Source organism: Ruegeria atlantica (assembly GCF_013032505.1).
Lineage (GTDB): Bacteria > Pseudomonadota > Alphaproteobacteria > Rhodobacterales > Rhodobacteraceae > Ruegeria > Ruegeria atlantica_F.
The window spans coordinates 1-56022 of sequence record NZ_WQCG01000001.1 but is presented as its reverse complement, the minus strand read 5'-3'; the positions used below and the strand labels follow the sequence as shown (position 1 = coordinate 56022).

Here is a 56022-nt window from a genome sequence, read left to right as displayed (position 1 = left end):
TCGCGGCCAATACGCGCGCATCCGTTACCCCGCGCGACCGCAGGGCAAACAGGAACTGCATAATGGTTTCGGGATCAGGTCCGCTCATTCGATTGACTTCAGTTGTTCCAGAACGTCATGGGCTGTCAAATCGGCCCGCATCGGTGTGACCGAGATGTATCCTCCCAAATTGACTGCTGCATCTGTACCGGGTGCTGTTGGATTGTGCTGATAGCCACCCTTGATCCACAGAAACCGCCGACCCGAGGGCGAGCTGTGAGGTTCAACCGAGAAATGGGTGTCCCGGCGATATCCTTGTGGTGCAACGCGTGTTCCCAGAACCTCGTCCGCGGGAACAGGTGGGAAATTAACGTTGTAAAACAGTCGGTAATCAGCCTGTTCTTCAGGTGTCGCCTTCAAAATACGCCGTACCAGGTCCGCCCCGAAACGCGTTGCAGCCTCAAAGGGATCGTCCAGACCAAGGTTCCGCGGCCCAAAATACTGCGACAAGGCAATGGCGGGGACACCTTGCAGGGCGGCTTCCATCGCGCCGCCCACGGTGCCGGAATACAGCGTGTTTTCAGCAGAATTGTTGCCCCGGTTCACCCCCGACAACACCAGATCGGGCGGCGTGTCCTTCATGACGTCATGCAACCCGGCCAGAACGCAGTCGGCGGGCGAACCCTCGGCTGCATAGCGACGTTCTCCCAGTTTGGCGACCATCATCGGATGGGTGTAACTGATACAGTGACCAACACCTGACTGCTCGAATGCAGGCGCCACGACCCAAACTTCACCCTCTGGGCCTGCGAGATCGGCGGCTATCGCCTCAAGTGCGATAAGCCCCGGTGCATTGATACCGTCATCATTGGTCAGAAGAATACGCATTGCCCCATCCACCCGGCGTTTTGCCCTTGATAGACCCGCCCCTGCGTCGCGGCAAGCAAAGCGGGCACCCAATCTGAGGCTTTCGCGCACCACTTGGCGCTAAACTGTGTCTAATGGGCCTAAACAGGGAAAACGAAACACTTGTCGCGACGGATGGTCAGCCACATGACCCGCCCCGGGTTGGGAACGAAGACGTTGGGCACTGTCGCCCTCAGGATCGAGCCGTCATGGTCCATCCGAAATTCAACGAGGCTTTCGTTGCCTAAAAACCGCGCCCGTTCGACCACGCCGCGCGCGGCAACGCCATCTGTGGGCGTAGGCAGCGGCCCCTTGCCGTTCCGATCAAAGTCCAGCCGCACGTGCTGGGGTCGGAAAACGATTTCAACATCCGTATTGTCCGGCACTCCAGGGGCCAGAAACTGCCCAAACGGCGTTTCCGCCAAGGCACCATTCACTTTGGCAGGCAGTACGTTGATATCACTGAAAAATGCAACCGCCGCCTTATCCGCTGGCCGCGTGAAAACGTTGTACGGCGCGCCCTGCTGCACGATTTTGCCACGCCGCATCAGGGCGATCTCATCCGCCATGCGCATCGCCTCTTCAGGTTCATGCGTGACCAGAACAACCGCGGCGTCCTCTTCCTTGAGGATCGCGAGCGTTTCATCCCGAATGCCGTCCCGTAAGCGGTTGTCCAAGCCCGAGAAAGGCTCATCCATCAGCATGATCCGTGGACGTGGTGCCAAGGCCCGAGCCAGCGCCACACGTTGCTGCTCCCCCCCTGACAGATGATGCGGAAAGCTGTCGACAAAGCGCATCAGGTCGACTTTGCGCAGCAACTCTTCGACGCGTGCGCGTTTTTCGTCCTTATGCCCTCTCAGGCCAAACGCCACGTTGTCAGACACGCTCAAATGCGGAAACAGGGCAAAATCCTGAAACATCAGCCCGATCTCGCGCCGTTCAGGCGGCACGCGAAACACCGTGTCACAGATCAGTTTGCCATCGACATAGATTTCACCGTATTCCTGCATCTCGACGCCAGCAATCATGCGCAGCGTCGTGGACTTGCCGCATCCCGATGGCCCCAGCAGACACGTCACCTGCCCAGCCTGAACGGTCAGCGAGACGTTATCTACAACAACTCGCCCCTCATATCGGGCGATCAGATTTCGGATTTCCAACCGAGGAGGAGTAGCGTTTTCTGTCACCGATGGGCCCCGTTGCCTTTCCCGATCAATTCCATCGGGCTTAGGCGGGGATAACAACCCCGACCTTCAGGTGCAAGAGATCAGCAACAGCCGCCGGATGGGGCCTCGCCAGACACTTCAAACGGGCTTTCGCCACCGCAGCCTTCGAAAATCCCGTAATGGGTCGAGAAATCGCCGATGAATTCGAAATGCCGGGCAAAACGTGTGTCTTTCAACATCATCCATGTGTTGCCGCAGACGGGAAAGACCTTGCCCGCGTCAATCGCGTGGTGATCATCCAGTTCAAACAGATGTGGGGCGTTGGGGACAGTACCTTTGTAAATCACCGCCTGACCGTAGTCTTCGCAGGCAGGCTCCAACTCGGGCAACTTGAACAGGCGGTAGGTCGCGGACAGGAAGTTCAGGGGTGCGACTCGCTCCTCCAGAACCGCGTTCTCGATGTTCAACGGACGGTGGGTCACACGACGCGGGTCGCCAAAGCCAGCCTTGCGCGACATCGACAGAAAATCGTTCCAGTACAACGCGCCTGACAAGCACTCGCCGTACAGAACCTCATCCTCGGCCATCTCTTTGGGCACACGGCGGTCTGAATAAACGTCCGAGAAATACATCTCGCCCCCGTCTTTCAACAACCGCTGCGCGCCACGCAGGACGGCATCCTTGTCGGTGGCCAGGTTGATCACGCAGTTCGACACGATGATGTCGAAAGAACCAGGTTCCAGATCCAGCTTATCCAGATTTTCGATATAACCATGGTGGAATTCTACGTTTGACGCGCCATGCCCAAAGGCCTGCGCGTGATAATCTTGATGCGCGCGCGCGACATCCAGTTGCCCGGGCGTCATGTCCACGCCGACAACGCGTCCTTTTTCGCCCACCATCGCAGACAGGGCATAGACATCCCGTCCGGCACCGCAACCAAGATCCAGAATGCTCATGCCCTCTAGATCCAGCGGCGCGATTAGGCCGCAACCATAGTAACGGGTCAGCACTTCGTCATGGATTTTCGACAGAATCTTTTTGACATGATCCGGCATGTCATCAGGAGTGCAACACGCGTTTGTCTGCAAGTCCGAGCTACCCTGCAGGACCTCGCCATAGTAATTCTGCACTGCCTCATGCTTCATCGCGGCTATCCTTCTGTCTGATGGCTGCATAGCAGCTAATGCAGTGCGGGGTTTGGCGCAATCCGTGCACTTGCGATCTGACGAAAGCGTGAGGATTCTTTGGCCTCACGCCAGCAGTTCAAAGTCTACACCCGCGCGTAATTTGCCGTTCACCTGAACCTCAAGCCGATGTGCTCCGGGAACCAGTTTGAACGTGGTCGCGTCGCCCTTGAGCTTATGCTTTTTGCTCAACGTCAGGACACCATCCTTCAACAAAGCTTGTTTCAGCTTATGCACTTTGGCTGAGGTTTTTCCGCCAGGTCGTTGAAAATGAACGATGTAGTCCACAAGAACCGGTTGCTGATCCTTACCATTCAGCACAACATCAAACTCCAGCGCGCCACCGATCCGTGCCTCGCCTTTGATCGTGACATCGGCCGAGACCTTGGCGTCCGGGTCATAACCCAGCGTCTTCATGGCGCGCGGATGTCCAGCTTTCACAAGACCACGCAAGGTGTGCGAGGTCATCCAGTCCAACTCATCCTGATCCTGCTGCCCTCTCGTGCCCCATTCCTGCAACCGATCCAAAACCAGATCGGGATCTTTCTTGGAGATGTCGTTCAGGTGATTGGCCACCGAGCGGGTGACATAACGCGTCCCATCGGCATGCAGGCGATCCAATAACGGCAGCGGATCGGTCAGTTCCAGCGCAACGGCCTGCCCCCAAGGCAAGCGCGGCCGTGTGCCTTCGCTAACCAACCGTCGCACGTGATAGCTGTCATGCGCGCACCATTCATTCATCCTCGACAGCACCAAATCCTGATGGGCGTTGAGGAACGGGCGGATGGCCCATTCCATCGAAAACCTCTGGGTTAGTTCCTCAAGCACATCCAATGCCTGCGCCGGATGGTCTATTCCTACGGCAACAACCCACTCACCTAATGGCGCAAAGATGAAGTCCCCAAAATCGTCATCCGTTTTGCTGGGATCCAAAGGCGACGGCAAAGCGCGCAACAGTGTTGGTGCGATCTGAGTCACATCACCCGGAACGGCCTGTTGCAAGCAGTCGGCAATCCAGGCCATCCGCTCTTTCAATTCCAGATCCAGAAGGCGCGACATGACCTGCGCGTGAAATGAATTGGCATCAAAAGACGGGTCTGCGCCCGCGAAAAGCCCTGCCAAATAGCTGGTCTTTTCCGCGTTAAACAATTGATCCTTTAGTGAGAAGTTCTGTGCCATGGTCACATCGTCATGTTGGTCGCGCCGCCGTCCAGCAGGATGTTTTGCCCGACGATGAACCCGGCATGCTGCGAACAAAGGAAAGCGCACGCCGCGCCAAATTCGCCGCGTGTTCCATACCGACGCGCCGGGATTGTTGCCGCGCGTTCGGCACGCGCCTCGTCCAACGAAATACCCTTTTGCGCCGCCACGCCGCCATCCAACGAATCCGCACGGTCGGTGGCGTGAATGCCCGGCAGCAAGTTGTTGATCGTCACGCCTTTTGGCGCGACCTGACGTGCAGTTCCGGCGACATAACCAGTCAAACCGGTGCGGGCTGCATTCGACAGACCCAGCGCCGGGATCGGCGCCCGTACCGATTGCGAGGTGATGTTGACCACCCGGCCCCAACCTTGCTCCATCATACCCGGCAAAAGCGCCTTCATGAACGCAATCGGCGTCAGCATGTTGGAATCCAGCGCTTTGATGAAATCGTCACGATCCCAGTCGGACCACAAACCGGGCGGCGGACCACCGGCATTTGTCACAAGAATATCAACGCCCTGTGCGGCTTCGATCACCTGCGCTTGCCCGTCCGCCGACGTCACATCGCAGGCAACGGTTTGAACCTGAACGCCATGTTCGGTGCGAATACGATCGGCCGACGCCTCCAATGCCTCAGACCCGCGTGCGTTCATCACCAGATCAACACCGGCAGCGGCCAAAGCCTCGGCGCAACCCAAACCCAAGCCTTTGCTGCTGGCACAAACCAGCGCGCGTTTTCCGTTAATTCCCAGATCCATCGGGACCCTCCTTAGTATTGCGGGGTTTTGTCTGATGCCATCAAAGCAAAACGACCCTGTGGCTGAGTTGCTAAAATTCTTGGTCGACTGTCGCCTGCAGAGATTGCAGCGTCTCAAGCAATTCAAGCAGGCCCGAACGATCACTGCTTTGACCCATCCAACCCAGCTGCTGAACGAGAATTGAAGAAACTTCGGCGCATTGCCCGCTTGTGCAGCGCCGCGTGCCTTTCAGACGCGTCTCTTGTGCAGACAGATCCGCAATGGAAGAAGCCAAAACTGCCATATCCGATTTCAGCTGGGACCGCACATCATCCGACAAGTCTTCGGCGTGGTTGGTTAAGAAACGCCCGAGGTCTTTTTCAAGCTGCTCAGTTGACCGCCGCGCAGCGCGCATCGAACGCAGAGCCTGCCGGCGAGAAGACGAAGTATACGCGTTAGAGCTTTTGAAAGACGCGTAAGTACGGGAAACCTGTGCACCCGCATTTTTAATTCTGATCTGAGTTTGCAACGAACGCTCTGACAGCGCTTTGGCGTCTTGGGTCAGACTTATTGCACTCGATTGGCCTTCCTCACCGCTGTTGCCTTCTTGATCGCGGCTCTCGTCGGGCTCGCCTCCGCACCGTGCGCAGCCGCTGTCATCTGTTGTCGGCGCAGGGCGACCACCGTGACCAGGATGCGCGTTGGCAATTTGTGGCAGTTCCAAGGAAAACAAAGTAGCGACCAAAATAATTGCCGCCGTCCTTGCCATTCGTATCCTCATTTCGCGCCCTTACAATGTTGCGTCTCTGCTCGATGTGGTGTCGCCGGACCTGCCGACGGCACCACGGCCACAAAAATCAGATTTACAGCTTGGCGTCAGTAAAAAAACTCTTCGCGCACGATCTTGCCGTCTGCGACATGGTAGATAGCTACTTCGCGCATATCAAAACTGTCGCCACTTTCCTTCACTGTGCCCTGCACTTCGAAGATCACGGCAAAGCGGTCGTCGCCATGCATAAACGGTTCGCTGACCGAAGCGCCGCTTACATCATGCGCGCCTTCCCACCATTCATGTTTGCCACGTATGCCATCACGCCCTGCGGTTTCACGACCCATGCCCATGGCATCTGTCGCTTCGACCGAAATGGCATCGTCTGCATAAAGTTTGTCCAAATTCGCTTTGGCCCGGCCTTCCCGGCATCCAGCGACCAGTTCGTCTGCAATTTCTTTTAAATTCATCACACCTCTCCATCATTTGTTCACTATATGTTCTCATTGCCATAGCCAGCCGATTCTGAACAGCCCCTTTGTCTTGCCTCGGCTGGATTCCCCGCATATACGCGCGTTCATGCTTGATACCGCCACCAACCAACCCGTTTTGCCCCCCGAGATCGCTCGGCGCCGGACATTCGCCATCATCTCACACCCGGATGCGGGCAAGACGACGCTGACTGAAAAGTTCCTGTTGTACGGGGGCGCCATTCAAATGGCGGGTCAAGTGCGCGCCAAGGGTGAGGCAAGACGAACACGCTCAGACTTCATGCAAATGGAGAAGGACCGCGGTATCTCGGTTTCCGCCTCGGCAATGTCGTTTGACTACGACAACTTCCGGTTCAATCTGGTGGATACGCCCGGCCACAGCGATTTCTCGGAAGATACCTATCGCACGCTAACCGCCGTAGATGCTGCCGTAATGGTCATCGACGGCGCAAAAGGTGTGGAAAGCCAGACGCAGAAACTGTTCGAAGTCTGCCGCCTGCGTGACCTTCCGATCCTGACCTTCTGTAATAAGATGGACCGGGAAAGCCGCGATACGTTCGAGATCATCGACGAAATTCAGGAAATGCTGGCGATCGACGTTACCCCTGCTGCATGGCCAATCGGCGTAGGTCGCGATTTCATCGGCTGCTACGACATGCTGCGCGACCGGCTGGAACTGATGGACCGCGCCGACCGTAACAAAGTGGCTGAAAGCATCGAGATCAACGGGTTGGATGACCCGAAACTGGCGGAACACGTACCCGAGCACCTGCTGGACAAGCTGCTAGAAGAGGTTGAGATGGCGCGCGAGCTGTTGCCCAAGCTTGATCCGCAAGCGGTACTTGAGGGACATATGACCCCGATTTGGTTCGGCTCGGCCATCAACTCGTTTGGCGTCAAAGAATTGATGGAAGGCATCGGCGCTTACGGTCCACAGCCGCAGGTTCAGTCTGCCGAACCGCGTCAGATCGCGCCCGACGAAAAGAAAGTCGCCGGATTTGTCTTTAAGGTTCAGGCCAACATGGACCCCAAACACCGCGACCGCGTGGCATTTGTCCGCATGGCAAGCGGACACTTCAAACGCGGGATGAAGTTGACCCATGTGCGCTCGAAAAAGCCGATGGCGATCTCGAACCCGGTTCTTTTCCTGGCCTCTGACCGGGAACTGGCCGAAGAGGCCTGGGCCGGTGATATCATTGGCATCCCGAACCACGGCCAACTGCGCATCGGTGATACACTGACCGAAGGTGAGGCGATCCGCGTGACCGGCATCCCTTCATTCGCACCAGAGCTACTGCAAACCGTACGGCCGGGCGACCCGATGAAGGCCAAGCATCTGGAAAAAGCCCTGATGCAATTCGCCGAAGAAGGCGCGGCCAAGGTTTTCAAGCCTTCGATTGGCTCCGGCTTTATTGTTGGTGTCGTTGGTGCGCTGCAATTCGAAGTGCTGGCCAGCCGGATTGAGATGGAATACGGCCTGCCCGTGCGCTTTGAGGCATCGCAGTTCACATCCGCCCGCTGGGTCAGCGGCGATAAGGTCGCGGTCGACAAATTCGTCAACGCCAACAAGCAGCACATCGCCCATGATCATGACGGCGATATCGTTTATCTTACACGCCTTCAGTGGGACATCGACCGGGTCGTTCGCGACTACCCTGAGCTGAACCTGACGGCCACAAAAGAAATGATGGTGTGATGGCACGGGCCGAAAGTCCGAATGGATGATGATCTGACCTATTCGGGTGGCCTACCCGCCCTACAAAACAGGTTCGAAAGGCGACGCGCGCCTTTCGAGTTTTTGGACGAGGTACTCCCGGCCGAAGACGCCGATCTAACCCTTTTGACGCGCCAGATTGTCCCCGAAAGCGCGACGCAGTCGCAGCCCGGCGAAGCGCATACATCCTGGGCGCGCAAACGCCGACAAATCGCGCAGGAATTCGTCGGGAAATCTGAGTTGGCCTTTCTGAATGCGCAGCTGATTTCGAACCTTCGCAAACGATCCTGGCCCAGTCACGCCCCTGCCCTTTTTTGTCGACTTTGGGCCGAGCAATCGGATCATCTGCTGCACCATCTTGATCTGCGTTGGCAGGTGTCTTCCATTCAAACATTTGCCGATCATGGTACCACGCGAACTCAACGTGAAGTTGGGCACGCGATGCGCATGCTGTTCGGCCTAATGAAGCTGTACGAATTCGAACGTCTTTTCTCTGGTCGCGCGCCGGATCTGCCATACCCGCTAAGGCGCAAGGCAGATGCTGAACTACCGATGGAAATGGATGGTTTCTCGTTCGAGACAGGAGGGCTGGATATCAACATTCTGACACCGGTCTGGACACAGGCACTGACCGACGAGACGATCGCCCCGCTCGCCAACCATCTTTTCAGCGCTTTGAACCGCGATCCCGGCACAGTGTTCCGCCGATTGGCCAAGATGCGTGAGGCGCGCGAAGCGCGTCGGGAAACGCGAAAATGACGACCTGGGGTATCGTCTCAATGGTTCGCGGATCGACCCGCGACATACTCAGGTTCGCGGCCCATCACCTCGATCTGGGTGCGGATTATCTGTACATCTACCTGGACGAACCCAATCGTGAGGCGCACCTGGCCCTCAGGAAACACCCAAAAATCAGAGCGCGGATCTGCGATGATGCCTTTTGGGAGAAACGCAAACGCGACCGCCCGGAACGTCACCAGGTCCGCCAGACGCTACATGCAACATTTGCGTACCGCAACACCGATCTGGACTGGTTGGCCCATATCGACGTGGATGAATTCCTGTGGTCCTCAAATCCGATCCGAGAACAGTTGCAATCCGTTCCTTCGGACACTCCTGCCGTCCGCGTTCGACCGATGGAGGAAATGGCGGGCGGAGAAGATCTGTACAAAGCATACATCCCCAGCGGCCCGGATCGTTCAGCCACGGTACAATCGATCTACCCCAATTACGGCGGCTTTGTTCTTGGCGGGTTCCTTAGCCATGTTCAGGGTAAACTCTTTGCCCGTACGGGCATGGAAAAACTGAACTTTCGAATCCACAACCTGTTTCAGAACAAAGAGCCTTTGCCTTGCAAGTTCGAGCTACCTGCGTTGGAGCTGTGCCATCGCCACGCACCGGATTGGGAGCACTGGCTGGCTCACTATCAATTCCGGATGGAGCGAGGATCTTACCAACCCGGCATGTCCCCCAATGTTGCCCGCGAACTGGGTGGATTGAACAAGAACGAGCTATTCAACTGGATTGAGGCGGAACAAGGTATGGAAGGCCTGCGCGCCTTCTACGATGAAATCAGCGGCGCTGATCCTGATGTGCGGGCGCGGCTGGAAGAGCACGGGCTGATACGGCACAGACCGCTGGATCTGGACGCGAAAATTGCGAAACACTTTCCCGGAAGCTGCTGAATTGTTGCGAAAAACCTGCAACAGGTACTGGCGACGTCAGGTTAAAACCTCTTCATTTGACCCTGCCTCATGATTTTGTTATGTCCGCGCAAAGCCGAAATGTGCCTGACAGCGCATGGCCATCCGGGCCCGGCATTCCATTGACGCGCGGGCCAGGTCTAGTGTCCGCATGAACCGGACATACATGACAAAATTTAACGAACTGAACCTGAACCCAAAGGTCCTCAAAGCCATTGAGGAAGCCGGATACGAATCCCCTACCCCAATCCAGGAAGGCGCGATACCTGCGGCCTTGGAAGGACGCGATGTACTGGGCATTGCTCAGACAGGGACCGGCAAGACTGCAAGTTTCACGCTGCCGATGATCACCTTGCTAGCCCGTGGGCGCGCTCGTGCGCGCATGCCGCGTTCGCTGGTGCTGTGCCCGACGCGGGAGCTGGCCGCGCAGGTGGCTGAGAATTTTGACACGTACGCAAAACACTTGAAACTGACCAAAGCGCTGTTGATTGGCGGCGTCAGCTTCAAAGAGCAGGACGCGTTGATTGACCGGGGCGTTGACGTTCTGATCGCCACACCGGGTCGTCTGCTGGACCATTTCGAGCGCGGCAAGCTGCTGTTGACCGGCGTTCAGATCATGGTTGTAGATGAAGCGGACAGGATGCTCGACATGGGGTTCATCCCCGATATCGAACGCATCTTCTCGCTGACACCGTTCACACGCCAAACCCTGTTCTTCTCGGCCACTATGGCACCAGAGATTGAGCGGATCACAGACACGTTCCTGTCTGCTCCCACGCGGGTCGAGGTTGCGCGCCAAGCTACAGCGTCTGAGACTATCGAACAGGGTGTCGTGTTGTTCAAAGGCGGTCGCCGCGATCGCGAGGCCAGCGCCAAGCGAAAGGTTCTGCGTGCGCTGATCGATGCCGAAGGTGAAAAATGCACCAACGCAATCATCTTCTGCAATCGCAAAACCGATGTAGATATCTGCGCGAAGTCGTTGAAAAAATACGGATATGACGCTGCAGCGATCCACGGTGATCTGGACCAATCACAGCGGATGAAAACTCTTGATGGTTTCCGCGACGGTTCCTTGCGCCTGCTGGTCGCCTCAGATGTGGCCGCGCGCGGCCTTGATGTGCCATCGGTAAGTCATGTGTTCAATTTCGACGTTCCCGGGCACCCTGAAGATTACGTGCACCGCATTGGCCGTACAGGTCGCGCCGGACGCGATGGCAAAGCAATTACAATCTGTTCAGGACGAGATGAAAAAGCCCTGGCCGCAATTGAAAAGCTGATCCAAAAAGAAATTCCCAGGCTCGACAACCCGGTTCAGTCCGAAGAACCCAAAGCCAAAGAAGACGCGCCAAAGCCCGAGCGGAAAGCCAAACCGACTGACGCTAAGAAAAGCGAAACCAGGAAGAGCGACCGCAAGAAGGACAAGGAACCCAAGGGCCGTGGCCGCAGAGACGACAAAGGCCCTGCTGTTGTCGGCATGGGCGATCACATGCCCAGCTTCATCGCCCTCAGCTTTGACGAGCGCCGCGCAGGCTAAATCGTAAGCACCAACGCCAGTATCGAGGCACCAAGCAACGTCATCCCGGCGACTTCCCGCCGGGTGATTTTTTCGCGGAAAAACAAGATCGAGGCGAACAGGCTGAAGATCAGTTCGACCTGGCCCAGTGCTTTGACATAGGCCGCGTTTTGCAGTGTGAAGGCAAAAAACCAGCAGAACGAACCGCTCAGGCTGGTGAGGCCGACAAAGACGCCGGTTCGACGAGTGTCCCAAACCGCGCGCAACTCAGCCCGGTCGCGCCACAACAACCACAATCCCATGCTCAGGAATTGGTACGATACGACCACAGCCAGTGTGATCAGCGCCCGATACCACGCATCAATGTCTCCCAACTCCAAAGACGCACCGCGATAACTGACGGATGAGAAGGCGAACAGAACACCAGAACCCAACCCAAGGCGCGATGCCCGGTTGGTGAGATGTGCCCACCAAACCCCTTCCCCGCCAGGATTTTTTGACAGTAGCAGGACAGCCACCAGTCCCAGAATTATCGCAAACAATGCGCCCGATGACACCTGATCACCCAAGACAAGAAATCCGACGATGGCGGTCTGGATAACCTCGGTCTTCTTGAATGTAATGCCGACGGCGAAATTACGCTGTTTGAACAAGGCCACGACACAAATGGTCGCCAAAATCTGCGTCGTCCCGCCGATCACTGCAAACAGCCAGAATCTTCCGGTCAGGACTGGCAGGCTGTAACCGGTTACCTTCATTGCCACGATCAACGCGAGAACGGCCAAAGGCATGGAATAGGCAAATCGGGCAAAAGTCGCACCGGCAGCCGTAAGTTTCACGGTGCTCAGCGATTTTTGCAGCATGAACCGCACGGTCTGAAATGCCGCGGCGGCGATGGTGACGGGAATCCACAAACTCATGAATCCCCTTGTGTCGGCAAATCAGCCCTTTGGCCAGAGCGGATGCGCCACTGGGTCCTTCGCGCGCCAAAAGTACGAGCGGAAAATCTGGCCATAGGACCGATAGACGTAGGCCTCGTTCGTTGACTGATACCGATCTCTTCCAGCCCGATAAAGAGCGGGCAATCGGTACCAGGGCGCACCGGGATTCATATGATGAACGACGTGCAGATTGTTGTTTAAAAACAAGAAAGATAGCAATCCGCGATCTTCGACTATGACGGTACGGGCACCCGAGTCTTCATGCGCCCTGTGTTCGAGAAACGTCCGGATCTTGACCAAACCCAACCCAATGTACGCTGACAGAACAAAGGCCCACAGCGGCATTGGCGATTGGGCGACTATCCACAAAACCACAGTGGCTCCGATCAGGTGCAGCCCCCAGGCCAGTAATATGTCTTTGTCTCCGCGTTTAGCGCCGCGCAGCTCATCCCGAAGGAAGGTGTATTGACCAATCGCCGGGCCCAACACCATACGACCAAGCAACGTATTGTTCGCCGTCAGTAACCGCTTCTGCCAGCCTTTGAGCGTATTCCAAACCTTGGGGTCCAGATAGTTCGACTCGGGGTCGTCATACGGATCAGTCAGGGTCGAATCCCTGTGATGCGCCAGATGCAGGTCGCGGAACCGGTTATATGGGATGAACAAAGTCAACGGCAGCGCCAGCAGTGCCTCGTTCAGCCAACGGGTGCGAAAAGGATGTCCATGCAGCGCCTCATGGGTCAGCGATGAGTGCAGCGCCGCGACCAATCCCATTGCGGGAATGGCTAGCCAAACCGGGAACATGAAGATCACAGCAAGCCAAGCTGCATAGCACGCAACTATAAGGGCAAAGGTGCCCCATTCGGGACCTGGCCGCTCAGACATTTCGGCCCCATGTGATACCAGCCCAGACACGTTCGTAAATCACGTACATCGTTAGGCCGATGCCCGTGTTCACAATTGCCAGAGTCCCACCAACTGCGGCAGAGCCTGTCGCGATCAGACCCACCAAGGTCATCATGACCAAGCCCATCGCATTCCACACCACAGCTTTCACGACCGATCTTCGTCGCGTTTCCATTCCGTCACCCATATTATTGTTATGCTTTAAGAATTACGGATCACAGGCAGGATTGAAAATTCTGAATATGATTAACAAAACTCATCATACGTGATATTTATCATCACATGCAGGATAAGATCGACAAAAGAGACCGAGCTGCGCAGTTTCGACTACGCCTTGCTCGCGCCATGGAAGAGCAGCACGTCACGCAAAGTGCGCTGGCCCGAAGCATTGGTGTGGACCGGTCAACCGTTTCCCAGCTTTTAACCGGCGAAGGCGCTCGGCTGCCGAACGCGCATGTTGTGGGCAGTTGCGCCTCGGCGCTTGGGGTTTCTGCGGATTGGTTGCTGAGCCTGTCGGACCGGCCCGAAAGCGCGGCCGAGCTTTTGGCAAGCTCTCTAAGTATGACAAAAGCGCCGCGCGCATTGGTCGATGAACGTATTTTCGAATGGCACAAAGAGGCTGCTGGCTACAAGGTTCGCTATGTGCCCGCCACACTGCCCGACATGTTGAAGACCCGAGCTGTGCTGGAATGGGAATACGCCCCGCATCTGGGACGCACAGCAGATCAGGCCATCGGCGCATCGGCAGACAGGCTGACTTGGATGCGCAGCGCGCAATCGGACTATGAAATCGCCATGCCACTGTATGAGATCGACAGTTTTGCCCGCGCGACGGGCTACTACGAAGGCTTGTGCCCAAAAATCCGGATGGATCAGATCGACCACCTGTTAGACCTGAGTGATCAACTCTACCCCCGTATGCGCATCTATCTTTTCGACGCCAAGCGACTTTATTCTGCACCAGTCACGATTTTCGGCCCGTTGCTGTGCGTATTTTACGCAGGCAGCCACTATATGGCCTTTCGGGACCGAGACAGAATTGAAACTTTTACCCGTCATTTCGATACTTTGGTGCGCGAAGCGGATGTAACTGCGCGAGATTTTCCCGAACATCTCAGGCAGCTGCGGTCAACGATTTCCGCCTGATAGCGGTCCCACGGATGCGCAAGCCGCCAACCTGTGATATCGTCACTTGGCGCGAACCTTCGAGCGATCCGATCACAGACGGAGGACCATAGGAATGGACGCACTAAAAACCGCTCAATATGCACGGGCGCTTTATACAGCGCATGGAGATCAGGCAGAGGCCGAAGCAGCGCAGAAAATGCGCGAATGCAAGGCAGCCGGGAATATGCAGCAAGCACGTGACTGGCAGGCAGTCCGGCAGAGCATCCGCCAGATTCGCGGCCCCAATCAGGGTTAAACCTTTGGGTCGGGGTTGACCGTATGCCCGTCGACGGCAATCACCTGCCCCGACACCAATCGGGCTGAATCCGATGCAAGGAATACAGCCATATTGGCAATGTCGTGCCCTTCGACAAAGCGGCCCATTGAGGTTCCCGAGGCGTATCCCTCATAGACCTGATCCCGTGTCATGCCTTTGGCATCGGCCTCGCGCTGCAGGACGCCTTCCATCCGCGGGCCTTCAACCGCGCCTGGACAAATGACATTGCATCGCACCCCGTGTGTGCCCAGCTCCATCGCCAGCGTTTTAGCCAGCCCAATCATCCCCCATTTCGCCGCCGCATAGGGCGCGCGATTGGGATAACCGTATTGTCCCGCAGTCGAAGACGTAATGACCACCGCGCCGCTGCCTTGTCGTTTCAGAATTGGAGACGCGTATTTGGCGCACAAAAAGGCCCCTTCCAGGTTCACCGAAAGACACATGCGCCAATCGTCCAGCGCAACATCTTCGACCGAGGCCGTCGGCCCCGCAATCCCGGCATTTGCGCACAGGGTATCCAACCCGCCCCATTGTGCCTCGATGTCATTGAACAAGGCAGTCACGGCATCCTCATCCGCGACATTCACCTCAGAGCGCTGCCAATGGGCCGGGCACTCTGCAAGGGCTAACGGGTCGACATCCGCCACCCAGACTTTTGCACCGGCATTGTCGAAGGCTTCGGCCATGGCGCGACCAACGCCTGACGCGCCGGCCGTGATCAGAACGCGCCCACTCATGCCGGTTTCCGGATCGCTGCACCGGCACCTTCCGGATAGGGCAATCCAGCCTGCGCCTCAGTGATCCGAGCCATGGCGGCTTCGATCTCGGCTGAAGGTACGCTTGGGCGGCGGGTTTCCAAGCTGACATGCAGCAAAAAGCTTTCACCCGTGGCCAACAGCTTGTCGCCTTTGTACATTGAGTGGAACACGTGCAGCTTTTTGCCCTGCCCCAACAGCATCTGCGTACGCACTTCGATCTTCGCGCCAGCCTTTACTTCATCGACGTAACGGATGTGATTTTCAGCGGTAAAGTAGCTGCCTCCAGAGGCGATGTAATCGGCATCGCAACCCATGATTTCCATGAAGCGGTCGGTCGCGGCGGCGAAGGCTTCAAGGTACCGGGCCTCATTCATGTGGCCATTATAATCCGTCCAATCCAACGGCACTGCACGCGCCAGCGTCAGGATCGGCTGGCTCAGATCGGCCTGCTCCATCGTTGGCAAAGCACCCGGTTTCAACGCTGCATCATGCTGGTTCAGAACCGCACCGGCCCCATAGTTCTGCGCCTTGAGCGCCCGCATCATGCCAACAAGGTTGTTGTCGCGGATACGCTCCAATTCGCGGATCGAGTGCATTCCGGATTGTGCGTCCGACTGATCCGCGATCATGTCCACCAGTTCATCCGTGAACTCCGGGACATCCATCAACTTGGTCCACGGCCATTTCAGTGCCGGACCAAACTGCGCCATGAAATGCCGCATCCCGGCCTCTCCGCCAGCGACGCGATAGGTCTCGAACAGACCCATCTGCGCCCAGCGGATACCAAAGCCCATGCGGATCGCTTCGTCGATTTCTTCGGTGGTTGCGATACCGTCTTTGACCAGCCACAGCGCCTCACGCCAGACTGCTTCGAGGAACCGGTCTGCAATATGCGCATCGATTTCTTTCTTGACGTGCAGCGGGAAGAACCCGACTGATTTCAATAACTCTTGCGCACGCTCCACCATTTCAGGCGGGTTCTTCTCGGTGGGCACCAGCTCGATCAGAGGCAGCAGGTAGACTGGATTGAACGGGTGCGTCACTACGATCTGGTCGGGACGCAGCGCCCCTTCCTGCAATTCGGACGGTTTAAATCCGCTGGTCGAAGAGCCGATGATCGCTTCCGCGTCACATGCCTCTTGCAAGCCTTTATAGACCTTCAGCTTCAGGTCCAGCCGCTCAGGTACGCTTTCCTGAATCCAAGTGGCCCCCTGTACAGCGTCTGCCATCTCATCATGGAAGGTCAGCGTGCCTTCAGCCGGCAATGGCACGTCACTCAGCCCCGGCAGAGACCGCCGTGCATTGTCCAGAACCTCGCCAATCTTACGCTCGGCCTCTGGGTCCGGGTCGAACACCCGGACATCCCAGCCGTTAAGCAGAAACCGGGCGGCCCATCCGCCGCCGATCACACCACCACCGATGATAGCTGCTGTTTTTGTCATATCTTTTCCTAGTCGATACAAATCACCAGCTCGCGCCCCGTCTCATCCAGATGCGGAATGCATCCGAACTGCGGCGTGACCGCGCTGCATTGTTTGGTCTCTGACAGGCAAAAGCCCTCGCAGTCCGAACCTGTTTCACAGGTCTTGCCCGCATCCGCCAACGGCAGGATGCACACATACTGCTGGGCTTTGCCCGCAACCTCGTAAGTTCCGCCTTTGGCCTCGCAAGCCTGCCGCTCATTCTGAGGTGGCTCAGCCTCCGCCTTGTCATCCGTTGGAAGACAAGCCGCCAGAAATCCTGCTCCGACAAGCGCCAAACACCGCGACATCACTTTCACAAGTCATTCCTTCAGTTGATGCCCCGGTGTCTTGGCTTTGCGAAAACTCTGCAAGGCGAAGTTTCAGCCCTTAGGCGCCCGCTTCACCAGCCCCAGCTTCTCGCGCACTTCCTGCGCACCGATCACGCGCGCACCCATGTTCGAAACGATGGTGTTGGCGCGTTCAACCAGCTGCCAGTTTTCCGCCAGAACGCCTTTGTCCAGCCACAGGTTGTCTTCGAGCCCGACACGCACATTACCGCCAGCCAGCACCGATGCCGATGCATAGGCCATCTGGTTTCGTCCCAGCGCAAAGGCGCTGAATGTCCAGTCATCCGGGACATTGTTGACCATGGCCATAAAGGTATTCAGATCATCCGGTGCGCCCCACGGCACACCCATGCACAACTGAACCAGAGCCGGGCTGTCCAGAATGCCGTCCTTTACCAGTTGCTTCGCATACCACAGATGGCCGGTGTCAAAGGCTTCGATCTCGGGCTTCACGCCCAAATGTGTCATCATCCGCCCCATTGCCTGCAGCATGCCCGGCGTGTTGGTCATGACATAGTCGGCTTCGGCAAAGTTCATGGTACCGCAGTCCAAGGTACATATCTCGGGCAGACACTCGGCCACATGCTCGACCCGCGCGGCTGCGCCGATCATGTCGGTACCTTCCTCGTTCAACGGCAAAGGAGATTCTGTCGGGCCAAAGATCATGTCACCGCCCATACCTGCTGTCAGGTTCAGCACCACGTCTACTTCGGCCTCGCGAATGCGGTCGGTCACCTCGCGGTACAGGTCCAACCGGCGGCTGGGCGCGCCGGTTTCGGGGTCGCGTACGTGACAATGCACGATAGCCGCGCCGGCTTTGGCCGCCGCGATCGCACTTTCTGCAATCTGCTTCGGTGAACGTGGTACATGCGGGCTGCGATCCTGCGTTCCGCCCGAGCCGGTGACGGCACAGGTGATGAAGACTTCGCGGTTCATTTCCAGTGGCATGGTGTTTTCCCCAACTTATACCCGGTTTTGACCCAAGTTATCCTCAGGCTTCTCCCCGGATTCCGATTTGCGTTACCCGCAACTCTGACGCAGCCTTGTGGAAACAACTTGCCAGAATGCGAATCGAACTTGATGAAATCCGCAAAAAACATATTGCAGCCCGAACATCGCGCCCTGAAAACGGCCGTACTGGTTCTGGATGAATGCAACACGCTCAGCTTTGCCTCGGCCGTTGATCCGATGCGCGCCGCCAACCGTCTGGCAGACCGCCCGGCCTTTGACTGGGATTATGTGACGGCCACTTCCGAACCAGCGATGCTGACCAGTGCCTTGAATGTTCCGGGTATGCCACTGGCACGACTACAGAGCTGCGACCTGATGATCGTCGTTGCCGGGTTCCAGCTTGCCCGCCACGCCACACCCAGCCTGCTGGCAGGTCTACGCCGGATTGCAGCCACCGGAGCCACTATGGCCGGCATCGACGGCGGCCCGTGGCTGCTGGCAGAAGCCGGCCTTCTTAACGGTCACTCGGCTACGACACACTGGGAAGATCTGGAAAGTTTCGCGACCCGCTTCCCCGAAGTTGATGTTCGCCCTGACCGGTTCACCGTGTCAGACAACCGCCTCACATCTGGCGGCGCGATCCCGGCAGTCGAGATGATGCTGCACATCATCGCCGCGCGCCACGGCGCAGGTTTTGCCGCTCGCGTGTCCGGCCTGTTCCTTTACGAAGGTGCGCCCGAACCCTCGAAACCGCAAAGCCGTACAGGCGCACCGCACCGCCATACGGCCTTGACAGCAAAGGCAAACTCGCTGATGGAAAGGTCACTGGAGGACCCTCTGCCCTTGGCCGACATTGCCGATACCTTGGGCACCAGCCCCCGCACCCTGCAGCAACAGTTCCGCCTGCGCCTGAATACGACGCCACAAGACCACTATCTGCAACTGCGCCTGGCGGAAGCCCGCCGTCTGGTCACCGACACTGACATGCCCCTGATGGACGTAGCACTCGCTACAGGATTTGCCTCGCAATCCAGCTTTGCCCGTGCCTTCCGCACCGCCCATGGTCAGTCGGCGAGAGACCTCCGTCAGGACAGAATCCAGCCCACGCATCACTGACCGCCCCCATTCATCTGGCTACCCCCCAGGGGGCACGCAAAGCGCGTCGGGGGCAGAACCCCTAGAAGGGCATCGGATGCGCGCGATGCGCCGCGCTGATGTCCTTCAGGACGTCATCCCCCAATTGCAGGTCCTTGCCGTCCAGAATATGCGCCAGCTGCGAAACTGTGCTCGCGCCAAAAATGGCGGACATCATGAACGGCCGCGTCCGACACCACGCCAGCGCCATATGCACCGGGTCCAGTCCGTGCCGCTGCGCGATTTCCAGGTAGGCATCCACGGCCCCAAACACACGTTCGTATTTGCGCCCGCCCATGGTCGGAACCAAATCCATGCGCGAGCCCTTGGGAACCGCTCCGTCCTGATACTTGCCGGTCAGAAACCCCGCCCCCAGCGGAGAAAATGCCATCAAGCCGACGTCTTCGTGCACGCTTAACTCGGCCATGTCGGTGTCGAAATGGCGGCAAAGCAGCGAATACTCATTTTGAACCGAAACGACCCGCGGCGCGCCAGTCTCCTCGGCCAATCGAAGCCATTGCGCGGTGCCCCATGCGCTTTCATTCGACAGGCCGAATGCCCGGATATTGCCCTTGTCGACCTGCTTTTGCAGGGCTTCAAGGCATTCCTGCATATTTTCCAACACTTCGTCGGTGTTGTGACCGGTAGGCGCATATTCCCAGTTCTGCCGAAACATGTAGCTGCCGCGATTGGGCCAGTGAAATTGATAAAGATCTATGCAATCAGTCTGCAACCGACGCAAAGACCCCTCGATCGCCTCGGGGATCGTTTGCGCGGAGATCGGTGCCCCGTCACGGGCATGGGTAAAGCCAGCACCCGAATGCTTGGTCGCCAGAACGTACTCCCCCCGCCGAGCAGGGTTTGCCGCGATCCAATTGCCAAGAATTTCCTCAGTCCGACCCACGGTTTCTTTCGAGATCGGGTTCACTGGGTACATCTCAGCCGCGTCAATAAAATTGAGCCCAGCTTCCAGCGCCATGTCGATCTGCGTATGCGCATCCGCCTCAGAGGTCTGCGTGCCGAATGTCATGGTGCCAAGGCACAAATCCGTCACTTCAATACCAGTGCGCCCCAATGGGTTCTTTTTCATCTCAAATTCCTTCCGCTCGCAACGCTGCGCACCCTAAAGCAGGGAATTGCCAGAGCAAGGGCGAACGCGTTCAATTCAAGTGCAACAGGGATACAGTTTTGCGCCGGTCCAATCCCAAGAGTGGAGAAATGTCAGCCGTATCCCACGGCACTGTATGCCACCATAAAACGGGTATTCTAGCAGTTGTTTTCGAAGGGAAAGACATTTCCAATGGCCGGTTTGCGGAAGAAGCCGTTGGATTGGATCGCCTGCTTGATTTTGCTTTCTCAGATTGGAAGGCCAGCTTTTAGCCATCCATCCCGCCATTGCTCCGAGCATTCGGGAACGCTGAATATGGGGAGTTTCGTTTGTTCTTTAATGTCGAGATCTGGACGAAGCTCCTTCAGTTCAGATACCGCAGCCGTTGCTGACTCAAGGTCTCCGTTTTGAGCCAAGGATGCGATGAGCATGAGATGCGTAATCACGAATTTCGCCCTAATGGCCAAGGCGTTTCGATTGGCCTCTACAGCTTCGGCGTAACGCCCAAGTTGGAAAAATGCGGAGGCTTGCCCGACATAGGCTGCGTGCCGCATCGGATCTTTTGGGCTGAGATTGATCGAGTGTGTCGCGTGTTCCAGAGCTTCTTCGGGTCTGTCGAGAAAATTCAGGTTTATGCCAGCGAGCATGTGAACGGTCGCAGCATTTGGATTTTCGGCTAGTGCTTGTTTGAAAACTGCGCGAGCTCGCGGCAAGTCTTGTGCAAGCATAGAGATCGAGTGTGCGGCGTAAGCCAACGCAATTCCATCCGCTCGATCACTTAACAATACACGTTCTGCTGCGGCTACGGCGGCCTTCGGCCCTTCGTCAATCGGTTTCAGCCCTTGCACCATCCTTTGAATATGCAGCCACGCAAGCAATCCAGCTGCCGACGAATAATCAGGATCGCGCTCTAACGCCAGACGTGTAAGGCGAATGGCCTCACGGTTGTCTTGGTCGGTCAGCAGGTGAAAATGTGACTGAGCCTGGAGGTAAAGTTCATACGCGTCGAGGTTTTCTGTCGGTTTCGCCCGAGCGCGAACCGTCTCGGCATGGCGAACGGACGGTTCGATTGCCGTGACAACGTCCTGTGTGACCTGATCTTGAAGGTCAAAAACATCGTCCAGCATCCCATCGAAACGATCGGCCCAAATATGGCTGCCATTCTCTGCATCAATTAACTGTCCTGTTATCCGCAGACGCTGGCCTGCGCGCCTCACAGACCCTTCAAGCACATATCTCACGCCGAGCGCCTGCCCAACTTCGCGAATGTCAGTGCTCTTTCCTTTGAATGTAAAAGACGAGTTTCGCGCCACGACCATCAACCAACGAAACCGAGACAACTCTGTTATGATGTCCTCGGTAATTCCATCGGCGAAAAACTCTTGTTCAGTGTCGCCCGACATATTGTCAAACGGCAGCACAGCAATACCGGGTTTCTCCGATTTGACAGTTGGACTTGTAGCCGCCGAACCGACAGGCCACTGCCACACGCCAACGGGGCGGGCAATGTTCTTCAGTTCGGCGTGCTGGCCGCCAGAGAACGAGGCGGCAGCATTCCTGTCTAGGCTGTTATGTGCGGTGTCTGAAATCAATATTTGCCCGGGTTCCGCTAATGCCTCGAGACGGGCAGCTATGTTGATACCGTCACCGAATATGTCATCGCCTTCCGAAACGACTTCCCCGGTATGTATGCCAATGCGGATTTGGATTTCCTGCGGTCGCTCAGCAACCTGAACAGCAATCGCGCATTCTGTCGCGGCTGATGCGGAGCGAAACTCAACAATCCATCCGTCGCCCATGCTTTTGATCAGTCGACCATCATGGGCTGCCAAAGCGGGTATTAGATGATCCTCACGGAAAGCCTTGAGCGCTTTGAGTGTGCCGTCCCTATCCTGATCCATCAACGCCGAGTATCCGGCGACATCAGCCGCCAGCACCGCAGCAAGCCTCTTTTCCATGTTGCTCTCCCCGCTTGTTGGAAACTAGCTTGTAGAGAGAGCAATGTCAGCCCGGTAGTCAGAGCAAAGAGGTCCCATCCAGAAAGCGCAACCGGTTTGGGCTCAAAACGGTCATTGAGCCCTTGCCAGTCATACACTCGCGCGCAATTGATCAGTGTGACGTCGGTCGGCGAATTGTGCCTCAGACCTCGGCCTTTTTTTCCCAGCGTCCGGATTCCTCCGACCAGTATTGGGCGGAACATCCCGCGCCCGTCAGAGCTTTCCACTGTCCCCGTGCCTGCTGAACGGCGTGGCTATCATTACCGTCAAACAGGATGCAGACACGGTCCAGCTTCTTGATCTCATCAGGGTCGACCGGCGCGCCGTCCACCGCCATGACACAGGACGGGTCATTGGCGGCCTGTGCCTCGGTCGTCAGCAGGATCGGCTGCGCAGCATCGTGCGGGCCGCCTGCCCGACCATGTGGCAGGAACCCTTCTTCGGGTCCCAACCACAATTTTTCGTCAAGCCAGTCCATCCGTGCAGGATCAGTGCCCCGCACGGCGATCTTCCACCCGGCCTGCCGCGCCTTGTCCAGCAGCACCGGCAAGGTGTGCTCAAGCGGTTGGCGGGTCAGGTGATAGAAATAGACGGCACCCATCAGCTTACTCGAAATTGTCCTGCACAAAACGGCTGAGCGCGCGAACGCCCCAGCCGGTCGCGCCTTTGGGGGCGTAGGACGTCTCGGATGAGACCGAAGCCACACCGGCGATATCCAGGTGAATCCACGGCGTGTCTTCTTTTACAAAACGCTGCAGGAACTGAGCGGCAGTGATCGAGCCAGCCGGGCGTCCGCCGACGTTCTTCATGTCAGCAATCCGCGACTTGAGTTGTTTGTCGTAAGCCTCGCCCAAAGGCATCCGCCACGCACCTTCATCCTCGGCGCCTGCCGCTTTCAGGAATGCATTGCAGAATGTGTCATTGTTCGAGAAGACACCGGCATTCTCATGACCCAGCCCAATTATGATCGCACCTGTCAGGGTGGCCAGATCGACCATTCCCACCGGCTGAAAACGCTCCTGCGCGTACCACATCACGTCGCACAGAACCAAGCGACCCTCGGCATCGGTGTTGATGATCTCGACCGTGTCGCCCTTCATGGACTTAACGACGTCGCCTGGCCGGGTTGCATTGCCCGAAGGCATGTTTTCAACCAGACCGACCAGACCTACAACGTTGGCCTTGGCCTTACGTTTAGCCAGTGCGCGCATGGTGCCTGCAACGACGCCCGCGCCACCCATGTCCATGGTCATGTCTTCCATACCGCCCGCCGGTTTCAGCGAGATGCCACCGGTGTCGAATACGACACCTTTGCCAACCAGAGCCAGCGGCGCGTCATCCTTGTCGCCGCCGTTCCATTGCATCACCACAACCTTTGACGGGCTGACAGACCCCTGCCCGACACTCAGCAAAGTGCGCATGCCCAACTCGGCCAGCTTGTCCTCTTCCAGCACTTCGACCTCAAGGCCCAGTGCTTTCATCTCGTCCAGACGATCAGCGAATTCGGTGGTGGTCAGGACGTTAGCAGGTTCGTTGGTCAGATCGCGGGTCATCCGCACGCCGTCAGCTACGGCGTAGAGCGGCTCAAACGCGGCCCCGACCTCATCGGCCTTCTGGTGGCTTATGGTAACCGAACCGGCCTTGTCAGATTCCTTGGTTTTGTGCGCGTCAAAGTCATAGCTACGCAGCGCGATGCCCATAGCCAAATCCTCGGCCTTGACCTGATTGCCGGCCATCACCAGCAGATCCTTGCTGCCCGCAAGTTTTGCCAGCGCGGCACCGGCCTTTCGCGCTTCGGCTGGTTCCGGACGGCGTGGCAGAACCAGAACGTCCAGCGCCTCGGCCGTCATGCCGCCGGGCCATGCCATCGAGATCACGTCACCGGATTTTACCTTTTCGAAACGCTCGCTTTCGACAAGCCGCGCAACGGCGCCGCGGGTCAGACGGTTTGCACGCCGCGCAGCAGGATTCATCTTGCCGTCGGACGGTATGATAATGGCCACACGCCCTTCGGCTTGCGCCATCGCATCCATATCGGGGGCCTGGAAAAGGATCGGTACAAGACTGCTCATTGCAAACTCCTCAAAATCAGTTCACCAAGACCTAGCCCGCGCCGCGCGGCTTGACCAGATAGCAGTTTTCCCCGGCTCGCAATTGCATTACAGTCCCGGAAAAAATCCGACAGGCTCGGGGGAGAAGGTTTTGGCAAGACAGAGCGGGCATAGGCCGTCGCGCACTAATGCGTGCAGCGGTGATTCTGGTCTGCACCTGGCCACGGGCTGCCAGAGCGCATTTTCGGCAGGAGGTCCTACGTGATCCTTGACCGCTACTTCGCCCGCCGATTTATTCAAAGCTTTCTGGTCATCGGCAGCATATTTCTGGCGCTGATGATTCTGATCGACCTGATCGAACAGGTGCGCCGATTTGACGAAGCCAATCTGTCCTTTGGTCAGCTTCTACAATTAACCCTTTTGAACACACCTGCCGCGATCAGCGAAATGCTGCCGTTGCTCGTTATCCTATCCACGATCGCGTTATTTATCGGGCTGGCCCGTAGCTCGGAACTGGTCGTCACCCGCGCCACTGGCCGATCTGGCATCCGCGCGCTGTTAGCTCCTGTGGTGATCGCAGTGATCATTGGCGCTATGGCCGTTGGAATGCTGAATCCCATCGCGGCTGCAACATCGGAAGAATATAAACGGCTTGCTGAGTCCTACAAAAACAATGGCGGTTCAACACTGTCGATCAGCGCCGAGGGTTTGTGGCTGCGGCAGGGTTCAGCCAACGGTCAATCGGTGATTCACGCCAAGGACACATCGAACGGGGACACGTTTACCCTTAATCAGGTGACGATCATTACCTTCGCTCCAGATGGCACTCCGACCCAGCAGATCGTGGCAGATCGGGCTGACCTGGAAAACGGAACATGGATCCTGACCAATGCAAAGATCTGGTCGCTGGAAGGTGGCGTGAATCCTGAAACCCACGCCACCGAACATGAGCGGCTTGAGGTTCCGACCTCGCTCACCCGCCAACGGATCTTAGACACACTTGGCGAACAGGACTCCGTTTCGGTGTACGATTTGCCGGAACTAATCCGCGACCTGCGTGAGGCCGGATTTTCCACCAAGCAATACGAGGTCTGGCTACAGGTACAGCTCGCCCGGCCCCTGTTCTTGATGTCGATGGTTCTGATAGGCGCGGCATTCACCATGCGCCACGTCCGATTTGGCGGCACCGGGATCGCGGTTCTGACCGCCGTTCTGCTGGGCTTCGGTATCTACTTCATTCGCAACTTTGCCCAAATTCTAGGGGAAAACGGTCAATTGCCTATCTTAGTCGCGGCCTGGGCTCCGCCCTTTGCAGCCATTCTACTGTCCCTCGGCCTTTTACTCCATGCGGAGGACGGCTGATGCGGCTTATTACCAGTTTGCTGCTGTCCGGTGCCGTCGCGCTGGTGATGCCCGCAGGCGCAATCGCGCAATCCCAGACCAACGCGGATGCGGCGCAGGGTACCGCGCAAGAAGATGAGCCCGCCCTGCTGGTAGCCGACCGAATTTTTATCACGCCCGAGCGTAACTTGGTAGCTGAAGGCAATGTCGAAGCCTTCCAGGGCGACATCAAGGTAACGGCTACGCGCATCACATATGATCGCGAAACAGGCAATCTGTCGCTGGAAGGCCCAGTGCGCATTGATCAGGGCGGCGCGACCACGATGCTGGCCGATTCTGCCGAGCTGGATGACGGGATCATGAACGGTCTTCTGATCGGAGCCCGCATGGTGTTCGATCAGCAGGTTCAGATCGCCTCGGTCCAAGCCGCACGCGCCGGGGGGCGTTACACACAGTTCAGCAAGGTCTCGGCCACGTCCTGCCACGTCTGCGCCAATGGGAAACCGCCGCTGTGGCAAATCCGCGCCCGCAAAGTGACACATGACCAATTGGAGCGTCAGCTGTATTTCGAAGGGGCACAGTTCCGAATACTGGATTTTCCAGTCTTCTACTTCCCCTATCTGCGCCTACCCGACCCGACTCTGGATCGCGCGACTGGTTTCCTTGTGCCATCTATTCGCACCACGTCGCAGTTGGGAACTGGCGTGCAGGTGCCGTATTTCTTTAAGCTTGGCGACCACAGGGACCTGACGCTTACCCCTTATATTTCCGGGAAAACAAGAACACTTGGTTATCGCTATCGCCAGGCGTTCAAGCGTGGACGGATCGAGTTGAACGGCGCTTTCACTCGCGACGACCTGCAAGAGAATGAGGATCGGGGATACCTTTTTGCTAACGGTTTCTTCAACCTGAACAACGACTTCCGCCTTCTGTTTGATCTGAAGACGACGTCAGACAACGCCTATCTCGCCGACTATGGCCTGCCCGACTTTGACCGGCTGCGCAGCGAAATCGCACTTGAGCGGATCAAACGCGATACCGCCTTCCGCACCAGTTTCATCCATTACAAATCCCTGCGTGACAGCGAAAATGAGGAAGTGATCCCATCGCGGATTTTCGACCTGTATTTCCAGAAACGCTATTTTCCCTCTTCTATCGGCGGTGAAGTGCGGCTGGGCTTTGTGGCCCACAATCACACCCGCACCAGTGATCAGGATATCGTTGGCCGCGACGTCGCGCGCGCAACATTCGATGCGGACTGGATGCGCAGCTGGATTTTCGCGTCCGGTCTAAGGGCCGATGCCCGGTTCGGGACATCGGTCGATATCTTCGACATCCGGGATGACAGCCAGTACCCCGACCGGGTGACACGCGCAGCCCCGCGCGCCGCGCTCACGCTGCGATATCCGATGACTCGCCGGGAGAAATCCGGCGCCACGCAAGTGCTAGAGCCCATTGCGCAAATCGGTTGGACGAATGTGACCGACCAGGACGTACCCAATGACGAAAGCACCTTTCAGGAATTCGATCAGGGCAACCTGTTGGCCTTGTCCCGTTTCCCGGCCCCGGATCGCCGCGAAGACGGCGCGACTGCGGTATTCGGGGTCAATTGGGCGCGCTATGGCGCAAATGGCTGGCGTGCGCTTGCTACCGTCGGTCAGGTCTTCCGCTCGACCGCTGACCCCAACTTCAACCTGACGTCAGGCCTTCAGGGCACCGCGTCTGATGTCTTGCTGGCCGGTCAATTGCAAACCGCAAATGGCTGGTCCCTGGCAGGGCGTGGCCTTCTGAATGGGGATTTCAGCTTTGCCAAAGCCGAAGTTCGCGCGGGCTGGAACAAGCCGATTGTCGGCATTAACGGCAGCTATGTCTGGCAAGAGCCGGATCCGGCGGAGAACGTGGATGATGAGATCTCCGAAATCCGGATGGATGGACGCTACCTTGTTGACCAGAACTGGTTGACGCAGGCCTATGCGCGCTATGACCTCAGCGAATCCGAACCGATCCGTTATGGGCTGGGCGTCACGTACCAGAATGAGTGTGTAAAGGTTAACATGACCGTCAGCAGGCGATTTACCTCATCATCAAGTATTGAGCCTTCGACAGAATTCGGGTTTACCGTAGCCCTGACAGGTTACTCCGTCGAGGGTGGCGGCCAACAGTACAAGAGAAGATGCAGTTGATTTCAGGTTTCTCGCGATTCATTCGTTCCGGTTGGCTAAAACCGGTTGCACCGGCACTGGCTGCTGCCTTGCTGTCGCTATCCACTGGTCAAAGCCAGGCCCAGAGCCTGTTTTCCCCTGCTATCAAGGTTAATCAGGACATCGTCACCTGGTACGAACTTGACCAACGCCAGCAATTCCTGACCGTTCTAGGTGCCCCCGGCGCGTCCGAGGACGAAGTTCGCGAAGCGCTGATCGAGGAACGGCTGCGCAAACAGGCCATGCGCGACGCGGGAATCGAAGTCGCGCCCGAAGACATCCAGGTGGGCATTGATGAATTCGCCGCCCGTGGCCGTCTTTCGACGGAAGAGTTCCTGCAATTGCTGGGCGACTCGGGTGTGTCCCCTGAAACGGTCCGGGATTTCGTCGCGGATCAGTTGTCGTGGCGGGATTTCGTCAGTGCGCGCTTTCTGTCGCAAGCCAGACCCAGCGAAGACGAGATCAACCGGGCCATGGGGCAAGCCGGAAGCGGTGGCCTCCAGGTTCTGATGTCAGAGATCATTATTCCGGTCACACCTCAGACTTTGGCCCAAGCCGAATTGCTGGCCGAAGAGATTGCGCAGCTTGAAGGTTTCGATGCGTTTTCTTCGGCCGCAACGCAATATTCGGCAGCGGGTACGCGTAATGATGGCGGAAGACTGGAATGGCTGAACCTGACCGACCTGCCCCCTGCCCTGCAGCCCGTGATTCTCGGTCTCAAAACCGGAGACATCACGCAACCTTTGTCGCTGCCCAATGCCATCGCTCTGTTCCAAATGCGTGGGTTACGTGAGGTAAGCAGCAGTGCACCGCGTTATTCCAAGATCGACTATGCAGTCTACAACATGGCTGGCGGGCGCAGTGCTGAAACCCTTGCCCGCGCCGCCCAACTGCGCGAACAGATTGATAACTGCGACGACCTCTACGGCATCGCAAAGGGCCAACCCGCAGGCGTTTTGCAGCGTGTCGACGCCAGCCCGTCCGAGATCCCGCGTGACGTGGCACTTGAACTGTCCAAGCTGGACCTGAACGAAGTTTCGACGACCCTGACGGGGAACAACGGCCAGACACTCAAGTTCCTGATGCTGTGCACACGGACTCTGGACCGGGGCGAGGACACCACACGCGTGGATGTGGCCAACGCCCTTACTCAACAACGTCTGCAGGCATTTGCCGACAGCCTGATCGAACAGCTTCGCGCCGACGCAACGATCGTCGAGCAATGACCGCGCCCATCGCGCTCAGCTGTGGTGATCCTGCTGGGGTAGGCCCCGAAATCGCCGCCAAAGCCTGGTCGGAACTGCGCGCGAACTGTCCGTTTTTCTATATCGGGGATTCGGCGCATCTGCCCGCAGACATCCCCACGCAACGGATCAATAATCCGATACAGGCCAACGACATCTGCGCTGACGCCCTGCCCGTTCTGCAACTGGACTTTCCCGCGACAAATGCACCGGGCCAACCTGATCCCGCCAATGCGCCAAGCGTTATCGACGCCATCGAAACCGGTGTATCACTGGTGCAATCCGGCGCAGCATCTGCACTGTGCACCGCACCGATCCACAAAAAGGCGCTGATCGACGGGGCTGGTTTCGCCTATCCCGGCCATACCGAATTTCTTGCCGCCCTCGCGGGGCGCAAGCGCGTTGTCATGATGCTTGCCAGCGACCAACTGCGCGTAGTCCCTGCAACAATCCACATCCCGCTGTCACGCGTTCCATCAGAGCTCACGCCGGATCTCCTGCGCGATACCATCGCCATTACCGCCGAAGGCCTGCGCCGTCAGTTTGGTATCACCCATCCCCGCATCGCCATTGCCGGCCTGAACCCACATGCGGGCGAAGGTGGCAAGATGGGGCATGAGGAACTGGACTGGATCGCCCCTTTGGTTTCCGAATTGCCAAACGATACCTACACCGCAACTGGCCCACATCCGGCGGACACGATGTTCCACGCCGCCGCCCGGGAAAAGTACGACGCTGCAATAGCCATGTATCACGATCAGGCGCTGATCCCGATCAAGACGCTCGATTTCGACCGCGGCGTCAATGTGACCCTGGGTCTGCCCTTCATTCGCACCTCGCCCGATCATGGCACGGCTTTGGATATCGCCGGACAAGGCATAGCAAACCCCACCAGCCTGATCGAAGCGCTGAAACTGGCCCAACGGATGGCACAAAGCGCTTGATCCTTCGTCTGGCTGAAAATATCCCCGCCAGAGGCAAAAAAGCACTGGCGTTTCCCACCGGACACGCGCCACGGTAATCAGATCATGAGCGCAATAGACACCCTTCCCCCTCTGCGCGAGGTTATCGCGACACATCAGCTCTCGGCGCGCAAATCGCTGGGGCAAAATTTCCTGCTGGACCTGAACCTGACCGCCAAGATCGCGCGTCAGGCAGGCGACCTGACGGAATGCGACGTGTTGGAAATTGGCCCCGGCCCCGGGGGTCTGACTCGCGGCCTGCTGTCCGAAGGCGCGCGCAAGGTGGTCGCAGTCGAAAAAGACACGCGCTGCATCGCCGCCCTGAACGACATCGCCGCCGCTTATCCCGGTCGTCTTGAGGTGATCAATGGCGACGCGTTGGAAATCGACCCGTTGGCGCATCTGGCCCCACCAATCCGCATTGCCGCAAACCTGCCATATAACGTTGGCACCGAATTGCTGGTGCGCTGGCTGACCCCGCCCGAATGGCCACCGTTCTGGCAAAGCCTAACTCTGATGTTTCAGCGCGAAGTCGCAGAACGCATTGTTGCTCAACCTGGCAGCAAAGCCTATGGCCGCCTTGCGATCCTTGCGCAGTGGCGCGCTGAGGCGCGCATCGCCATGTCCCTTCCACCCGGAGCATTCACGCCACCACCAAAGGTCTCTAGCGCCGTAGTGCATCTGACCGCCCTGTCCGAGCCGCGCTATCCGGCGGATGCCCGGATACTATCGCGTGTCGTTGCAGCGGCCTTCAACCAGCGCCGCAAAATGCTGCGCGCATCGCTCAAGGGCGTAGCCCCGGATATCGAAGACCGTTTGCTCGCTGCGGGGATTCAACCGACAGAGCGGGCTGAACAAGTCCCGCTTGAAGCATTCTGTGCTTTGGCCCGAGAAGTTCAAAATAGCTAACCAGCCAAAAGAAAAAGCCCCGGAGCGTACTCCGGGGCTCTATTAACTCTGTGGCGAAAACTACTCAGCCGCTTCCGGTGCATCACCGTTGCCTGCTGGCGTTTCCTCTGCCGCCTCTGGCGCAGCCTTTGGCTTGCGCGTACGCGGGCGACGTGGAGCTTTTTCTTTTTTCGCCGGTGCCTCAGCGGCCGCAGCAGCGGCATCCTTGCTCTCTGGCGTTTCAACCAGACCGGATTCCGGAGCGGCTGGCTCCGGCGCAAAATCCATCACGTCCGGCTGCGGCGCTTCGGCCGGGTCTGCCTGGCGGGCGGCGGCTTCGCGTTCCTGCCGCTCGGCACGTTCGCGGTCACGCTCGGCCTGACGCTCGCGGTTCTGGCGGTCTTGCTCTTCGCGGCGCGCTTCCATTTCGCGCTGTGCCTCGCTCAACAGGCGCAGATAGTGTTCTGCGTGCTGCTGAAAGTTCTCGGCGGCCACACGGTCATTGGACAGCTGGGCGTCGCGCGCCAACTGGTTGTATTTGTCGATAATCTGCTGGGGCGTACCGCGCACCTTGCCTTCGGGTCCCGAGCTGTCAAAAACCCGGTTTACGACGTTGCCCCCAGAGGGACGATTGCGGTTGTTCTTTGCCCGAGAGCGGGATTTGGAAGATCTCATCTACTTTACGTCAGCCTTGTCATTCACTGTCGATCAACTCGCATCCTGCACTGCTCAAACGCTTAGCTGTGACGCGATGTCGACTATTTTGGGCTTGGCGTCCGGGGCCCGCTGAAACAGCGTCAGCCCTCCGACTGGTCCTGAGTAAACACGTCCTGTGCGTGCAGACAAGGGGGTTGTCCAAAATTTCGCAGCTTTTTTACATCAATCGGCGTATTTCGGCCTCATGTTGACGCGTTATCGCGGCATTCTGGCAAAAACGACGCGATCCCGTCCATCCAGATCGGGGACGATCCCTGTGGCCGTCAAGCCTGCCGACTCGAATAATGCTGCAACGCTGCGCCCCTGTGTCGGCCCGATTTCTACAAGCAGACGACCGCCCGGCAGCAGGAAATCCGGTGCGCCCGCCGCGATGCGGCGATAAGCGCCCAGCCCGTCCCCCTCGTCCGTCAACGCCAGTCGCGGCTCGTGCTCGCGCACCTCTGGTGAAAGGTCGTCCATTTCCGACAAAGAAATATAGGGGGGATTCGAAACTATAAGGTCGAACTGACCGTCTATATTCTGAAACCAGTCGGATTGCAGGATTTCCACCCGGCTCTGGACCTGATGCTGCACAGCATTTGCGCTGGCTTGCAGGCAGGCCGCCTCGCTCAGATCCGCGCCCACGCCCGAAGCGCTGGCCCGTTCGGCCAACAACGTGATCAGGATACAACCTGATCCGACCCCCAGATCCAGAACATGATCGAACGGTTCGCTGAGCGCGGCTTCGATCAGAGCTTCGGTTTCCGGACGTGGGTCCAACACATCGCGACTGACGCGGAAGCGTCGGCCGTAAAATTCGCGCTCACCCAACAGATGAGATACCGGCACACGCACCGCACGCAAAGAGATCAGCTGATCATAACGCTCTGCAATCTCCGGAGACAGCTCTTCGGGTGCGATCAAAGTGACCCGGCTGGCTTCGATCCGTGCCGCGTGGGCCAACAAAACCCGGGCGTCTCGCGCCGGGTCGGCCACACCCGCCGCCCGCAGTCGCGCCGTGGCCGAGACCATCGCCTGTGCTGCTGTCAGCGCCGCAATCATTGCGCCATATCCGCCAACAGTCGCGCCTGATCATCAGCGGTCAGTGCATCTATCACCTCGTCCAGATCGCCCTGCATCACCTGATCCAGCTTATAAAGTGTCAGGTTGATTCGGTGGTCTGTCATGCGGCCTTGCGGGAAATTGTAGGTTCTGATCCGCTCGGACCGATCCCCCGACCCCACCTGGCTCGCCCGGTCCGCCGAACGTTCACTGTCGATCCGCTGGCGTTCCTGATCATACAGCCGGGTTTTGAGTACCTGCATCGCAATCTCGCGGTTGCGGTGCTGAGATTTCTCCGAGCTCGTTACCACGATCCCGGTTGGCAGGTGGGTGATCCGCACCGCCGAGTCTGTGGTGTTCACGTGCTGCCCCCCCGCGCCTGAACTGCGCATGGTGTCGATGCGAATATCATTGGCGTCGATCTGGATATCCACATCCTCGGCCTCGGGCAAAACCGCGACCGTCGCGGCCGAGGTGTGAATGCGTCCGCCGCTTTCGGTTTCCGGTACACGCTGCACCCGATGCACACCGGATTCATATTTCATCCGCGCAAAGACATTCTCGCCCTTGATATGGGCCACGACCTCTTTGATCCCGCCTAAATCCGAGGCCTGTTCTTCGATGATCTCAAATTTCCATCCCCGCGCTTCGGCATAGCGCTGGTACATGCGCAAAAGGTCCCCGGCGAACAGCGCGGCCTCATCCCCGCCGGTGCCCGGTCTGATCTCCAGCATCGCCGGACGTGCATCAGCCGCGTCACGCGGCAACAGTGCCAGTTGCAAGGCGTGTTCCGCCTCGGGAATACGGGTCTGCAACGCCGGTATTTCTTCTTCCGCCAGTTCCTTCATGTCGGGGTCGGCCAACATCACCTCGGCCTCGGACAGATCGGCCACCAACTGACGCCATGCCATGATCTGATCCACAACCGGTTTGAGGTCGGAATACTCTTTGGCCAAGGCCGCAATATCGCCACCCGACGCGCCATCTGCCATAGCCGCTTCGAGGTACTGGAATCGCTGGGTTATCTGTTCAAGTCGTTCTTCGGGGATCATCCGGGCGGTGTCTATCAATCCGGCCCTTTGGTCAAGGCCCGTCCGTGTGCTAGGCTAATCCACATGAAACGGTTGATACTTGTTTTTACACTGCTCGTAACGCCTGCCCTGGCCGACGTCGTCGGCCCCGGCGGTAAGGTTCAGGACTGCTATTGCACCGACAAATCGGGAACCCGCGTCGAACTGGGCGAGATGATCTGCCTGCAAGTCGATGGCCGCATGTTCATGGCCCAATGCCAGATGTCCCTGAACGTACCAATGTGGCGCGAGGTGCAGGAGGGTTGCTTGTCCTCAGGGCTGCAACAGAGCAAGCCACTCATCAACACGAGCGCGGTTTACCCCAAAATCTGACCGGCCAAACCTGAGACGAGCATAGATTCGAAGCGTGTCTCCGTCCTGTTGCACTGTCGTGTAGTCCGGAAAGCCGATCACTTTCGTACGTGTGATGTAGGTAATCATCCCTTCATCAACAGACCCGGCCAGAACTGATGTTCGGTCTGAAACGCGTGCGAACGCATCCAGCCGCAGCAGGCCATCTGGCCCCGTTTCAACCACGCGGACAACACCTCCATCAAGATCACGGTCCCGATCACCAATCGGTGCCACATGCCATTTTCCCGGGTCTGATGGTGCAAAACGGATGTATGCTCCAAGCAAAATTACCAGAACAACAATCAGCCAAAGCACCATTTTTTTCATCCCCGGACCAGCCCTTCCGCTGACCATATTCGGATCGCTTTGGCAAACAAGGTGCGAACTCTTTTACCGTGACGTCACGCCCGGCAATATGCACAGCAGCTCAAACAACAGGTTTGCTGCGGTCAGTGCCGTGTTGCCTGACGGATCGTATGGCGGCGACACCTCGACCAGATCGCATCCGACTACTTTCACACCCGACAACGCATGAATCAGTTGCAGCGCTTGCGGCGTGGTCAGCCCTCCGATTTCCGGCGTGCCGGTGCCGGGGGCATATGCGGGGTCCAGACTGTCAATGTCATAGGTGATGTAGACCGGATGATCTCCAATCGTTTTACGGATTTGCGAGCCTATCTCCGTAAGGTTCTGTTGCCACAGTTCCCACGCCGGGAACTGACGAAAGCCCCAGTCCCTGGCTTCGGTGAAGTCACTGGCGGCATAGCCCGAACCACGAATACCAATCTGGAATGTCTTGTCCGGGACAATGAGCCCTTCCTCATAAGCCCGCCGGAAGACGGTGCCGTGGGTCTCACGCTCACCAAACATCTCATCATTTACATCCGCATGGGCATCCACATGGACCAGTGCCACCGGTCCGTGCTTGGCGGCAATGGCACGCAGGATCGGCAACGTGATCGAATGATCACCTCCCATCGCAACCGGGATAACCGCTTGATCGAGAATGGAATCATAGCTTTCCTTGATGATCTTCAGGCTTTCGGCCAGCGAAAAGGTATTGATCGCCAGATCGCCGATATCCGCAATCTGTAGGCTATCGAACGGAGCTGCGGAACTGGCCATGTTATAGGGCCGGATCATCGCACTTTCGCTGCGGATCTGTTTCGGCCCGAACCGTGTACCTGACCTCCAAGAGGTGCCGATATCCATCGGGATGCCCAGCACGGCCACATCCAAACCGGCAAGCGAGTCAGCCTGCGGCAACCGCATGAACGTGTTCGGCCCGGAAAACCGCGCCAGATCATTGCCGCTGATCGGTTGGTTAAAGTCTGTCATGCCCGAATTTCTCCCGTCCGGCTTTTGGTTAATCAGATACCGGAAAGATGGCTAACCAAAAGTTAATCCTTCAACAGCTTGTTCCACCCCAGCAGGCAAATGATCTGCGTCGCCACATGAGCGCCAGCGATGGCCGTCGCTCCGGAAGTGTCATAGGGCGGAGACACTTCGACAACGTCCCCGCCTTTGATGTTAATTCCGGCAATATCGCGCAGAATGATCTGGGTCTGAATCGAGGTCAGACCACCCCAAACCGGTGTGCCAGTGCCGGGGGCAAAAGCCGGGTCCAGCCCGTCGATGTCAAAACTCAGGTAAACCGGGCTGTCGCCGAGGATGCCTTTGATCTTTTGCGCAACAGCGGCGGGACCGGATTCGTAGACTTCGCGCGCGTCGATGATGTTGACGCCCAGAGTATCCTCGTTGGTCGTGCGGATACCGACCTGAACCGAGCGTTTCGGGTCTACGATCCCCGATTTCACCGCCTTGTAAAACATCGTCCCGTGATCCACGCGGGACATATCATCATCGGCCCACGTATCGGTATGCGCATCGAATTGCAGCAGTGACATCGGCCCGTATTTCTCGGCATAAGCCTTGAGGATTGGGAAGCTGATATAGTGGTCCCCGCCCAGCGTAACCGAGGATACATCAGCGGCCAGAATAGTGCGGATGTGATCGGTCAACGTATCGGGAAAGGCGGGGATATTGGCATAGTCATAAGCCATGTCTCCATAATCCACGATTGCCAGTTCGCTAAGCGCATCGAAGGGCCAGCCGTAGGGCGCATCGGGCGATTGCAAAGCGCTGGCCTCGCGGATCGCACGGGGGCCAAGTCGGGTGCCGGGTCGGTTCGTCACAGCCTGATCAAAGGGCACACCGGTCACGGCGATGTCTACTCCTTTCAGGTCCTTGGTATAGAGACGGCGCAGGAACGATGTCGCGCCGCCAAAGGTGTTTTCGTAGGACAAGCCCTTAAGATCAGGGTTGGTGAAGGCCTCGTCTACCTGATTTTTTGCGTCTTCCAGTGCCATATCTTCCCCCCGATCAGCCCAGCGGCTGTGCCTTTTCAACGATCCGCGCAAAGAACGAAGCGCCAACCGGCGCGATCTCGTCGTTGAAGTTGTACTTTGGATGGTGCAGCCCAGCCCCCTCGCCCTGCCCCAGGAACAGATAGGCACCGGGGCGGGATTGCAGCATGTATGAGAAATCCTCGGCCCCCATTTCGCGCCCCATGTTGCCGACCACACGCTCGGACCCAGACACATCACGCGCGACCTCGGCAGCGAAACCGGCCTTTTCACCGTCGTTGATTGTGGCTGGGTAGTTCTTCTCATAGTCCAGACGCGCATCGACACCGTATGAGGTCGCCTGACCTTTTACGATCTGCTCCATCCTCTCGATCACCATCTGCTGAACAGTTGGATCAAAGGTTCGGACAGTGCCGTTGATGAAGGCCGTATCGGGGATAACGTTATTTACTGTCCCAGTGTGGATTTGCGTCACCGAGACGACCAGATCGTCCAGCGCATAGTTGTTGCGGCTGACAATGGTCTGGATCGCCTGCGCGATACCACAGGCCGCCATCACCGGATCGCGGGCTTCGTGTGGCATGGCGCCGTGACCGCCAACGCCCTGAATATGAATTTCAAACGTATCCACCGCAGCCATGATCGGACCCGGGGTCGTGTGAAACGCGCCCACGGGTAAGTTTGGCGCATTGTGCAGCGCATAAACCTGAGTGATGTCGAACCGGTCCATGATCCCCTCTTCGACCATGACACCGGCACCGCCGCCCTCTTCCTCGGCGGGTTGGAAGATCAGGGCCACGCGGCCGCGAAAATTCCGCGTCTCGGCCAGATAGCGCGCCGCGCCCAACAGCATCGTGGTGTGCCCGTCATGGCCGCAGGCGTGCATTTTTCCGGGTTTGGTCGAGGCGTACTCGACCCCAGTCTCTTCAGGGATCGGCAGCGCGTCCATGTCGGCGCGTAGACCTATCGTGGGGCCATCACCCTGCCCGTTGATGATCGCCACGATGCCGGTTTGGGCAATCCCTTCGTGCAGTTCATCCACTCCGAACTCGCGCAAACGGTCTGCAACAAACGCCGCCGTTTCATGGCATTCGAACTCCAGTTCGGGGATTGTGTGCAAATGCTGCCGCCATGCGGTCATATCGGCTGAGTAATCGGCAATTCGGTTGACGACGGGCATCTGGGCTGGACTCCTGATCGGGACTGCGGAATGGATGCATCTGACACCGGAACGAAAGGGTTCGCAATGGCTGAAAATCCTCTGATCCATGACAGCGACGCGGGTATTGAGCGCCTGCTGGAAATCATGCGCCGATTGCGCGACCCGGAAACGGGCTGTCCTTGGGATATCGAACAGGATTTCGCCACCATCGCCCCCTACACGATCGAAGAGGCTTATGAGGTCGCCGACGCCATCGAACGCGAGGCCTATGATGAGCTGAAAGGAGAGTTAGGCGACCTGCTGTTTCAGTCTGTCTTCCATGCCCAAATGGCCGAAGAAGCCGGGCATTTCACTTTTCAGGACGTGGTTCGGACCATGTCCGACAAAATGGTCGCACGCCATCCGCATGTGTTCGGTGACGAATCCCGTGACAAGTCAGCGGATCAGCAGACTGTGGATTGGGAAACCATCAAGGCGGCGGAACGCGCAGGCAAGGAACAGAAAGGCGCGCTGGATGGGGTTGCGGCCAACTTGCCTGCCCTCTTACGCGCGCACAAGCTGCAGAAACGCGCAGCCCGAGTGGGGTTTGACTGGCCGGATGCCAGCCATGTGCTTGCGAAAATCACCGAAGAGGCCGCCGAGCTGGAAGAAGCCCGCGATTCAATGGACGCAGACGCGTTGGAAGATGAATTCGGTGACCTGCTGTTCGTGATGGTTAATCTGGGCCGACATCTGGGCATCGAGCCTGAGGCTGCCCTGCGCCGCACGAACGCCAAGTTTACAAGGCGTTTCGAACAGGTCGAGGCCCGCCTGGCCGATCGTGGAAAATCTCCCACGCAAAGTGATCTGGCTGAGATGGATGCCTTGTGGAACGAAGTCAAAATCGAAGAGCATCGTTCCAATGGCAAACTCCCGCCGGTGGATGCGACGACCGAGGCCTGAAACCGCTGGACAAGTGTGGTGACACTTGCGAGTGTCCGCGCTTCAAGATCCGGGAGGCAAAGCATGGCACCGCGTAAAATCATCATCGATACCGATCCCGGGCAAGACGACGCAGTCGCCATCTTGCTGGCACTGGCCAGCCCCGAAGAGATCGACGTGCTGGGGATCACTGCAGTCGCCGGAAACGTGCCGCTGGAGCTGACCGCCAAGAACGCGCGCATTGTCTGTGAACTGGCCGGTCACACGCATATCCCTGTGTATGCCGGGTGCGATCGTCCGTTGAGCCGGCCGCTGGTTACGGCCGAGCATGTTCATGGCAAGACCGGCCTTGATGGTCCTGTCCTGCCCGATCCCACGATGCAACTGGCCGACGGCCATGCCGTCGACTTCATCATCGAGACCCTGCGCGCGCATGAACCGGGAACCGTGACGCTCTGCCCGCTGGGGCCGTTGACCAACATTGCTACCGCCTTTCAAAAAGCCCCTGACATTGTCGATCGGGTGCAGGAAATCGTTCTGATGGGTGGGGCCTATTTCGAAGTCGGAAACATAACTCCCGCGGCGGAATTCAACATCTATGTCGACCCCGAAGCCGCTGATGTCGTGTTTAAATCTGGCGTTCACGTCGTCGTCATGCCGCTGGACGTCACCCACGACGCGCTGGTCACGAAACACCGCAATGAGGCCTTCCGCGCGCTTGACAGTAAGGTCGGCCATGCCGTGGCCGAGATGACGGATTTCTTCGAACGGTTCGACATTGAAAAATACGGCTCGGAAGGTGCGCCGCTGCACGACCCGTGCGTGACCGCCTATCTGATCCGTCCAGACCTGTTCTCGGGTCGACACATCAACGTTCAGATTGAAACACAGTCCGAACTGACGATGGGTATGACCGTCGCTGATTGGTGGCGCGTGACAGACCATGCGCCTAACGCGATGTTTATGGGAGAGGTCGACGCTGACGGCTTTTTCGCCCTACTGAGCGAACGGTTGGCCCGGCTATGAGCTTGCTGGAACCGGCCGACCCAACTTGGCCAGAACAGGCAAGGATGGAAATACGGCGCTGGCGCGATGCCGGGTTGCCGGGGCTTTTGGAAATTCACCATATTGGATCGACCTCGGTACCGGGTTTACTGGCAAAACCAGTGATCGACCTGCTTCCGGTATTTTCCGATTTTGCCAGCCTTGACGCTGCCCAAAGTGCACTAGAAGCGTTGGGATACGAATGGCTTGGAGAATTCGGACTGCCGGGACGGCGATACGTCAGAATGGACGATCCGACGACGGGAAAACGCATCACGCAGGCCCATTGCTACGTGGCCGGCTCTGCCGAGATTACGCGGCACCTTGCTTTTCGAGATGCTCTGCAAGCCGATCCGAACCTGCGCGACGCCTACGCTGCAGAAAAGTATCGATGCGCGATGGCGCACCCACACGACTATCACGCTTATGGCGACTGCAAATCCGGTTGGATCCAGCGCGCCGAAGCCCAAGCATTGGAAGATTACTGATGAGCGCCGCACTGCGCCTTGCCCGCCCCGAAGATCTGGATCGCCTGATGGGGCTAGTCACCGCCTTTCATACCGAGGCCGCTATCCCCCAGGATATGGACCAAACCCGCAATGCGTTGGCCCCATTGCTAGAGGGCATTCCCCATGGCTGCATCTACCTGATCGGCCCGGGGCGTGCGCCGTTGGGCTATGTCATCCTGACCTTCGGCTGGTCGGTCGAATTTGGAGGCATGGACGGCTTTGTGGACGAAATTTACATCCGGCCGGCGGTTCGTGGCCGCGGCATCGCCACCGAAGTGCTGCTTGACCTTCCCAAAGCCCTGGCCGAGGCCGGTCTGACCGCACTTCACCTTGAAGTCGATCGCACGAATGAAACCGCGCAGAAACTCTATCTACGCACCGGTTTCAAACCGCGCGATCGCTATGTGCTGATGAGCCGAAAGCTCTAGAACGGATAGTTACTTATAGGCGTTGCCGCCCGTTCCCCCGTGAAGACCCTAGCGGGCTTCACCGTGATAGATGTATGTTGGCGACTCCATACCCAATACTGGGTCACTTGCAGACACCGGATCCCCAGTGATCGGATAAGTACCCGGCCCTGCGCAGGCCGCCAAAAAAACAGTGCTGATCACCGAAGCTACGAGAAGGAATTTCGAACCAGTCATTTCGTTCTCCTTTCTGTAATGCAGGCACATTACGAAAGACAGGGACCGAACAAATAGGTAAAAGTTCACACAAAATTGAATTTATGCAGACATTTTTCTGACAAGTTAGATTTTTCCCTGCAATAACAACGCAAAGGACTTGGAAAAAACTTAGCTATTTTTCGATATTTCTACCTGCTGACCGGATAATGACATCTCAAAAAACAGCAAAGTGCCTTTCGCGACCTCCGGAATCTCGGAATATGCGCCGCGTAGCTGGAAGCCCATCGACAGATACAAACGCGTCGCTGCCTTCAGTGGTTTGCCCGTGTCCATGCGAATGCAGTCAAACCCTTGTTTACGGCATTGTTCAATCAGAGAAAGCATGACGGCGTGTCCCGCACCCGTCCCACGTGCGGCTTCGTTGACAAATACGCGTTTGATTTCGGCGATACCCGGCTCGATTGTTCGAAACATACCACAGCCGACAGCTTGCCCATCCTTCAACACCAGTCGCACACCACCGTCGGGACAGGCATGTTCGACTTCGATATTTTCCATCAGTTGGGCATACACATCGCGCGGATAATAGGTTTTTACAACGCGCACGGACTTGGCATCCAACGTCAGCAGGAAATCGCGATATTCCCAACACAAACGCCGAACCTCATCAAAGTGGTCCGGCGTTTCAGCTTCGATAACTTCAAGCAAAACACGATCCTCAAACAAAACCCGAGGATCAGTTTAGCATTGTTGGCATCACTTGCGAAGAATAGACGCGCCCGCGTATTCCGCGACCTCTCCCAGCGATTCTTCAATACGGATCAGCTGGTTGTACTTGGCCAACCGGTCCGACCGCGCCAGCGAGCCGGTTTTGATCTGACCGCAGTTGGTTGCAACCGCCAGATCAGCGATGGTTGCGTCCTCGGTCTCGCCCGAGCGGTGCGACATGACGTTGGTGTAACGTGCACGGTGGGCCATATCGACGGCTCGCAGCGTTTCAGTCAGCGATCCGATCTGGTTTACCTTGACCAGCATCGAGTTGGCACAACCGCGCTCGATCCCTTCGGCCAGACGCGCCGGGTTGGTTACGAACAGATCATCACCCACCAACTGCACCTTGTCGCCGATCATGTCGGTCAGGGCTTTCCAGCCGTCCCAGTCATCTTCGGACATGCCGTCTTCGATCGAGATGATCGGATAGTCTTTGACCAGAGCCGCCAGATACTCAGCGTTTTCCTCTGACGTCAGCGAGATGTTCTCGCCCGATAGGACGTATTTGCCGTCCTTGTAGTACTCGGTTGCTGCGCAATCCAACGCCAGATGGATTTCCTCGCCCGGCTTATAGCCTGCTTTTTCAATGGACTGCAGGATGAAATCCAGTGCTTCGCGGGTGGATGCGATATTGGGGGCAAAGCCGCCCTCGTCGCCAACACCGGTGGCCAGACCAGCCGCCGACAGCTCACGTTTCAGGGTGTGGAACACCTCAGAACCCATGCGCACGGCTTCGCGGATATTCGCGGCCGACGTCGGCATGATCATGAATTCCTGAATATCGATCGGGTTGTCCGCGTGCTCACCGCCATTGATGATATTCATCATCGGTACTGGTAGAACACGAGCCGAAGTGCCACCGACATAACGATAGAGCGGTTGCGTAGTGAAATCTGCAGCAGCCTTGGCCGTCGCCAGCGAGACACCCAGAATGGCGTTGGCGCCCAGACGACCTTTGTTCTCGGTCCCGTCCAGCTCGATCATCGCACCATCGATGGCCACCTGCTCGGTCGCGTCATAGCCGACCAGTTCTTCGGCAATTTCACCGTTTACAGCAGCGACAGCCTCAAGGACGCCCTTGCCCATGTAGCGCGACTTGTCACCGTCGCGCTTCTCCACCGCCTCGTACGCGCCGGTCGATGCGCCCGAAGGTACTGCGGCGCGGCCCATGGTGCCGTCTTCCAGGATCACGTCCACTTCGACCGTCGGGTTGCCCCGGCTGTCCAGGATTTCGCGTGCGTGGATGTCGATGATGGTGCTCATGAGGCCCGTCCCTGTGGCTGCATTTGGTTGCATGCCTCATAGCATCACCGGCCCAAAAGTAAACCAGTCACGTTATCGCTAACATATATATTCACGGAGGTTTAGGGCTAACAGCCCCGTGTTTGCGCCAACGTGCGACGATCCGTCAGGCCGCAACCGCCACTTCGCGTGCCAACCTGCGTTCGCGCAGAAAGGTATACATGCCTGATCCGATAATCAGTGACGCGCCGGTAATGGTCATCAGATCAGGGCGTTCCCCAAACATCAGCATCCCTGCAGCGATTGAGAAGACAAGTCGGCTGTACCGGAATGGCGTCAAGGCCGAGGCCTCTCCGATCCGCATTGCGGTAACGATGCCGTAATAGCCCAAAACACCAAAGCCCATCGCCCCAATGTATGATCCGAATTGCGAGGATTGTAGCGGAACAATTGGCTGGGCCGTGAACACCATCAGAACCACCCCAGCAAGCGCCACGGCGATGTAGGCTTGCATGGCAACAACGGATGAGGCCACACGAACGTCCAGTTTGCGCGTAATCAGATCACGTGCCGCGATAGCAATAACAGTCGCTACCACGAACAGCGACTCGGGCTGAAATCCTTCCAGACCCGGACGAATAATCATCAGGACACCGATAAAGCCGATCCCGATGGCGCTCCACCGTCGCCAACCGACATGTTCGCCCAGAAATAATGCGGCCCCCATAGTCACGGCCAGCGGCATCGCTTGGAAAACGGCTGCTACAGTGGACAGTTCGACCAGAGACAGCGCAGTTACAAAGGTTAATGCACCTACCGCTTCTGTCCCTGCTCGCGCCAGCGGCAGGCCTTGCCACGCCACTGGATCCAGGATGCGTTTGCGCGTGGCCAACGACAACGCCACGAAGACCAGTCCACATACCAACCCCAGTGCGATCATGATCTGACCCGTAGGGACAGTGATCGACAAATGCTTGATGAACATATCCTCAAGCGCGAAGGCCGCCATCGACCCGATGATCAGCAAAATGCCGTGTACGTTGTTCATGCGCGTGTCCGTTGGGATGGGCTGATAAAATCTGCGCCCTTGAGTCACCAAAACCGGAACATCCGCGACGTCGCAAGCCATATTGCGACATGTTTGATGAATTGCCGTGCGGCAACCAATCGCGTTTCGTGATGTATCAGTCCTGCTCCAGCGGCACGCCGTACAGTTCCAGACGATGCCCTTTCAGCTTATATCCCAGCTTGGCGGCGATTTTTTCTTGCAGGGCTTCGATCTCAGGGTCGACGAATTCGATCACTTCCCCCGACTGCATATCGATCAGATGGTCATGATGATCGCGTTCGGCATCTTCATAGCGCGCGCGCCCGTCACCGAATTCCAATCGTTCCAGAATCCCCGCCTCTTCGAACAGTTTCACGGTGCGATAGACGGTGGCAATGGAGATACCCGAATCCACCTTTGAGGCACGGGCATACAGCTCTTCTACATCCGGATGATCTTCGCTTTGCTGCAACACCTGCGCAATTGTGCGGCGCTGACCCGTCATGCGCAGACCTTTGGCTTCGCAACGGGCAATGATCGTGTCGGACATAGTGACCCTCAGAGTAGTTCGGATTTCTGTCTTAATACGTCTGCGCCGCTGGCGCTACAGGGGAATTGCACCTAAGCAACACGGCGAAGATCAGCCCAAATCGGCAAGTGATCCGATGCAATATGCGCAGGTCGCGCACTGTGGACACCATGCACTACCGCCTCAAGCCCCGCGCCCAGCGCGATCCGGTCCAGCGCACCCAGCGGCTGCGCAGCCGGGAAACTGGGAACCGGGGGCAAAAAACGCATGTCAGGCGCAAGGTGGTCGAGCACAGGTTGGCGAGACCATTCGTTGAAATCACCGGCCCAGACGGTGGGCATGTTGTCCAGATCCTCATCGCAGCGCCGGATGTGGTGAATCTGTTGCCGCCGGGATGCAGGCAGAAGACCCAGATGCATGCCCATGACACGAAGTGGACCGATCTGGGTATCAAACTCAACCCGAACAGCACCGCGAGGCTCCAGCCCCGGCAGGTCATGGTGACCTGTTTTGCGCACGTCGATTTTGTCTCCGCGCCAGATGACGGCATTGCCGTGCCATCCAAGGCTGCCTGCGCCGCCAAGATCAACAATCTGCCAGCCCGCCTCGTCCAGCATGAAATGGGGCAGAGCTGCGGGCCTCGGCGGCAACCTCTTGTCGGCTTCCTGCAGCACAACGATATCCGCCTGCATGCTGTCGATCACCTGCATGATGCGCTGAGGCTGGCGGCGAAAATCCAACCCAACGCATTTCTGGATGTTATAGCTTGCAATCCGAAGGGTAGATTGAGGCGACATAGGGTTCCAATCAAATGGTCGACCCCCAAAGTGCCATGCTGGTTGCGGGGTGCAACCCCAGTCTTTCTTAGGTCGATAGATTAACGCTGATTATCCTGGCCATTTGCCCGAAAATTCGGCAGACCGCGCCATCAGGAATGCCGCGCTTGATCCGCAAGGTGCTGATGTTCTATCCCGTTGAAACCTGTCCAATTGAGGCTTGAAGTGGTTTCCAGCAATACATTCTCGAGCAACCGCACCTGGCCAAGCATCGTACTGGTGATTGGCGGCATGATGTGGGGCCTTTACTGGATCCCCGTGCGTTTCTTCTTTGATCTGGGCCTGACCGGACCATGGCCGGGAATCGCGATGTACAGCATCGCGCTGCTGGTTCTGATTCCTTTCATTTGGAAAGAGCGGGTAACACTGGCTCTGCAATGGCGCGATCTTGTGCTCAGCGGGATGTTCACCGGAGCGGCTTTCAGCCTTTATTCCATCAGCCTTGTTTATACGGATGTTGTGCGGTCGATCCTGCTGTTCTACCTCACTCCGATCTGGAGCACGATCTTGGGCCGGGTTTTTCTGGGCGAACGCCTTAGCTTGGGGCGGCTTGCAGGCCTTGCTTGCGGTGTGGGCGGCCTCTTCGTTGTGCTGGGGGACTCGGGCGGTGTGCCGCTGCCCCGGAACACCGGCGACTGGATGGCGCTGGCCTCCGGCATGTGCTGGGCGCTGGGTACCTTAGGGCTGTACAGAACCAGCACGATCTCTGCTTCAGGTCAGGTCTTTGCTTTTGTCGCGGGCGCGCTGATCCTTTCGATGGTCAGCCTGACAGTCCTGCCTGCACCAGTATTGCCGACAATCGCGCAGGCCGATGTACTTTGGACCCTACAGTTTGTCCTGCTATCGGCCTTTTACACCTTACCCATGGTATTCATGACGATCTGGCCTGCGACCAAGCTGTCCCCTGCCCGCGTAGGTATTTTATTGATGAGCGAGGTTGTGGTCGGTCTGGCCTCGGCCGCTGCTTTCTCAGGCGAGCCGTTCGGTTTGCGCGAGCTGTTGGGCGCAATCCTAATCGTCAGCGCCGCCGTTTTGGAAATCGTACGGAACTAGGCAAAACCCGCTTTCGCAAGTGTTGGCCTATCCTGCTCAAACAGGTATCTGTTTGGGAGTTTGATGCCCTATCAGGACGTTACCAGATGTCGACGCCAAATGCAGAACGCAGAAAACAGCTTGAGGGTCGCTCTCTCATTATCGCTATGGCTGGCAACCTGTTCATGGGCGCGGCGGGAATTCTGGCCGGGGTCTTGTCCAACTCTAACGCAATCATGATGGATGGCCTGTATTCTCTTGTTGGTTTTGGATCGGCTTTCCTGGGTCGCCGCATCAGCCTTCGGATCGATGCGGGCCCCGACAAGCGGCGCCCATTTGGTTATGCGTCAGATGAGGCGATTTTTTCCACCTTCCGCTCTCTCTCGCTGTTGGGGCTGGTGCTGTTCGCCATCACGAATGCAGTCAAGAACATCTACAGCTATTACAATGGAATGATGCCCGAGCCGCTAATCTTCGGCCCGATGTTTATCTATTTTGCCGCTATCGGTCTGACCTGCGTGCTCTTGTGGGCGTTTCACTATTTCACCTGGCGGCAAACCGGCAAGACCAGCGCAATCCTGCGGTTGGAATCCAAGGCCGCGCTTTTCGATGGCCTGTTCACTGCCGCAGCCGGAATTGGTCTTGGCGCGATATATCTGTTCCGGGACGGTGCCTTGTCGTCAGTCGCACCCGTTGGGGATTCAATCATCGTTTTGTTCCTGTGCATTATGGCAATCAGTTCCTATGTGCGCGACTTTCGCGGCGGACTGGGTGAGCTTGCAAACGCCACCGCCAGCCCGGACCTTATCGCAGCCGCAAGGCGCGCCCTGCGTCCCGCAATCACTGAAGACGGTGGCGCATTGCGGGACATGTCCGTGATCAAGCAGGGTCGAACAATTCTGATCACCGTCTACTACGATCCTCAGCGTGCCATCACCGCCGATGAGGTCGACACCCTGAACCTGCGCATGGTGCGCGATGCACGCAGGGCAATCGACGGGGCGGACGTCTACCTGATGATTTCGCAATACGCGCGGCGCTGGCCAGACGAGATTAACCCCTATCGCGACGAGGTCTGAGTGTCAGCGTGTCAGGTGCCGCAGAACGTGGCATGCACCACTTCGCTCTCAGATGGGGGACGTTTCAGATCATCCGCGTCGGGCTGGTTCTCATACGGTTGCGACAGCACGTTGTTCAGTCTGTGAAAAGGCTGATAGTCGCCCTGAACGGCGGACTGGATCATTTGCTCAACCCGGTGATTGCGCGGAATGAAGACCGGGTTTGCTGCGGCCATTGTGATGGTCACGTCTTGCTCATGTTTCAGACGGGCATTCCAGCCTTCGGACCAGGCATCATACGCCGTAGGATCGGTGAACTGATCGCGTGCGGCCTCACTGCCCAGCGCACGGAACGTGTTGGTGAAATCTGCCTGGTTTTGCGCCATGCGTGTTAGCAAGTCCGAGATCAGTTCCAGATCGCCCTCTTGCCCGGCCACCAAACCGATCTTTGCGCGGAAGCGCTTCAACCAATTCTCTTGCAGCAGCGCAGGCATGGCATGCACGATCTCGGTCGCTTCTTCAACGGCGGTTTCCTTGTCATCCATTTGCTGAATCAGTGCTGTCGCCAGTTGTGCCACGTTCCAAACGGCAATGTCGGGCTGGTTGGAATAGGCATAGCGCCCCATCCGGTCAATCGAACTGTAGACCGTGTTCGGATGATAGCTGTCCATAAAGGCGCAAGGTCCATAGTCGATGGTCTCGCCCGCGATTGAGCAATTGTCAGTGTTCATCACCCCATGGATAAAGCCTACGCTCATCCATGCCGCGATCAGCCGCGATTGTGCTTCGACGACCGCACGCAACAGGCCCATCGGACCGTCCACATCCGGGTAGTGACGATCAATGGCGTATTCCGTCAGGCGGCGCAGGCTGTCCAGTTGGCCGCGCGCGGCGAAAACCTGGAATGTCCCGACCCGTAGATGGCTTTGCGCCACACGGGTCAGAACCGCACCGGGCATCGGCCCCTCGCGCAGTACAATCTCTCCGGTCTCAACTGCGGCCAGCGCGCGGGTTGTCGGGATGCCCAGCGCGTGCATTGCCTCGGACACCACGTATTCGCGCAACACTGGACCCAGCCATGCGCGGCCGTCCCCCTGACGACTGAACGGCGTTGGCCCGGACCCTTTCAGCTGGATGTCCCGGCGGAGACCATCTGTACCGATGGTTTCGCCCAGCAGAACGGCTCTGCCGTCCCCAAGCTGCGGATTATAGTTTCCGAACTGATGCCCGGAATAGAGCTGCGCAATTGGCTCTGCACCGTCGGGCAGCGTATTGCCGGCGAAGGCTTCGGCCATCTCTTGCACATCACCAGGTGTGACATTCAGGATTTGCGCCAAATCGGTGTTGAACGCGATCAGATGCGGCGCACGCACAGGGATAGGCGCCTGCCGCGCATAAAAGCTGTTGGGAAGGCGGGCGTAGCTGTTGTCAAACGGGATCGTCAGGGTCATGCGGCAAACATATTCCTTGCGCACACGAATACCATAGCGGATCGCACGATCACGTGCATAATCGGCCCCAATGACGAGAGGCCCAATGACCGCACAGCAGATCATCGACCACCTGAAACTGGAACGACACCCCGAAGGCGGCTGGTTCCGCGAAACCTGGCGCGCGGACAACGAGGGCCGCGCAACCGGAACCTGCATCTATTTCCTGCTGGCCGCTGGGGAAAGCAGCCACTGGCACCGCGTGGACGCGACCGAAATTTGGCTCTACCACTCCGGCGCCCCGCTGATCCTTTCGCTGAGCGCAACGGACGACGGCCCGGCCACCGACCACGTACTAAGCCCGGATCTGTCGCAAGGCGCACCGCAACTTATCGTACCCAAGAACCATTGGCAGGCGGCGCGCACCACCGGAGACTATACGCTGGTCAGCTGTACCGTTTCCCCAGGGTTCGAGTTCGACGGGTTCGAATTAGCCGAACCCGGGTTTGACATCGCTCGTGGCGAATGAATGGACCACCGCGCCCTCATAGCGTCGCTGCCACCTGAGGCCAAAGATCAGCTACAACAGCGCTCGGACGCAGCAGGTCTGCGGCACCTTCTGGGTTACCTGGCGCTGCTGTCCCTTACCGGTGCCAGTATTGCGTGGCGGGTTCCTCTTTGGCCACTTCTGATCGTGCCACAGGGTGTCCTACTGGTGTTTTTGTTTACGCTCAGCCACGAGTGCACCCACAAGACCCCGTTCAAGACTGGCTGGTTGAACGACGTTGTCGGGCACCTGGTGTCAATCCCAATCGCCCTACCCTTTACATGGTTTCGGTATTTTCACCTCGCACACCACAAATGGACAAACCACCCGGAAAAAGACCCTGAGCTTGGCGGTAAGCCACGACCGCAAGACCGGCTGAGCCTGCTGCTCTATCTGTCGGGCTGGCCTTACTGGAAAGGCATGGCACTTGTCCTGTTCCAAAATGCCTTTGGTAGCTTCGACGCCCCGTACCTACCTACGCGCCAACACACCGCCATGCGGGCTGAGGCACGTCTGCTGTTGATACTCTACGTGGTCGCAGCCCTAAGCTTGCTCCTGTCGCCGCTGCTCTTCTGGCTTTGGATTTTACCCGTTCTGGTGGGGCAACCATTCCTGCGCCTCTATCTGCTGGCGGAGCACGGCCTGTGTCCGCCAGTCGCCAACATGCTCGAGAACTCGCGAACCACATTCACCAACCGGATCGTGCGTTTTGTGGCCTGGAACATGCCCTACCACGCAGAGCATCACGCCTTTCCGAATGTCCCGTTCCACCAGCTTCCGGCCCTGCATCACTGGACACGGGCGCATCTGAAATCGACTTCGGACGGATACACCGAGTTTACAAGTGACTATGTGCGCAGCGTGAAGCACAGACCAATCAGCTAAGTATTTGTAGATCGGCTGCTTTGAGGCCACTTTGACCGATTCTGCTGCGCGCATCAAAGTTTCAGGGTTCTCACTGTAACGTTCCAAGAACAGTCTTTACAATGTGGGCCCATTGTCCGGACCTTTGGCACCACTGTTCCGGCTTTCTCGCAAATTTCGATCACCCAAAAGGCATAACCAGCCAAAAACTTGACAGGAATGACACAGCTTACCCACTATCAATAAGGAGCCTAGGCAAAGGCAATGTGCTAGTGGTTTTGGGGGATAGAACGAATTGTTTTAGCGATTACAGCGGCTTGTGAACGCTGATCGAAATTTGAGGACCAACATGATTTTATCCAAAGTGCGTGCCGGGTGGCTACGCTTTCAACAAATGTATCGGTTTTCTGATCGGTTCGAACGTTTCGAACTCATCGTAAACACGGCGCATATGTCTCCGATAGAGCGTCATGTGACAATGCACATGGCGACAAACCGCCATGCGGTTTACGCCATCAGCTATGCGCACTGGCGGGTCAAAAGGATTAACAAGATTCTGGAATTGTATGGCCAAGACTGGTTTGATGGAAAACGCGTATTGGAACTTGGCAGCGGGCTGAGCGACATTGGCGCGTTCTTCGCAGACCTCGGAGCCGATGTACTGTGTCTTGAAGGCCGGAATGAAACGGCACAGATGGCCCGACTCAAGCACCGAAGAGTTCCGAATTTAAAGGTCGAAGTATTTGATTTAGAGGAAGATTTCACCAAATTCGGCAAGTTTGACATGATCATTCATTTTGGCCTGTTGTACCACATCCCACAGGTCGAGGAGCATCTGGCACAGTGTTTTTCAATGACGCGCGAAGTCGTACTAGAAACCGTGGTTTGCGACAGTAATGACCCTATGCGAATTGAGCTGGTACCGGAGGAAAAGGACGTCATCGAAGAGGCCATGCATGGAATGGGTAGCCGTCCGTCGGCTGCTTTCGTCGAACGTATTGCCCGGGAAAACAAGTTCGAACCAACAATGATCGCGACACAGGACCTGAATGTGGGCGATCAGTTCGTGTACGACTGGAAATCGAAAAACGATGGCGACCTCGGCGGTTGGAGGAACAGAAGGTTCTGGCGAATGTCCTCGGAGGCTGATGGGTGAATTTGGACGTCGTCAGGGAGTTTCCGTCGAATTGTCCGAGGTATTCTGAATATCTACAAATCTGCTTCGCGATACTGGGTTTCAAGAAGAGTGCAAATTGACGCACTTGGAACGGTTAGACCTTTTTTTGGCACCGGCAGCTTCCTCCGCAAAGCGGCCTTTAGGCGAAACACTGTTTAGCCCTCAGCCCCATTCGCCACCGAACTCACAACCCCACCACCAACCAGCGCCTTCACACCCGTTGTTCCCGGACACGAGGTCGGCAGCCTGCGAGCGACGCGTGCCGCCAGATAGGCGAAGGCCTGCGCCTCAAGCATATCTCCGTCCAGACCAACGGCCTCGACCGGTTCGACCGGGCAGTCCAATGCAACGCGCAGCATCTCCATCAATACCGGGTTGTGTCTACCGCCGCCGGTGACCAACAGGCGCGAGGGTGGTTTGGGGCAGTGTTCCATCCCCTGCACCACGCCTGCTGCACACATGCCGGTAAGCGTGGCAACCGCGTCCGCATCGCTAAGCTCCTGCACCAGTTTGATCATCTCGGAAAAATCGTTCCGATCCAGTGATTTCGGCGGCATACGTGTGAAAAAAGGCTCAGACAGAAACAGCTCGAGCGCCCCCGTCTCGACAGTGCCGCCGCGCGCAACGGCTCCGTCGCGGTCCATCGGCAGGCCCAGACGCGCCTGCATCAAATCATCAACCGGTGCATTCGCGGGACCGGTATCGAAAGCCAACAACGCACCAGGGGCTTCGGGTCCATCGAAACTTGGATCCACATAAGTCAGGTTCCCGACACCGCCGAGGTTCAAAAAACACAGCGGCTGGGTTGCCTCGATCCACTTGGCGCATGCAAAGTGAAAGAACGGCGCTAGCGGAGCCCCCTCGCCCCCCATCGCCACATCATCGCTGCGGAAATCCCAGACAACCGGAACACCCAATGCCTGAGCCAGCCCTTTGCCGTCGCCCACCTGCAATGTCCCACGTCCGCGCGGTTCATGCGCAAGGGTTTGGCCATGCACGCCGATCAGGTCCACCTCATCGAATTCAGACAGTGCCTCGGCATGCGCCAATGTAACGAGTTCTGCCGCGGCATCCACGTCAGGCCCGTGCCATTGCCCCAGTGCGGCGCGCAGAACTGCGCGTTCTTCATCGGTGTAAGCGCGATACCCACTTGGACCAAAGTCGATAATCCGGTGTCCGTCCGTTTCGACGACCGCGGCATCCACCCCATCCATCGAAGTGCCGGACATCGCACCCAAAACCCTGATCGCACCTGTTCGTTTGATGGCCCGCCCCACGGTGATCTCTCCTGCCGAATTAGGTGTGTACCGTCATGGTTGATCGGCACAGCCCGTTTAACCTGCCCCTTCCGCCGAAGCTAAGGCAAGACGGTTCCCGCGAGGGTCGCGCTTTTTCCCGACAATTTGGTATAAGGAACACAAATTGGACTTAGTGGCATATGGCAGACACGTATTCGCAGAAACAACCCTCTGAAGGCCGGAACTATTTCCTGATCTTCTGGTCCGGTGCTCTGGCAACGATTGGGGGACAGCTGATCAATCCAAATCTGGTGCTTCCGTTCCTGTATCTGGCTTTGGGCGCGCCGACGTTCTTCGCGGGGATGCTTCTTCCCTTTGTCACCGGATCGCGCCTGATTGCCGAGATCTTTGTCTCGCCCTTCATCAACCGGGCGACCCGCGCCAAGCTGGCCGTGTATATACCGAATCTTTTGACCGCAGCAGTGCTGGCGGCGGTAGCGTTGTTCTCGACAAAGCTGCCCAGCGTGATGATTGTACTGCTGTTTCTGACCACAGCGACGGTTCTGGGTTTGTGCCAGGGTATTGCCAGTCTTGGTACCAGCCAGATCTACGGCATCTCTGTCCCCGAAGCGAAACGAAATCGGATGGTGTTTGCGCAGGCCACCATCTCGGGCATTTTGGCGATCATCGTCGTTCTGGTCACGCGCGACCTGCTGTCCGGGGATCAACCGATGCAGCGCCATATCGTCGTCCTGTGGTGCGGTGTGATCGCCATGTTCGCCGCGGGCGTTGCGTTCGCGGGCGTGCGGCTGCTTGAGGAAGAACAGCACGCCGAATTTCCAGAGCCAAAGACAAAACCCAAACCCCTTGCCGAATTGGCAACCGGATTCAAGACCGGCATGGCCTACTCGTGGTATCGCAAGTTTTTGTCGGCCCGGCTGATCTTTGTATCAGTCGAGTTGGCGATGCCATTCTATACAATCCATGCCGCGACGCTGCATATGGGGACCAAACATTCGCTCAGCTATTTTGTCATGGGGGCCAGCCTTGGACTGGTGATTGGCTCGCTTTTGTGGGGATGGCTCAGCAATCGTATTTCGGTCAAACCCGTTATGTGGCTGGGGTGCCTGATCGCTGCTATCTCGGCCCTGATGGCATTGGGTTTCACGTTCTTCGGTTACGCTCAGAATGTCTGGATCTACACACTGGTGATCCTGCTTTTGTCGCTCGGCGGAAACGGAGTGATCTATGGGCGCTATCTGTACCTTATTCAGATGAGCGTCGAAAAAGAGCGCCCATATCTTGTCGCGCTGGGGGATGTCAGCGCGGGGCTCGTCGGAATTGTCTTTGCCGCAATCCTCGGGGCTGTCGCGCATATGCACGATCCGATCACGCCGATCTTTGCACTGTTGGTGCTGAACCTGATCGCGATGATCTACGCCTTCCGCCTGCCGCCAGTCAAAAGCTGAAACACTCGCCGTTTTTCTTCGAAAAGGTGCCTTTTCCTTACTGAATGCGCCGCCTATACAGTGCCCCGCAACATCAACCCAAAGGGCACGATATGACCTACCACCCCAAATCGGATTTCATCGCCACGATGATCGAGCGCGGCTTTCTCGCCGACTGCACCGATTATCAGGGCCTTGACGAAGCGCTGATCAGTGGGTGCAAACCGGCCTATATCGGCTTTGATGCGACGGCCAAGTCGTTGCATGTGGGCAGCCTGATCCAGATCATGATGCTGCGGTGGTTCCAGAAAACCGGTCACCAGCCAATTACCCTTATGGGCGGCGGCACCACAAAGGTGGGCGACCCGTCGTTCCGCGCGGACGAACGCCCCTTGCTGGGCCCCGAACAGATCGACGAAAACATCGCCGGCATCAAAAAGGTGTTCTCAGCTTATATCGACTATGACAGCGACGCCGAAAACAAGGCGCTGATGCTGAACAATGCCGAATGGCTTGATGGCCTGAACTACCTCGATTTCCTACGCGATATCGGGCGCCATTTCTCGGTCAATCGGATGCTGGCGTTTGAATCGGTGAAATCGCGGTTGGATCGCGAGCAATCGTTGAGCTTCCTTGAATTCAACTACATGATCCTGCAGGCTTATGACTTCCTTGAGCTGAACCGCCGCTACGGCTGCGTGCTGCAAATGGGTGGTTCGGATCAGTGGGGCAACATCGTTAACGGTATCGACCTGACGCGTCGGGTGCTGGATCATGAGATCTACGGCCTGACGTCGCCCCTGTTGACCACCAGCGACGGCAAGAAGATGGGCAAGTCGCAGGATGGTGCGGTCTGGCTGAACGCAGAAATGCGCTCGCCTTACGAATTTTGGCAGTTCTGGCGCAATACGACCGACGCGGATGTTGGCCGTTTCCTGAAGCTTTACACCGAATTGTCCATAGATGAGTGTGAGCGTCTTGGCGCGCTGCAGGGGTCCGAAATCAACGAAGCCAAAATCCGCCTTGCTAACGAGGTCACCGCCCTGTTGCACGGAACTGAGGCTGCGGCCAATGCCGAAGCCACGGCGCGGGAAGTGTTCGAAAAAGGCGGCGTTGGGGATGATCTCCCGACCCTTACCCTCAGCGCGGATGAACTGGGTGACGGGATGTCCATCGTGCAGGTCATCGTGAAATCGGGTCTGGCAAAATCAGGCAAAGAGGCCAAACGCCTGATCGCAGAAAACGGTGCGAAACTGGATGACGCACCGCTAACTGATGCCGGGCTGATGATCGACGCGGGCGCACTGTCGTCGCCGATCAAGTTGAGCGCTGGTAAAAAGCGCCACGCGTTGGTTCAGCTGGGCTAGGCCACTCAATAGTTCAGAAAAAACAAAGGCCACCCGGTTGGGTGGCCTTTTTCCTTTGGCTGGCGCCAAAACGCCTGTTGTTAGCGCTCTTCCTTACCGCCGCCGTTGCTGCCGCCGTTGCCAGAACCACCGCCGCCGTGACCTTGGCCGTTATTGCTGCCGCCATTGCCAGTTCCGGGCCCAGAACCTCCGTTGTTTCCGCCGCCGTTACCAGAGTTACCAGCGTTGCCGTTCCCGTTTCCGGGCCCACCGTTGCTGCCGCCATTTCCGTGGCCACCGCCATGGCCGCCGCCATTATTGCCGCCGTTGCCATGGCCGCCGCCATTATTGCCGCCGTTGCCAGAGCCGCCGCCGCCGTTGCCAGAGCCGCCACCCTGACCATTATTGCCACCACCGTTTCCAGTTCCGGGTCCAGATCCGCCGTTGTTGCCACCGCCGTTACCCGGGTTGCCGGCATTGCCGTTGCCATTGCCGGGGCCATTGCCGCCGCCATTTCCGCCGCCGTTGCCGCCGCCATTTCC

Annotated in this window: 59 protein-coding genes (1 of these 59 only partly in view); 24 read left to right on the top strand and 35 right to left on the bottom strand. The window is 57.6% G+C overall.

Going from position 1 to position 56022, the window contains the following annotated elements:
• From GOW92_RS00295 to GOW92_RS00260, 8 genes are all read right to left on the bottom strand, one after another.
• Window positions 1–88: the start of a protein-L-isoaspartate(D-aspartate) O-methyltransferase gene (locus GOW92_RS00295; RefSeq protein ID WP_170556967.1), read on the bottom strand. The gene continues 563 nt to the left of window position 1, outside the view; 88 of the gene's 651 nt are visible here — the first part of the coding sequence; its start codon is at window positions 86–88; its stop codon lies off the left edge, out of view.
• Window positions 85–867, bottom strand: coding sequence for a 5'/3'-nucleotidase SurE (gene surE, locus GOW92_RS00290; RefSeq protein ID WP_170556965.1), 783 nt, complete (start codon window positions 865–867; stop codon window positions 85–87). The genes GOW92_RS00295 and surE overlap by 4 nt, the downstream gene beginning before the upstream one ends.
• Before the next feature lie 119 nt (window positions 868–986).
• Window positions 987–2072 carry an ABC transporter ATP-binding protein gene (locus GOW92_RS00285; RefSeq protein WP_368040233.1) on the bottom strand — a complete coding sequence of 362 codons (1086 nt, stop codon included), beginning with the start codon at window positions 2070–2072 and terminating at the stop codon, window positions 987–989.
• A gap of 80 nt (window positions 2073–2152) precedes the next feature.
• The gene (locus GOW92_RS00280; protein ID WP_170556963.1) at window positions 2153–3199 is read right to left on the bottom strand and encodes a methyltransferase domain-containing protein; all 1047 of its coding nucleotides are present in this window, start codon (window positions 3197–3199) and stop codon (window positions 2153–2155) included.
• A gap of 105 nt (window positions 3200–3304) precedes the next feature.
• The gene (locus tag GOW92_RS00275; protein WP_170556961.1) at window positions 3305–4417 is read right to left on the bottom strand and encodes a hypothetical protein; all 1113 of its coding nucleotides are present in this window, start codon (window positions 4415–4417) and stop codon (window positions 3305–3307) included.
• A gap of 2 nt (window positions 4418–4419) precedes the next feature.
• Entirely contained in the window at window positions 4420–5199 is a 780-nt protein-coding gene (locus tag GOW92_RS00270) for an SDR family oxidoreductase (RefSeq protein WP_170556959.1), read from the bottom strand.
• A 70-nt stretch (window positions 5200–5269) separates the two neighbouring features.
• Window positions 5270–5947 (bottom strand): hypothetical protein, encoded by a 678-nt coding sequence (locus GOW92_RS00265; RefSeq protein ID WP_170556957.1) that lies wholly within the window; start codon window positions 5945–5947, stop codon window positions 5270–5272.
• Between the two features lie 107 nt (window positions 5948–6054).
• Complete coding sequence (locus tag GOW92_RS00260) at window positions 6055–6417, bottom strand: nuclear transport factor 2 family protein (protein ID WP_170556955.1); 363 nt, start codon at window positions 6415–6417, stop codon at window positions 6055–6057.
• A 109-nt stretch (window positions 6418–6526) separates the two neighbouring features.
• Between GOW92_RS00260 and GOW92_RS00255 the strand changes: the two genes are divergently transcribed.
• The 4 genes from GOW92_RS00255 (at window position 6527) to GOW92_RS00240 (ending at window position 11389) form a co-directional block, all read left to right on the top strand.
• Window positions 6527–8134: a peptide chain release factor 3 gene (locus GOW92_RS00255; RefSeq protein ID WP_170556952.1), complete on the top strand. Its 1608-nt coding sequence runs from the start codon at window positions 6527–6529 to the stop codon at window positions 8132–8134.
• Window positions 8135–8155: 21 nt separating this feature from the next.
• A complete protein-coding gene (locus GOW92_RS00250; RefSeq protein ID WP_170556950.1) occupies window positions 8156–8911 on the top strand; it encodes a hypothetical protein in 756 nt (251 codons plus the stop codon).
• On the top strand, window positions 8908–9837 hold the full coding sequence (locus tag GOW92_RS00245) for a glycosyltransferase family 2 protein (RefSeq protein WP_170556949.1): 930 nt from the start codon (window positions 8908–8910) through the stop codon (window positions 9835–9837). Before GOW92_RS00250 ends, GOW92_RS00245 begins: the two co-directional genes overlap by 4 nt.
• Window positions 9838–10021: 184 nt before the next feature.
• The gene (locus GOW92_RS00240) at window positions 10022–11389 is read left to right on the top strand and encodes a DEAD/DEAH box helicase (protein ID WP_170556947.1); all 1368 of its coding nucleotides are present in this window, start codon (window positions 10022–10024) and stop codon (window positions 11387–11389) included.
• Here the strand turns inward: GOW92_RS00240 and GOW92_RS00235 are convergent.
• From GOW92_RS00235 to GOW92_RS00225, 3 genes are read right to left on the bottom strand one after another with little or no spacing between them, the layout of a single operon-like run.
• Window positions 11386–12288, bottom strand: coding sequence for a DMT family transporter (locus tag GOW92_RS00235; protein ID WP_170556945.1), 903 nt, complete (start codon window positions 12286–12288; stop codon window positions 11386–11388). The two genes, GOW92_RS00240 and GOW92_RS00235, sit on opposite strands and share 4 nt — an antisense overlap.
• Window positions 12289–12309: 21 nt before the next feature.
• Complete coding sequence (locus GOW92_RS00230; RefSeq protein WP_170556943.1) at window positions 12310–13194, bottom strand: fatty acid desaturase; 885 nt, start codon at window positions 13192–13194, stop codon at window positions 12310–12312.
• Window positions 13187–13390 (bottom strand): DUF2061 domain-containing protein, encoded by a 204-nt coding sequence (locus GOW92_RS00225; protein WP_058278218.1) that lies wholly within the window; start codon window positions 13388–13390, stop codon window positions 13187–13189. The genes GOW92_RS00230 and GOW92_RS00225 overlap by 8 nt, the downstream gene beginning before the upstream one ends.
• Window positions 13391–13497: 107 nt before the next feature.
• Here GOW92_RS00225 and GOW92_RS00220 point away from each other — a divergent pair, with 107 nt between their 5' ends.
• Together GOW92_RS00220 and GOW92_RS00215 are read left to right on the top strand one after the other, a co-directional pair.
• A complete protein-coding gene (locus GOW92_RS00220) occupies window positions 13498–14361 on the top strand; it encodes a helix-turn-helix domain-containing protein (protein ID WP_170556941.1) in 864 nt (287 codons plus the stop codon).
• Window positions 14362–14455: 94 nt separating this feature from the next.
• On the top strand, window positions 14456–14638 hold the full coding sequence (locus GOW92_RS00215; RefSeq protein WP_170413914.1) for a hypothetical protein: 183 nt from the start codon (window positions 14456–14458) through the stop codon (window positions 14636–14638).
• Here the strand turns inward: GOW92_RS00215 and GOW92_RS00210 are convergent.
• From GOW92_RS00210 to GOW92_RS00195, 4 genes are all read right to left on the bottom strand, one after another.
• Window positions 14635–15396: an SDR family oxidoreductase gene (locus GOW92_RS00210; RefSeq protein ID WP_170556939.1), complete on the bottom strand. Its 762-nt coding sequence runs from the start codon at window positions 15394–15396 to the stop codon at window positions 14635–14637. The two genes, GOW92_RS00215 and GOW92_RS00210, sit on opposite strands and share 4 nt — an antisense overlap.
• Window positions 15393–16859, bottom strand: coding sequence for a carnitine 3-dehydrogenase (locus GOW92_RS00205; RefSeq protein ID WP_170556937.1), 1467 nt, complete (start codon window positions 16857–16859; stop codon window positions 15393–15395). The genes GOW92_RS00210 and GOW92_RS00205 overlap by 4 nt, the downstream gene beginning before the upstream one ends.
• A gap of 8 nt (window positions 16860–16867) precedes the next feature.
• On the bottom strand, window positions 16868–17188 hold the full coding sequence (locus tag GOW92_RS00200) for a hypothetical protein (RefSeq protein WP_170556935.1): 321 nt from the start codon (window positions 17186–17188) through the stop codon (window positions 16868–16870).
• A gap of 72 nt (window positions 17189–17260) precedes the next feature.
• Window positions 17261–18175 carry a 3-keto-5-aminohexanoate cleavage protein gene (locus GOW92_RS00195; RefSeq protein WP_155150709.1) on the bottom strand — a complete coding sequence of 305 codons (915 nt, stop codon included), beginning with the start codon at window positions 18173–18175 and terminating at the stop codon, window positions 17261–17263.
• Between the two features lie 132 nt (window positions 18176–18307).
• Here GOW92_RS00195 and GOW92_RS00190 point away from each other — a divergent pair, with 132 nt between their 5' ends.
• A complete protein-coding gene (locus GOW92_RS00190) occupies window positions 18308–19294 on the top strand; it encodes a GlxA family transcriptional regulator (RefSeq protein ID WP_170556933.1) in 987 nt (328 codons plus the stop codon).
• 61 nt (window positions 19295–19355) lie between these two features.
• Here the strand turns inward: GOW92_RS00190 and GOW92_RS00185 are convergent, their stop codons facing one another.
• The 4 genes from GOW92_RS00185 to GOW92_RS00170 form a co-directional block, all read right to left on the bottom strand.
• Entirely contained in the window at window positions 19356–20402 is a 1047-nt protein-coding gene (locus tag GOW92_RS00185; protein WP_170556931.1) for an aldo/keto reductase, read from the bottom strand.
• Window positions 20403–20668: 266 nt separating this feature from the next.
• Window positions 20669–22378: an adenylate/guanylate cyclase domain-containing protein gene (locus GOW92_RS00180; RefSeq protein ID WP_170556929.1), complete on the bottom strand. Its 1710-nt coding sequence runs from the start codon at window positions 22376–22378 to the stop codon at window positions 20669–20671.
• 181 nt (window positions 22379–22559) lie between these two features.
• Complete coding sequence (locus GOW92_RS00175; protein WP_170556927.1) at window positions 22560–23018, bottom strand: DNA polymerase III subunit chi; 459 nt, start codon at window positions 23016–23018, stop codon at window positions 22560–22562.
• Between the two features lie 4 nt (window positions 23019–23022).
• Window positions 23023–24489 carry a leucyl aminopeptidase gene (locus GOW92_RS00170; protein WP_170556925.1) on the bottom strand — a complete coding sequence of 489 codons (1467 nt, stop codon included), beginning with the start codon at window positions 24487–24489 and terminating at the stop codon, window positions 23023–23025.
• A gap of 240 nt (window positions 24490–24729) precedes the next feature.
• Between GOW92_RS00170 and lptG the strand changes: the two genes are divergently transcribed.
• From lptG to rsmA, 5 genes are all read left to right on the top strand, one after another.
• Window positions 24730–25830 carry an LPS export ABC transporter permease LptG gene (gene lptG, locus GOW92_RS00165; RefSeq protein ID WP_170556923.1) on the top strand — a complete coding sequence of 367 codons (1101 nt, stop codon included), beginning with the start codon at window positions 24730–24732 and terminating at the stop codon, window positions 25828–25830.
• Entirely contained in the window at window positions 25830–27992 is a 2163-nt protein-coding gene (locus GOW92_RS00160) for an LPS-assembly protein LptD (protein ID WP_170556921.1), read from the top strand. The genes lptG and GOW92_RS00160 overlap by 1 nt, the downstream gene beginning before the upstream one ends.
• A complete protein-coding gene (locus GOW92_RS00155) occupies window positions 27983–29236 on the top strand; it encodes a peptidylprolyl isomerase (protein ID WP_170556919.1) in 1254 nt (417 codons plus the stop codon). The genes GOW92_RS00160 and GOW92_RS00155 overlap by 10 nt, the downstream gene beginning before the upstream one ends.
• Window positions 29233–30198, top strand: a complete 966-nt coding sequence (pdxA, locus tag GOW92_RS00150; RefSeq protein WP_170556917.1) for a 4-hydroxythreonine-4-phosphate dehydrogenase PdxA — start codon at window positions 29233–29235, stop codon at window positions 30196–30198. The genes GOW92_RS00155 and pdxA overlap by 4 nt, the downstream gene beginning before the upstream one ends.
• A gap of 84 nt (window positions 30199–30282) precedes the next feature.
• Complete coding sequence (rsmA, locus tag GOW92_RS00145) at window positions 30283–31125, top strand: 16S rRNA (adenine(1518)-N(6)/adenine(1519)-N(6))-dimethyltransferase RsmA (protein ID WP_170556915.1); 843 nt, start codon at window positions 30283–30285, stop codon at window positions 31123–31125.
• A 60-nt stretch (window positions 31126–31185) separates the two neighbouring features.
• Here the strand turns inward: rsmA and GOW92_RS00140 are convergent, their stop codons facing one another.
• From GOW92_RS00140 to prfA, 3 genes are all read right to left on the bottom strand, one after another.
• Window positions 31186–31779 carry a DUF4167 domain-containing protein gene (locus GOW92_RS00140; RefSeq protein ID WP_170556913.1) on the bottom strand — a complete coding sequence of 198 codons (594 nt, stop codon included), beginning with the start codon at window positions 31777–31779 and terminating at the stop codon, window positions 31186–31188.
• Window positions 31780–32016: 237 nt separating this feature from the next.
• Window positions 32017–32862, bottom strand: coding sequence for a peptide chain release factor N(5)-glutamine methyltransferase (gene prmC / locus GOW92_RS00135; protein WP_170556911.1), 846 nt, complete (start codon window positions 32860–32862; stop codon window positions 32017–32019).
• The gene (gene prfA / locus GOW92_RS00130; RefSeq protein WP_170559271.1) at window positions 32859–33914 is read right to left on the bottom strand and encodes a peptide chain release factor 1; all 1056 of its coding nucleotides are present in this window, start codon (window positions 33912–33914) and stop codon (window positions 32859–32861) included. The genes prmC and prfA overlap by 4 nt, the downstream gene beginning before the upstream one ends.
• A 63-nt stretch (window positions 33915–33977) precedes the next feature.
• Here prfA and GOW92_RS00125 point away from each other — a divergent pair, with 63 nt between their 5' ends.
• Window positions 33978–34265 carry a hypothetical protein gene (locus GOW92_RS00125; RefSeq protein WP_082637102.1) on the top strand — a complete coding sequence of 96 codons (288 nt, stop codon included), beginning with the start codon at window positions 33978–33980 and terminating at the stop codon, window positions 34263–34265.
• Here GOW92_RS00125 and GOW92_RS00120 read toward each other — a convergent pair.
• From GOW92_RS00120 to GOW92_RS00105, 4 genes are all read right to left on the bottom strand, one after another.
• Window positions 34206–34613, bottom strand: a complete 408-nt coding sequence (locus tag GOW92_RS00120) for a DUF1499 domain-containing protein (RefSeq protein WP_170556909.1) — start codon at window positions 34611–34613, stop codon at window positions 34206–34208. The genes GOW92_RS00125 and GOW92_RS00120 overlap by 60 nt on opposite strands.
• 63 nt (window positions 34614–34676) lie before the next feature.
• Complete coding sequence (gene speB, locus GOW92_RS00115) at window positions 34677–35624, bottom strand: agmatinase (RefSeq protein WP_170556907.1); 948 nt, start codon at window positions 35622–35624, stop codon at window positions 34677–34679.
• Between the two features lie 62 nt (window positions 35625–35686).
• Window positions 35687–36655 carry an agmatinase gene (speB, locus tag GOW92_RS00110; RefSeq protein WP_170556905.1) on the bottom strand — a complete coding sequence of 323 codons (969 nt, stop codon included), beginning with the start codon at window positions 36653–36655 and terminating at the stop codon, window positions 35687–35689.
• A 13-nt stretch (window positions 36656–36668) separates the two neighbouring features.
• The gene (locus tag GOW92_RS00105) at window positions 36669–37832 is read right to left on the bottom strand and encodes a M20 aminoacylase family protein (RefSeq protein WP_170556903.1); all 1164 of its coding nucleotides are present in this window, start codon (window positions 37830–37832) and stop codon (window positions 36669–36671) included.
• Between the two features lie 66 nt (window positions 37833–37898).
• Here GOW92_RS00105 and mazG point away from each other — a divergent pair, with 66 nt between their 5' ends.
• From mazG to GOW92_RS00085, 4 genes are all read left to right on the top strand, one after another.
• On the top strand, window positions 37899–38756 hold the full coding sequence (mazG, locus tag GOW92_RS00100) for a nucleoside triphosphate pyrophosphohydrolase (protein WP_170556901.1): 858 nt from the start codon (window positions 37899–37901) through the stop codon (window positions 38754–38756).
• A 63-nt stretch (window positions 38757–38819) separates the two neighbouring features.
• Complete coding sequence (locus GOW92_RS00095) at window positions 38820–39761, top strand: nucleoside hydrolase (protein WP_170556898.1); 942 nt, start codon at window positions 38820–38822, stop codon at window positions 39759–39761.
• The gene (locus GOW92_RS00090) at window positions 39758–40267 is read left to right on the top strand and encodes a GrpB family protein (protein ID WP_170556896.1); all 510 of its coding nucleotides are present in this window, start codon (window positions 39758–39760) and stop codon (window positions 40265–40267) included. Before GOW92_RS00095 ends, GOW92_RS00090 begins: the two co-directional genes overlap by 4 nt.
• On the top strand, window positions 40267–40716 hold the full coding sequence (locus GOW92_RS00085; RefSeq protein ID WP_170556894.1) for a GNAT family N-acetyltransferase: 450 nt from the start codon (window positions 40267–40269) through the stop codon (window positions 40714–40716). The genes GOW92_RS00090 and GOW92_RS00085 overlap by 1 nt, the downstream gene beginning before the upstream one ends.
• Before the next feature lie 48 nt (window positions 40717–40764).
• On the opposite strand, the gene GOW92_RS00080 is transcribed toward GOW92_RS00085, so the two are convergent.
• The 6 genes from GOW92_RS00080 to GOW92_RS00055 form a co-directional block, all read right to left on the bottom strand.
• Window positions 40765–40932, bottom strand: a complete 168-nt coding sequence (locus GOW92_RS00080) for a hypothetical protein (RefSeq protein WP_170556892.1) — start codon at window positions 40930–40932, stop codon at window positions 40765–40767.
• Between the two features lie 150 nt (window positions 40933–41082).
• Window positions 41083–41622, bottom strand: a complete 540-nt coding sequence (locus GOW92_RS00075; protein ID WP_170556890.1) for a GNAT family N-acetyltransferase — start codon at window positions 41620–41622, stop codon at window positions 41083–41085.
• A 48-nt stretch (window positions 41623–41670) separates the two neighbouring features.
• Window positions 41671–42948, bottom strand: a complete 1278-nt coding sequence (gene eno / locus GOW92_RS00070) for a phosphopyruvate hydratase (protein WP_170556888.1) — start codon at window positions 42946–42948, stop codon at window positions 41671–41673.
• A 145-nt stretch (window positions 42949–43093) separates the two neighbouring features.
• Window positions 43094–43975: a DMT family transporter gene (locus GOW92_RS00065; RefSeq protein ID WP_170556886.1), complete on the bottom strand. Its 882-nt coding sequence runs from the start codon at window positions 43973–43975 to the stop codon at window positions 43094–43096.
• A gap of 136 nt (window positions 43976–44111) precedes the next feature.
• Entirely contained in the window at window positions 44112–44525 is a 414-nt protein-coding gene (locus tag GOW92_RS00060; RefSeq protein ID WP_170556884.1) for a Fur family transcriptional regulator, read from the bottom strand.
• 71 nt (window positions 44526–44596) lie between these two features.
• On the bottom strand, window positions 44597–45301 hold the full coding sequence (locus GOW92_RS00055; protein ID WP_170556882.1) for an endonuclease/exonuclease/phosphatase family protein: 705 nt from the start codon (window positions 45299–45301) through the stop codon (window positions 44597–44599).
• A 204-nt stretch (window positions 45302–45505) separates the two neighbouring features.
• On the opposite strand from GOW92_RS00055, the gene GOW92_RS00050 reads away from it, so the two are divergent.
• Both GOW92_RS00050 and GOW92_RS00045 read left to right on the top strand, forming a co-directional pair.
• Window positions 45506–46393, top strand: a complete 888-nt coding sequence (locus tag GOW92_RS00050) for a DMT family transporter (RefSeq protein WP_170556880.1) — start codon at window positions 45506–45508, stop codon at window positions 46391–46393.
• A gap of 86 nt (window positions 46394–46479) precedes the next feature.
• Complete coding sequence (locus GOW92_RS00045; protein ID WP_170556878.1) at window positions 46480–47451, top strand: cation transporter; 972 nt, start codon at window positions 46480–46482, stop codon at window positions 47449–47451.
• 11 nt (window positions 47452–47462) lie between these two features.
• Here GOW92_RS00045 and GOW92_RS00040 read toward each other — a convergent pair whose 3' ends face one another.
• Window positions 47463–48881, bottom strand: a complete 1419-nt coding sequence (locus GOW92_RS00040; RefSeq protein WP_170559269.1) for a protein adenylyltransferase SelO — start codon at window positions 48879–48881, stop codon at window positions 47463–47465.
• Window positions 48882–48966: 85 nt separating this feature from the next.
• Here GOW92_RS00040 and GOW92_RS00035 point away from each other — a divergent pair, with 85 nt between their 5' ends.
• The 3 genes from GOW92_RS00035 to GOW92_RS00025 all read left to right on the top strand — a co-directional run bounded on the left by GOW92_RS00035 (window position 48967) and on the right by GOW92_RS00025 (window position 51427).
• Entirely contained in the window at window positions 48967–49389 is a 423-nt protein-coding gene (locus tag GOW92_RS00035; protein WP_170556876.1) for a cupin domain-containing protein, read from the top strand.
• Window positions 49390–50292: a fatty acid desaturase gene (locus GOW92_RS00030; protein ID WP_170556874.1), complete on the top strand. Its 903-nt coding sequence runs from the start codon at window positions 49390–49392 to the stop codon at window positions 50290–50292.
• A 328-nt stretch (window positions 50293–50620) separates the two neighbouring features.
• Window positions 50621–51427, top strand: a complete 807-nt coding sequence (locus tag GOW92_RS00025) for a class I SAM-dependent methyltransferase (protein ID WP_170556872.1) — start codon at window positions 50621–50623, stop codon at window positions 51425–51427.
• Between the two features lie 176 nt (window positions 51428–51603).
• On the opposite strand, the gene GOW92_RS00020 is transcribed toward GOW92_RS00025, so the two are convergent.
• Entirely contained in the window at window positions 51604–52677 is a 1074-nt protein-coding gene (locus tag GOW92_RS00020) for an anhydro-N-acetylmuramic acid kinase (protein ID WP_254452909.1), read from the bottom strand.
• 209 nt (window positions 52678–52886) lie between these two features.
• On the opposite strand from GOW92_RS00020, the gene GOW92_RS00015 reads away from it, so the two are divergent.
• The gene (locus GOW92_RS00015; protein ID WP_170556868.1) at window positions 52887–54155 is read left to right on the top strand and encodes an MFS transporter; all 1269 of its coding nucleotides are present in this window, start codon (window positions 52887–52889) and stop codon (window positions 54153–54155) included.
• A gap of 92 nt (window positions 54156–54247) precedes the next feature.
• A complete protein-coding gene (gene tyrS, locus GOW92_RS00010) occupies window positions 54248–55501 on the top strand; it encodes a tyrosine--tRNA ligase (RefSeq protein ID WP_170556866.1) in 1254 nt (417 codons plus the stop codon).
• Window positions 55502–55581: 80 nt separating this feature from the next.
• Here the strand turns inward: tyrS and GOW92_RS00005 are convergent.
• Window positions 55582–56022: hypothetical protein (locus tag GOW92_RS00005; protein ID WP_217356492.1), on the bottom strand; the 441-nt coding region annotated here is incomplete at its 5' end.

Excerpts from the sequence above, each read along its gene's own strand:
- surE (WP_170556965.1), bottom strand. The coding sequence starts at position 867 with ATGCGTATTCTTCTGACCAATGATGACGGTATCAATGCACCGGGGCTT.
- GOW92_RS00280 (WP_170556963.1), bottom strand. The coding sequence starts at position 3,199 with ATGAAGCATGAGGCAGTGCAGAATTACTATGGCGAGGTCCTGCAGGGT.
- GOW92_RS00275 (WP_170556961.1), bottom strand. The coding sequence starts at position 4,417 with ATGGCACAGAACTTCTCACTAAAGGATCAATTGTTTAACGCGGAAAAG.
- GOW92_RS00270 (WP_170556959.1), bottom strand. The coding sequence starts at position 5,199 with ATGGATCTGGGAATTAACGGAAAACGCGCGCTGGTTTGTGCCAGCAGC.
- GOW92_RS00265 (WP_170556957.1), bottom strand. The coding sequence starts at position 5,947 with ATGGCAAGGACGGCGGCAATTATTTTGGTCGCTACTTTGTTTTCCTTG.
- GOW92_RS00260 (WP_170556955.1), bottom strand. The coding sequence starts at position 6,417 with ATGAATTTAAAAGAAATTGCAGACGAACTGGTCGCTGGATGCCGGGAA.
- GOW92_RS00255 (WP_170556952.1), top strand. The coding sequence starts at position 6,527 with ATGCTTGATACCGCCACCAACCAACCCGTTTTGCCCCCCGAGATCGCT.
- GOW92_RS00250 (WP_170556950.1), top strand. The coding sequence starts at position 8,156 with ATGGATGATGATCTGACCTATTCGGGTGGCCTACCCGCCCTACAAAAC.
- GOW92_RS00245 (WP_170556949.1), top strand. The coding sequence starts at position 8,908 with ATGACGACCTGGGGTATCGTCTCAATGGTTCGCGGATCGACCCGCGAC.
- GOW92_RS00240 (WP_170556947.1), top strand. The coding sequence starts at position 10,022 with ATGACAAAATTTAACGAACTGAACCTGAACCCAAAGGTCCTCAAAGCC.
- GOW92_RS00235 (WP_170556945.1), bottom strand. The coding sequence starts at position 12,288 with ATGAGTTTGTGGATTCCCGTCACCATCGCCGCCGCGGCATTTCAGACC.
- GOW92_RS00230 (WP_170556943.1), bottom strand. The coding sequence starts at position 13,194 with ATGTCTGAGCGGCCAGGTCCCGAATGGGGCACCTTTGCCCTTATAGTT.
- GOW92_RS00225 (WP_058278218.1), bottom strand. The coding sequence starts at position 13,390 with ATGGAAACGCGACGAAGATCGGTCGTGAAAGCTGTGGTGTGGAATGCG.
- GOW92_RS00220 (WP_170556941.1), top strand. The coding sequence starts at position 13,498 with ATGCAGGATAAGATCGACAAAAGAGACCGAGCTGCGCAGTTTCGACTA.
- GOW92_RS00215 (WP_170413914.1), top strand. The coding sequence starts at position 14,456 with ATGGACGCACTAAAAACCGCTCAATATGCACGGGCGCTTTATACAGCG.
- GOW92_RS00210 (WP_170556939.1), bottom strand. The coding sequence starts at position 15,396 with ATGAGTGGGCGCGTTCTGATCACGGCCGGCGCGTCAGGCGTTGGTCGC.
- GOW92_RS00205 (WP_170556937.1), bottom strand. The coding sequence starts at position 16,859 with ATGACAAAAACAGCAGCTATCATCGGTGGTGGTGTGATCGGCGGCGGA.
- GOW92_RS00200 (WP_170556935.1), bottom strand. The coding sequence starts at position 17,188 with ATGTCGCGGTGTTTGGCGCTTGTCGGAGCAGGATTTCTGGCGGCTTGT.
- GOW92_RS00195 (WP_155150709.1), bottom strand. The coding sequence starts at position 18,175 with ATGCCACTGGAAATGAACCGCGAAGTCTTCATCACCTGTGCCGTCACC.
- GOW92_RS00190 (WP_170556933.1), top strand. The coding sequence starts at position 18,308 with ATGAAATCCGCAAAAAACATATTGCAGCCCGAACATCGCGCCCTGAAA.
- GOW92_RS00185 (WP_170556931.1), bottom strand. The coding sequence starts at position 20,402 with ATGAAAAAGAACCCATTGGGGCGCACTGGTATTGAAGTGACGGATTTG.
- GOW92_RS00180 (WP_170556929.1), bottom strand. The coding sequence starts at position 22,378 with ATGGAAAAGAGGCTTGCTGCGGTGCTGGCGGCTGATGTCGCCGGATAC.
- GOW92_RS00175 (WP_170556927.1), bottom strand. The coding sequence starts at position 23,018 with ATGGGTGCCGTCTATTTCTATCACCTGACCCGCCAACCGCTTGAGCAC.
- GOW92_RS00170 (WP_170556925.1), bottom strand. The coding sequence starts at position 24,489 with ATGAGCAGTCTTGTACCGATCCTTTTCCAGGCCCCCGATATGGATGCG.
- GOW92_RS00160 (WP_170556921.1), top strand. The coding sequence starts at position 25,830 with ATGCGGCTTATTACCAGTTTGCTGCTGTCCGGTGCCGTCGCGCTGGTG.
- GOW92_RS00155 (WP_170556919.1), top strand. The coding sequence starts at position 27,983 with ATGCAGTTGATTTCAGGTTTCTCGCGATTCATTCGTTCCGGTTGGCTA.
- pdxA (WP_170556917.1), top strand. The coding sequence starts at position 29,233 with ATGACCGCGCCCATCGCGCTCAGCTGTGGTGATCCTGCTGGGGTAGGC.
- rsmA (WP_170556915.1), top strand. The coding sequence starts at position 30,283 with ATGAGCGCAATAGACACCCTTCCCCCTCTGCGCGAGGTTATCGCGACA.
- GOW92_RS00140 (WP_170556913.1), bottom strand. The coding sequence starts at position 31,779 with ATGAGATCTTCCAAATCCCGCTCTCGGGCAAAGAACAACCGCAATCGT.
- prmC (WP_170556911.1), bottom strand. The coding sequence starts at position 32,862 with ATGATTGCGGCGCTGACAGCAGCACAGGCGATGGTCTCGGCCACGGCG.
- prfA (WP_170559271.1), bottom strand. The coding sequence starts at position 33,914 with ATGATCCCCGAAGAACGACTTGAACAGATAACCCAGCGATTCCAGTAC.
- GOW92_RS00125 (WP_082637102.1), top strand. The coding sequence starts at position 33,978 with ATGAAACGGTTGATACTTGTTTTTACACTGCTCGTAACGCCTGCCCTG.
- GOW92_RS00120 (WP_170556909.1), bottom strand. The coding sequence starts at position 34,613 with ATGAAAAAAATGGTGCTTTGGCTGATTGTTGTTCTGGTAATTTTGCTT.
- speB (WP_170556907.1), bottom strand. The coding sequence starts at position 35,624 with ATGACAGACTTTAACCAACCGATCAGCGGCAATGATCTGGCGCGGTTT.
- speB (WP_170556905.1), bottom strand. The coding sequence starts at position 36,655 with ATGGCACTGGAAGACGCAAAAAATCAGGTAGACGAGGCCTTCACCAAC.
- GOW92_RS00105 (WP_170556903.1), bottom strand. The coding sequence starts at position 37,832 with ATGCCCGTCGTCAACCGAATTGCCGATTACTCAGCCGATATGACCGCA.
- mazG (WP_170556901.1), top strand. The coding sequence starts at position 37,899 with ATGGCTGAAAATCCTCTGATCCATGACAGCGACGCGGGTATTGAGCGC.
- GOW92_RS00095 (WP_170556898.1), top strand. The coding sequence starts at position 38,820 with ATGGCACCGCGTAAAATCATCATCGATACCGATCCCGGGCAAGACGAC.
- GOW92_RS00090 (WP_170556896.1), top strand. The coding sequence starts at position 39,758 with ATGAGCTTGCTGGAACCGGCCGACCCAACTTGGCCAGAACAGGCAAGG.
- GOW92_RS00085 (WP_170556894.1), top strand. The coding sequence starts at position 40,267 with ATGAGCGCCGCACTGCGCCTTGCCCGCCCCGAAGATCTGGATCGCCTG.
- GOW92_RS00080 (WP_170556892.1), bottom strand. The coding sequence starts at position 40,932 with ATGACTGGTTCGAAATTCCTTCTCGTAGCTTCGGTGATCAGCACTGTT.
- eno (WP_170556888.1), bottom strand. The coding sequence starts at position 42,948 with ATGAGCACCATCATCGACATCCACGCACGCGAAATCCTGGACAGCCGG.
- GOW92_RS00065 (WP_170556886.1), bottom strand. The coding sequence starts at position 43,975 with ATGAACAACGTACACGGCATTTTGCTGATCATCGGGTCGATGGCGGCC.
- GOW92_RS00060 (WP_170556884.1), bottom strand. The coding sequence starts at position 44,525 with ATGTCCGACACGATCATTGCCCGTTGCGAAGCCAAAGGTCTGCGCATG.
- GOW92_RS00055 (WP_170556882.1), bottom strand. The coding sequence starts at position 45,301 with ATGTCGCCTCAATCTACCCTTCGGATTGCAAGCTATAACATCCAGAAA.
- GOW92_RS00045 (WP_170556878.1), top strand. The coding sequence starts at position 46,480 with ATGTCGACGCCAAATGCAGAACGCAGAAAACAGCTTGAGGGTCGCTCT.
- GOW92_RS00040 (WP_170559269.1), bottom strand. The coding sequence starts at position 48,881 with ATGACCCTGACGATCCCGTTTGACAACAGCTACGCCCGCCTTCCCAAC.
- GOW92_RS00035 (WP_170556876.1), top strand. The coding sequence starts at position 48,967 with ATGACCGCACAGCAGATCATCGACCACCTGAAACTGGAACGACACCCC.
- GOW92_RS00030 (WP_170556874.1), top strand. The coding sequence starts at position 49,390 with ATGGACCACCGCGCCCTCATAGCGTCGCTGCCACCTGAGGCCAAAGAT.
- GOW92_RS00025 (WP_170556872.1), top strand. The coding sequence starts at position 50,621 with ATGATTTTATCCAAAGTGCGTGCCGGGTGGCTACGCTTTCAACAAATG.
- GOW92_RS00020 (WP_254452909.1), bottom strand. The coding sequence starts at position 52,677 with ATGTCCGGCACTTCGATGGATGGGGTGGATGCCGCGGTCGTCGAAACG.
- GOW92_RS00015 (WP_170556868.1), top strand. The coding sequence starts at position 52,887 with ATGGCAGACACGTATTCGCAGAAACAACCCTCTGAAGGCCGGAACTAT.
- tyrS (WP_170556866.1), top strand. The coding sequence starts at position 54,248 with ATGACCTACCACCCCAAATCGGATTTCATCGCCACGATGATCGAGCGC.